The 50,488-nt window shown below is 58.6% G+C and carries 34 protein-coding genes and 1 pseudogene; 16 read left to right on the forward strand and 19 right to left on the reverse strand.

The genetic code is table 11. From position 1 onward, the window contains the following. The 3 genes from QM649_RS14110 to QM649_RS14120 form a co-directional block, all read right to left on the reverse strand. A partial coding sequence (locus QM649_RS14110) for a hypothetical protein (RefSeq protein ID WP_415199691.1) occupies positions 1–286 on the reverse strand: 286 nt, incomplete at its 3' end. A gap of 15 nt (positions 287–301) precedes the next feature. After that, positions 302–1,327 carry an alcohol dehydrogenase gene (locus QM649_RS14115; RefSeq protein ID WP_415199692.1) on the reverse strand — a complete coding sequence of 342 codons (1,026 nt, stop codon included), beginning with the start codon at positions 1,325–1,327 and terminating at the stop codon, positions 302–304. Between the two features lie 79 nt (positions 1,328–1,406). Then, positions 1,407–2,126 (reverse strand): hypothetical protein, encoded by a 720-nt coding sequence (locus tag QM649_RS14120; RefSeq protein ID WP_415199693.1) that lies wholly within the window; start codon positions 2,124–2,126, stop codon positions 1,407–1,409. Positions 2,127–2,348: 222 nt separating this feature from the next. On the opposite strand from QM649_RS14120, the gene QM649_RS14125 reads away from it, so the two are divergent. Then, positions 2,349–2,990: a response regulator gene (locus QM649_RS14125; protein ID WP_415199694.1), complete on the forward strand. Its 642-nt coding sequence runs from the start codon at positions 2,349–2,351 to the stop codon at positions 2,988–2,990. Between the two features lie 15 nt (positions 2,991–3,005). Here QM649_RS14125 and QM649_RS14130 read toward each other — a convergent pair whose 3' ends face one another. Continuing rightward, the gene (locus tag QM649_RS14130; protein WP_415199695.1) at positions 3,006–5,969 is read right to left on the reverse strand and encodes a ligand-binding sensor domain-containing protein; all 2,964 of its coding nucleotides are present in this window, start codon (positions 5,967–5,969) and stop codon (positions 3,006–3,008) included. 367 nt (positions 5,970–6,336) lie between these two features. On the opposite strand from QM649_RS14130, the gene QM649_RS14135 reads away from it, so the two are divergent. Next, a complete protein-coding gene (locus tag QM649_RS14135) occupies positions 6,337–8,013 on the forward strand; it encodes an FAD-dependent oxidoreductase (protein ID WP_415199696.1) in 1,677 nt (558 codons plus the stop codon). A 46-nt stretch (positions 8,014–8,059) separates the two neighbouring features. Here the strand turns inward: QM649_RS14135 and QM649_RS14140 are convergent, their stop codons facing one another. The 5 genes from QM649_RS14140 to QM649_RS14160 form a co-directional block, all read right to left on the reverse strand. Next, positions 8,060–9,154 (reverse strand): L-dopachrome tautomerase-related protein, encoded by a 1,095-nt coding sequence (locus QM649_RS14140; protein WP_415199697.1) that lies wholly within the window; start codon positions 9,152–9,154, stop codon positions 8,060–8,062. 1 nt (position 9,155) lies between these two features. Then, entirely contained in the window at positions 9,156–9,569 is a 414-nt protein-coding gene (locus QM649_RS14145; RefSeq protein WP_415199698.1) for a cupin domain-containing protein, read from the reverse strand. 151 nt (positions 9,570–9,720) lie between these two features. Next, positions 9,721–10,776, reverse strand: a complete 1,056-nt coding sequence (locus tag QM649_RS14150) for an alpha/beta hydrolase (RefSeq protein WP_415199699.1) — start codon at positions 10,774–10,776, stop codon at positions 9,721–9,723. Between the two features lie 164 nt (positions 10,777–10,940). After that, positions 10,941–11,957 (reverse strand): zinc-binding alcohol dehydrogenase family protein, encoded by a 1,017-nt coding sequence (locus QM649_RS14155; RefSeq protein WP_415199700.1) that lies wholly within the window; start codon positions 11,955–11,957, stop codon positions 10,941–10,943. A gap of 1,020 nt (positions 11,958–12,977) precedes the next feature. Beyond that, positions 12,978–13,172, reverse strand: coding sequence for a hypothetical protein (locus tag QM649_RS14160; RefSeq protein WP_415199701.1), 195 nt, complete (start codon positions 13,170–13,172; stop codon positions 12,978–12,980). Positions 13,173–13,313: 141 nt separating this feature from the next. Here QM649_RS14160 and QM649_RS14165 point away from each other — a divergent pair, with 141 nt between their 5' ends. Together QM649_RS14165 and QM649_RS14170 are read left to right on the forward strand one after the other, a co-directional pair. Further along, positions 13,314–14,039, forward strand: a complete 726-nt coding sequence (locus QM649_RS14165) for a TetR/AcrR family transcriptional regulator (protein ID WP_415199702.1) — start codon at positions 13,314–13,316, stop codon at positions 14,037–14,039. Continuing rightward, on the forward strand, positions 14,036–14,689 hold the full coding sequence (locus QM649_RS14170; RefSeq protein ID WP_415199703.1) for an epimerase: 654 nt from the start codon (positions 14,036–14,038) through the stop codon (positions 14,687–14,689). Before QM649_RS14165 ends, QM649_RS14170 begins: the two co-directional genes overlap by 4 nt. A gap of 24 nt (positions 14,690–14,713) precedes the next feature. Here the strand turns inward: QM649_RS14170 and QM649_RS14175 are convergent. From QM649_RS14175 to QM649_RS14185, 3 genes and pseudogenes are all read right to left on the reverse strand, one after another. Next, a pseudogene (locus QM649_RS14175) lies at positions 14,714–16,195 on the reverse strand (glycoside hydrolase family 9 protein). Continuing rightward, positions 16,126–17,583: a S41 family peptidase gene (locus QM649_RS14180; RefSeq protein WP_415199704.1), complete on the reverse strand. Its 1,458-nt coding sequence runs from the start codon at positions 17,581–17,583 to the stop codon at positions 16,126–16,128. The pseudogene QM649_RS14175 and the gene QM649_RS14180 overlap by 70 nt, the downstream one beginning before the upstream one ends. Positions 17,584–17,660: 77 nt before the next feature. Then, positions 17,661–17,843 (reverse strand): hypothetical protein, encoded by a 183-nt coding sequence (locus QM649_RS14185; protein ID WP_415199705.1) that lies wholly within the window; start codon positions 17,841–17,843, stop codon positions 17,661–17,663. A 195-nt stretch (positions 17,844–18,038) separates the two neighbouring features. Between QM649_RS14185 and QM649_RS14190 the strand changes: the two genes are divergently transcribed. The 7 genes from QM649_RS14190 (at position 18,039) to QM649_RS14220 (ending at position 26,721) form a co-directional block, all read left to right on the forward strand. Beyond that, complete coding sequence (locus tag QM649_RS14190) at positions 18,039–18,389, forward strand: PadR family transcriptional regulator (protein ID WP_415199706.1); 351 nt, start codon at positions 18,039–18,041, stop codon at positions 18,387–18,389. A 42-nt stretch (positions 18,390–18,431) separates the two neighbouring features. After that, positions 18,432–21,095 (forward strand): ADOP family duplicated permease, encoded by a 2,664-nt coding sequence (locus QM649_RS14195; RefSeq protein WP_415199707.1) that lies wholly within the window; start codon positions 18,432–18,434, stop codon positions 21,093–21,095. 257 nt (positions 21,096–21,352) lie between these two features. Then, on the forward strand, positions 21,353–22,276 hold the full coding sequence (locus QM649_RS14200) for an aldo/keto reductase (protein WP_415199708.1): 924 nt from the start codon (positions 21,353–21,355) through the stop codon (positions 22,274–22,276). Positions 22,277–22,302: 26 nt separating this feature from the next. Next, the gene (locus QM649_RS14205) at positions 22,303–22,686 is read left to right on the forward strand and encodes a nuclear transport factor 2 family protein (protein WP_415199709.1); all 384 of its coding nucleotides are present in this window, start codon (positions 22,303–22,305) and stop codon (positions 22,684–22,686) included. 177 nt (positions 22,687–22,863) lie between these two features. After that, a complete protein-coding gene (locus QM649_RS14210) occupies positions 22,864–23,637 on the forward strand; it encodes a YcbK family protein (protein ID WP_415199710.1) in 774 nt (257 codons plus the stop codon). A gap of 21 nt (positions 23,638–23,658) precedes the next feature. Continuing rightward, a complete protein-coding gene (locus tag QM649_RS14215) occupies positions 23,659–23,985 on the forward strand; it encodes a PadR family transcriptional regulator (RefSeq protein WP_415199711.1) in 327 nt (108 codons plus the stop codon). Between the two features lie 9 nt (positions 23,986–23,994). Then, on the forward strand, positions 23,995–26,721 hold the full coding sequence (locus QM649_RS14220) for an ADOP family duplicated permease (RefSeq protein WP_415199712.1): 2,727 nt from the start codon (positions 23,995–23,997) through the stop codon (positions 26,719–26,721). 97 nt (positions 26,722–26,818) lie between these two features. Here the strand turns inward: QM649_RS14220 and QM649_RS14225 are convergent, their stop codons facing one another. After that, positions 26,819–27,718, reverse strand: a complete 900-nt coding sequence (locus QM649_RS14225; protein ID WP_415199713.1) for an SDR family oxidoreductase — start codon at positions 27,716–27,718, stop codon at positions 26,819–26,821. A 202-nt stretch (positions 27,719–27,920) separates the two neighbouring features. Here QM649_RS14225 and QM649_RS14230 point away from each other — a divergent pair, with 202 nt between their 5' ends. Beyond that, positions 27,921–28,817 (forward strand): AraC family transcriptional regulator, encoded by an 897-nt coding sequence (locus QM649_RS14230; protein ID WP_415199714.1) that lies wholly within the window; start codon positions 27,921–27,923, stop codon positions 28,815–28,817. Between the two features lie 75 nt (positions 28,818–28,892). Here the strand turns inward: QM649_RS14230 and QM649_RS14235 are convergent, their stop codons facing one another. Further along, positions 28,893–29,861 (reverse strand): amidohydrolase family protein, encoded by a 969-nt coding sequence (locus QM649_RS14235; protein WP_415199715.1) that lies wholly within the window; start codon positions 29,859–29,861, stop codon positions 28,893–28,895. Between the two features lie 185 nt (positions 29,862–30,046). Here QM649_RS14235 and QM649_RS14240 point away from each other — a divergent pair, with 185 nt between their 5' ends. Then, on the forward strand, positions 30,047–33,442 hold the full coding sequence (locus QM649_RS14240) for a glycosyl hydrolase (protein WP_415199716.1): 3,396 nt from the start codon (positions 30,047–30,049) through the stop codon (positions 33,440–33,442). Between the two features lie 63 nt (positions 33,443–33,505). Here QM649_RS14240 and QM649_RS14245 read toward each other — a convergent pair whose 3' ends face one another. From QM649_RS14245 to QM649_RS14255, 3 genes are all read right to left on the reverse strand, one after another. Then, positions 33,506–34,816: a DUF3863 domain-containing protein gene (locus QM649_RS14245; protein ID WP_415199717.1), complete on the reverse strand. Its 1,311-nt coding sequence runs from the start codon at positions 34,814–34,816 to the stop codon at positions 33,506–33,508. A 122-nt stretch (positions 34,817–34,938) separates the two neighbouring features. Then, complete coding sequence (locus QM649_RS14250) at positions 34,939–36,243, reverse strand: FG-GAP repeat domain-containing protein (RefSeq protein ID WP_415199718.1); 1,305 nt, start codon at positions 36,241–36,243, stop codon at positions 34,939–34,941. Between the two features lie 135 nt (positions 36,244–36,378). After that, positions 36,379–37,719, reverse strand: a complete 1,341-nt coding sequence (locus QM649_RS14255; RefSeq protein ID WP_415199719.1) for a Gfo/Idh/MocA family oxidoreductase — start codon at positions 37,717–37,719, stop codon at positions 36,379–36,381. Between the two features lie 284 nt (positions 37,720–38,003). Here QM649_RS14255 and QM649_RS14260 point away from each other — a divergent pair, with 284 nt between their 5' ends. Next, positions 38,004–40,892 carry a glycoside hydrolase family 76 protein gene (locus tag QM649_RS14260; protein ID WP_415199720.1) on the forward strand — a complete coding sequence of 963 codons (2,889 nt, stop codon included), beginning with the start codon at positions 38,004–38,006 and terminating at the stop codon, positions 40,890–40,892. A gap of 54 nt (positions 40,893–40,946) precedes the next feature. On the opposite strand, the gene QM649_RS14265 is transcribed toward QM649_RS14260, so the two are convergent. Together QM649_RS14265 and QM649_RS14270 are read right to left on the reverse strand one after the other, a co-directional pair. Further along, positions 40,947–43,421, reverse strand: a complete 2,475-nt coding sequence (locus QM649_RS14265; protein ID WP_415199721.1) for a TIM-barrel domain-containing protein — start codon at positions 43,419–43,421, stop codon at positions 40,947–40,949. 134 nt (positions 43,422–43,555) lie between these two features. Further along, positions 43,556–45,784, reverse strand: coding sequence for a winged helix-turn-helix domain-containing protein (locus QM649_RS14270; protein ID WP_415199722.1), 2,229 nt, complete (start codon positions 45,782–45,784; stop codon positions 43,556–43,558). 300 nt (positions 45,785–46,084) lie between these two features. On the opposite strand from QM649_RS14270, the gene QM649_RS14275 reads away from it, so the two are divergent. After that, positions 46,085–49,594 (forward strand): carboxypeptidase regulatory-like domain-containing protein, encoded by a 3,510-nt coding sequence (locus QM649_RS14275; protein ID WP_415199723.1) that lies wholly within the window; start codon positions 46,085–46,087, stop codon positions 49,592–49,594. Positions 49,595–49,705: 111 nt separating this feature from the next. After that, positions 49,706–50,488 (forward strand): alpha-amylase family glycosyl hydrolase (locus QM649_RS14280; RefSeq protein WP_415199724.1); only part of this gene is annotated, 783 nt, incomplete at its 3' end.

Raw genomic sequence — 50,488 nt, forward strand, 5'->3', positions numbered from 1 at the left:
ACGCGCGCGGGTCTTCAAGTTGTTCGATCACGGTGCCGTCACTCTTTTCGAGTGCTACCCGCTCCCTCTGAAAAGACGAGCGCACATCCGGTGCGCCGAACGGAGCGTGGGAGGCCCATTGATGCTTGAGATCCACAGTTACATTGACATCGTCGAGTAGTCCTGCCTTACCCTTCAGGCTCCACAGGGCTCCGCCTTGAATAAGGTGAGCGGACAACGATGAATAGCGGTTCCAGTTGTCGAGCCCACCGTGAGCGTTGATGGCAAGCTTTACGAGTTCGTTCATAGGGTCTTCCTTTCTTTACTCCGTCTGGTTTGCGATGAGAACTGCTCTGAAGCGCACATCGCCGCGCATCATCTTTGCGTATGCGGTCGCGGCATCTTTCAGCGGAAATGTTTCGACCATGGGACGTACATCCTGCAGCACGCTAAATTTCAAAGTGTCCGCACCATCGATGATCTTTCCAGTCAGCATGCCTTCTATGGACCGGGTGCCAAATACCAGGTCATAGCCTTGGATCGGGATCGGTTCACCGGGTACGGCGACGACGATCATCTTGCCCCGAGGAGCAAGGCCGGGAACCAGCTTGCCAATGCTCTTGCCACTCGGTGCTGTAGCAAGGATCACAGTGGCCCCACCGAGACTCTGGAGCGCTTCCGCAGGACTGCCAGCGTCCGAGTTGATGTAGTGGTGTGCGCCGAGATCTTTCGCGAGCGACTCTTTATCCTGGCCCCGCCCAATCGCGACGGTCTCGAAGCCCATCTTCCGTGCGAACTGGATACCAAGATGGCCCAGGCCTCCAACCCCCAGGATCGCGACCAGGTCTCCTCCGCGCGCCCCGGAGTTGCGCAGAGCATTGAAGGTTGTCAACCCGGCACACAAGAGGGGAGCTGCGTCCGTCGCGGTCAGGTCTTCGGGAACAGAGACAATCCCATGCGACTCCGCAAGCATGAGCTCGGCGTATCCGCCGTCAGAGGTCACGCCACTGATGACAGGGTTCTCGCAGTTGACGAAGTCTCCGCGGAGACAGGAGGGACAGGAGCCGTCGTACCCGCCGATGAAACCGACGCCAACTCGCTGGCCAATTGACCACCTCGTCACATCAGTTCCAACCGCTTCAATGCGCCCGACGACTTCATGGCCTGGCACGCGCGGCAGTTCGAGACCCGGGAAGCCTGCTTCGATGGTTCCGCCATCGGAGTGGCAAACGCCGCATGCTTCCACGCGAATAAGGACTTGCTGGCTCGCCGGAGTTGGGATGGCCCTTTCCACCAACTCCAACCTTCCGGGCGATACGACGGCCATTGCGGAATAGGTGTTTTTCATAGTGATCGCTTGCTCCCAAGTCTTTCCGTTGTAATTCGAGCTACTGGAACTGTGTTCGTAGAAACGCCCCGAAATTCCCCTACTCGAAGAGGAAATCGCTCAGCTCGATTGTGACGATCAGTGGCTCGGGGGCTGGAGTGTTGTCTTCTTTTCGCGGAAAGATCCGCATCTTCGTCGGCAGCACGATTCCCTGGACTTCGACCGGATCAAGCAGGTAGCGTGCCGCCGGGTTTCGCCCCTGTATGTCTACTTCATAGTCGTGTCGCTTGAGGAGCCCTTCACTATCGAAGTAGAAGGTTTGCACGGTACTATGTGTCGCGATGGCATCAGGAAAAGTGACGCGGAGGCGGCGCCAGGTCTCGCCTTGTTCCTGCCATGGCGCAATCTCCTCATAGGTCACTCCGGGCTGCCTGAGGATGAACGGGGAGGTCAGGTAGGTCCACATCGTGTAACCGGCGAAGTAGGCAACCTGAGGATTGCTCCATGGGGTCTCCATCTCGTACCCGGCAAATGATGCGCGCGGATGATTCAGCTCTTCGACCACCACGCCCTCGGGAGTTTCGATCGTTACGTGATCCGGCGTGAACACCGAACGATTCTGTGTTGGCGCAAAGGGCCAGTGTGAAACCACCTCGTTCTTGAGGTTTACTCGAACATTCGCATGTTCAAGAACGGTCGGCTTACCCTTCAGGCCCCATAGAATCCCTCCCTGCACGAGACGAGCGGACAGATAGGAAAAGCGGCGAAAACGATCGAGACCTCCGTGAGCATCGATGGCGAGTTGACTGAGATCCTGCATTGAGTCTCCTTCTGATCTCCCTGCATGAACGGGAATCTAGGCACACCTTGAATGTCGCAGTGCCAGATTCATGCTAGGGATTGCACTCAACATCCACATGCCCCGATTCACGTAAACGTCCATACCGAGATCGGTGGAGAGCGTGCCCATCAATGCTCGAATCGCTCGAAAGCGGTATGTCGGAACAGAGATAGCGAGAATAGACTGAATAGTGGAGGCGTGATGGAAACCACAGGTCGGATTCGCATACTCTTGGCTGACGACCATCCCATGATGCGGCGCGGGTTGGTTGAAGAGATCAACGCGCAGAGTGACATGCAGGTTGTTGCGGAGGCGAGCAGCGGGGAAGAAGCTTTGTCCTTATACCGTCAAGCCTCTCCAGATGTTTCACTGATCGATCTGAGAATGCCCGAGATCGATGGCCTCGAAACGATCCGAAGAATTCGCGCATTCGATTCCAACGCAAAGACAATTATCCTGACGACATCTCTGGCTGATATTCAGGTCTTCCGTGCTTTCCAGGAGGGGGCTTACAGCTATCTCTTGAAGAACATGCTCCGTGCGGAGCTACTTGAAACGCTGCGGACGGTTGCCAAAGGGAAGAAGAAGGTCCCTGGCGAGGTGGCTGCCAAACTGGCGGAGCATGCTTTGGATCAACGCCTCTCCGCACGAGAGGTTGCGGTTCTTCAGCAGGCATCCCGTGGAAACTCGAATAAGCGAATCGCCGATGTGCTCCGGTTGTCAGAACACACGATCAAGACGCACTTCAAAAACATCCTTCAAAAGCTAGGTGCTCAGGATCGAACGCACGCGGTTGCCATCGCTCACAAGCGTGGCTTCTTCGATGTCAACGAAGAGCTTTAAGCAGTACTTCGAGGCTCAGTGCTCGCCCTTTGGAATTACGAGCTTTCGACGGATCTTCCGGAACAATCGAGTTACCAGAGAACCTCGCTCTCCTGCATAAGCTATCGAGGCTGGAATGCGCAACATGATCGAAGTGCCAGACGCCACCTTTACCTCGATTCTGCCGTTGATTTTGGAGACTCGCTCTCTCATGCCAGGTAAGCCGAAATGGCCTTCGCGTTGGCCCTTGTTCAAGATCCCGGCTGGTATTCCTATCCCGTCATCCACGATCTTTACGCGAAGCTCGGCCTTATCGAAATGAAGCTCAATCCCGATGTTGGAGCCCTCGCTATGGCGAAGTGCATTCCATAACGCCTCGCGCACAATGCTGATGATCTCTTCCCCGATCAGCACTCCTAGCGGCTGTATCGCGCCGGAGACATTCGTCGAGATTGTGATCGCTGGATTCGCATCCCTCAATTCAAGCACGAGTTCCTGAACGGCCGCAGGCAGATCGTGCGAAGCCGCAGATCCTCCTCGCAGTTCGAATACAAGTTGTCTACCTTCCAGCATGACCTGATCGGAGTAGATGAGGATCTCCTGGAAAATTCTGCGCTTGGGCTCTTCCTCGATCAAACGAGTGGATTCCGTGTGAACGCGAAGCAGCACGCTCTGAATGCCTTGAAAGAAATTGTCGTGCAACTCACGGGCGATCTTTTCGCGTTCGTCACGGCGCGATGCGAAGGACTTGCGAATCTGTTCGGTCACGTACCTTAAACGGATGGCGTATAAAGTCCAGAGCGTCAAGACACCGAGCACGCAGCACAGCGCCATAAACCAACGGCTCTGGATAAAGGTCGGTGCAACATAAAACGGTACGGATACCTCAGACCGGCTGGCGATTCCGCTGCTGTTCAGGGCTGCAATCCGCAACCGGTAATGCCCTGGTGGCAGGTGGGTGAAGACAAGTCTCCGGGTGTCGCCAGCGTCTTTCCAGTCACTATCGAAGCCCTCCAGCATGAAGCGGACGCGGGCTCGTTCGGGCATGAGGAGAGCGCCAACAGCTATATCGAAATCCAGCTCGTCCGGCTTGGGCTTGAGAGAAAAGCCGTTGCTGAAGGAGATATCCTGCCCGTCGACGTGAACACGATCAAGAGCGATACCGGGCGGTTGAGGATTCGAGGCGATCTTATCCGGATCAAGCCATGCGAGCCCCTTCAGCGCGCTGAAATAGAGCCTCTGGCCAGGCCCTTCTACAAGCGTTGGCAACGGTCGAACCGATGTCGGCGGCCCAGGAAATCCATCGAGATAGTTCAATTGCAAAACGCGGACATGATACGAAGTATCCGCAAGTGCTCGCCGAATCTCACCAGCGTCGATTCGCAAGGCTCCATTGACGGAGTTTAACCACACATCTCCGTTGGCTCTCTCTACGATCCCGCTCACGCCGTGGATCAAGTCAGAGTCCGCGGCACCAATCGTTGTGAACTTGTTTCCACGAAGTAAGGCGAGGCCCTCCGATCCACCCACCCACACATGATCCTTATGCTGGGCAAAGACCGTCACATTGCCGATGGCCAAGCCGTCGCGAGTGCCAAGACGTTGGGTCGTCGAACCTGATACTCTCAGTATCTGATTGGACACATATCCGAGCAATACGGAACCATCATCCATGGCCAACATGCTGATAGGAGTCCGGAGTGGCTCGTGAGCAAGCACGGGGGGCTGGCCCCAGGTTCCATCCTTGTAGGTCCAGGGCGTCTCGCCTCTTAAAGAGACCCATAAGACTCCCCTGTGGTCGAGCGCGATTGCCTGGACGTCTCTGAGACTTCCGCCACCTGGAATCCGAAGCTTCTGGACTGTGTTACCGGAGACATGGATTACTTCTCCGTAACCTCCTATCCACAAATCCCCGAGCGCGTCGACATAAAGACACCTGACTGTGGAGTCGGGAAGCTTGGTCGCCACAAACGAAGCTCCTTCAAGGGTGCGCATAGGGGAAGGGATCGGAAAGAGGCCGGCGTATACCTTGCCGCGATAGTGTGCCAGTGCGATGCTTAGAGTTTCCGCAGACAATGCAAACGGGTGGAAGGGAGTTCTGCGAAAGTAGTCGATGCCCTTTGCGGTGACAAACCAGACCCCGCCCTCACGATCCGAGAAGCCTGCCAGAATATCGTTACTGCTGAGCCCCTCGTTTTGATCGAAGTGATCGAACCAGGAATCCTCAACCCTTCCTGGATGCCTGGCATACTGCGCGGGCAAGTGAGATAGTCCACCGCCCTTCTGGCTGAGCCAAAGATCGCCATCGCGATCAATCAGCCCGATGTCTCTACTCTTGTGGAAGCCGCTGTCACTCTCTACCCATTCGCCAGAATCATTACGGTGAAGTACGCCCAGTTCATCGCCGCCGGTCAGCCATCCACTGTTCGGTGAGGTCATCAGGATTGCTGTAGGAGAACTGGTCACGGTAGGGACGAATCGATCCGATCCCCGTGGAAGCAGATTGAGCTTTCCTCCGAATGCCCCGCTCCAGAGATTGCCAAACGAGTCGGTCTGGGCGTAGTAGCTGCTTTGCTCATTGAGTCCCATTTCTGAGCCGACCAGATTCCATTTACCTGCTTGAAAACGGGAAAGCCCATAGGGAGTGCGCGCCCAGATGACGCCATCCCTCTCCGTGAAATTACGCAACGTTCCTCGAATCAGTCCGTGCCCATCAGGCCCGAAATTCAGGACCTTACTACCTCTTACCTGCGAAGCGCCGCCGAATCGATACCCTATCCAGAGACTTCCATCCGAAGCTCCGAAGACCGTTGAAATCTCATCTGGGAGCAATCCGAGAGAGCTCGCTGAGAATCTACGAAACGTCAGGCCGTCGAAGCGATAGAGCCCCGCAACACCACCTAGCCACAGGAAACCATCTGTAGTTTGCGTGATCGCCCAGTTTCCCTGCGGTACACCGTCTTGAACAGTCCACGATCGGTGGTACATCTGAGCGATCAAGAAGGGCTCTTCGCGACCGGCCTGTGCATAGACGGGCGAGCCGGCACCAAGAAAAGTCACAAGTGACAGAAGCATGGGATGGGGTCGAATCGGCGCTATTCCTTTCGCGCAAATCTGGCGATTTCTTCGAAGCGTGAGGCGGTTTCGCCGCAGCGGCACGCCTCAAGAGAGGTATTGCTCCATCATATCGCCCGCACGCAGGGCGAAAAGACCCAGCCACGTTGCCTGCACCTTATACCGCGCAGGTCGGTTTACTGGGTTGCGATACCTACAAAGCATGAAAAGAAAGAACGCCATTGAGGTATGACTCCGCACATGCAACTGCTCCACACTTGTGCTGCGGAATCCCCCTTTTGGAGACCTGTCTATGCGAAACATTTTCCCCGGAAGCAAAGAAGTGCCGGTCACGAACGCGCCTCGATTCCAACCGGAGCTGGCATTTCCTGAATTGACCGAAGGGATGATCGATAGGGTGCGCAGGTTTGGCTCTCTGGAGCGCAAAACGAAGGGCGAACTATTGTTTTCACAGGGGACCCGCGACACGGATCTTTACCTGGTGTTGAACGGCTCTATCGATTTGTTCGCAACGGGACAAGATGGGGAGCATCTGCACGCAAACCGGCTCCAGCAAGGGCAGTTCACTGGCGAACTAGACCTATTGAGTTCGCGTCGCGCTCTGCTCAATGCTGCCTGCGCGACCGATTGTCTTCTCATCCGGGTCAACCGCGACGGGCTGCGTGCATTGATGCGCTCAGAAGCGGATATCGCAAACCTCATCATGCAGGCCTCTATGTGGCGTCGACTGCAGTTCCTGGGAAAGACTGAGGGGGGCGTCACCGTTGTCGGACCTGTGCGTCATGCCGAGGTCCTCAAGGTCCGCCGCTTCCTGACACAAAATAGCTACCCCCATCGCGTTGTCGAACCCGAGGCCATTGAGAGTCTTCAGTATCACGGTGACGACGGAAGCCTCGTGATTCCGACGATTGTTCTGGCCGATGGGCGGGTACTCCGGGCGCCTTCGCTCCTTTACCTTGCTGAAGAGTTAGGCGTTGCGGAAGAGCCGCAGCAGGATATCGTCTATGACCTCGTAGTTGCGGGTGCCGGACCGGCTGGACTCGCCGCAGCGGTATATGGCGCTTCGGAGGGTCTTACAACTCTTGTCGTCGAAGGCATCGGTCCTGGAGGGCAGGCGGGTACAAGCTCTCGTATCGAGAACTACCTCGGCTTCCCGACTGGCGTATCCGGAGAAGAGCTCGCTTACAGGGCGCAGGTGCAGGCGCAAAAATTTGGCGCCAGACTGACGATCGCGCGCAACGCGGTTGGCATTCGATACCGGAACCGCGACCTCTGCATCACCTTGACTGGTGGATTCGATGTTTGTGCTCATAGCATTGTGATCGCCACGGGAGCCAGCTATCGCAAGCTTGAGGCCGAGAATTACGCTGCTTTCGAAAACCACGGTATCCACTACGCAGCGACGGCTATGGAGGGCAATCTCTGCCGGGGAGCCGAGGTCGCGGTGATCGGTGGTGGAAATTCGGCAGGTCAGGCCGCGGTGTTTCTGTCGGGCCTCGCAAAACATGTTCACCTCATCATCCGCCGCAACTCATTGCGGGAAACGATGTCGGAGTATCTGATCTCACGCATCCTAGCCTCGGGCTCAGTCACGCTCCACACTCACACCGAAGTGATGCGGCTTGATGGCGCAGGCGATCTTGAAGACATCACGGTGAGAAATAACGTCACAAATGAGACGAAGATAATTGTGACGCGCAATCTCTTCGTGATGATCGGAGCTGATCCCAATACGGAATGGCTCCGCGGCCAGATAGCTTTAGACGCCAAGGGATTCGTTCTTACCGGAGGGCAGTACGGGTTCGAGGAGAGCCGTTACTCAACCAGCATGAGAGGCGTCTATGTTGTGGGTGATGTTCGTGCCGACTCAGTGAAACGTGTGGCGTCAGCAGTGGGTGAAGGCTCTGTCGTTATCTCTGACATCCACCGTTTCCTGGCCTCGCGAAATGCTAAGGAGGAAGAGTCATGACTCCTCCTCCGATGTTCCAAAGAGCCAACCACGTTGACGATTTCTTCTACCTAAGCGACGACAGGTAAAGTTTATAGATGTGAAGAGGCCACTCGATTGCGGACGCTCCTCCGCGGAACTGCGGCGCTCGGTCAATCTGCGCTACCGGAAGATAGAGCCAGCCATCCTGGAGCCAGGGTGCATCGGACCAATGGAGACGATGATCCTCGATGATCGTGGAAGCCTTTCTATCGGGGGTGAGTTTGACGATGGAATCGTTGCCGAGAACTTCGAGATAAAGGTTTCCATCAGAGTCGATCGCTGTTCCACCAAGTGCGCCGGTTTCGTACCAGAACTGCACATGTTGAGAAAGAATTGCGGGCGCGATGGACGGGTCATCCAACAAGCTTGTTTCAATGCGATAGAGAGGGCCAGATAGTGGCTGAAAATAAAACCACTTTCCATCCGGGCTCACTTCCATCTGGTCTGCGTTGAGTATGACCGGCCTGCCATCGGCGCTATGCAACGTGAAGCCATCGACGACAATCGGCTTGGCCCCGGTCGTGCTCTTATCATGATCCAGCACTCTGCGGGCTTTGCCTGTCGTCAGGTCGAGAACGATAATTCCGGGAACGCCAGCATCCGTAAGATATGCAAGGCGCCCGTGAAAGCGAATGTCATCGACATAGCTTTTGCGCCCGACTACGCCATCCCCAAGCGGATAGATCTTCCGTACCTGATGATGTTGAAGGTCGATGCGAACAACCTTGGCTGCGTTGGGCAGAGTTTCTGCGCCAAAATCCGGAGAACCCGTGTCCACGACCCAAAGGTCTCCGTCCGGTCCTATGCGGATTGCGTTTGTACCTACGAAAGCCTTATCCACCGGCTTCCCCGGAGTCCAGTCATTCCATTTGGCCGAGGGAAACGGATGAAACCTGCCATCCCTGCCAAATTCGGCCACGGATGGATGGGGGCGCGATGTGACCCCTGGGTAATTTACAAAGATATGTCCGTCTTTGCTGACGGTAACGCCGTTCCAAACAGCATGATTCTCCTGAGCAATGCTTATAAGGGGATCGGGGCTCTGCGCGCATGCACTGAATCCAAGCATGAATGCCCATGAGAAAAACATTGCTGACAGGCCGTGGGCGATGGTTTTCATGTTAAAGGCCTCGGATGAATGTTCGCGGCGAACCATCCTCAGGGTCGACGAAAATGATGTCGTCCGGCTGGCGCCGCGGTGTATCGACTGATAGAAAAATTACCGGCTCCTCAATGATGTGCGGAAGAGCGTGCACGACAGTCTTCTTGAAAAACAAAAGATCGCCCGGCTCAAACTCTGCTTGCTCTTTCGGATCTTCCATCCAGAAAGTTCCCCGACCGCTCAGCACGTAGAGATATTCGTCGCTATACGCATGAAAATGCGCTGGCGTTCCCTTATAAACACGGAACACTCTAGCGCTCGCTTCTTCTTCATTGGTTAGATACTCATCGATCAGCAAAGTATCTGCGTGGTCCGGAAATGTCTTTGCAATCTCACCGGGCTTGAATCGGTGGGATTTGTACTTCTCGGTCATCTCGGTTCCTTTCCCGTTGACTAAAGAGACTTATGGAAAAGGATGCTTCATGCCTGAGACAAGTCGCGGGAAAATAAATAGCTGATGCCAAAACTTGGCTGATCGATATCAACGTCCGCAGGTGCAACTCTGCGGACGTTGACGTTCGAATCTACTTAGCCAGGGCTGCTGCCAGCTTGTCAGACGCAAGCTCGATGGCAGCCCTGGCTGCCGGCGTCTCGCTCAGAGCATTAAGCATCACGAAATCGTGGGTAGTAGCGAGAAACCGGACTGTCGTTGTGTCGACTCCCGCTGCAGAGAGCTTACGGCCATAGGCTTCGCCCTCGTCGCGAAGAACATCGTTTTCGTCTGTAATGACCAGGGCCGCAGGCAAGTCTTTCAATTCTGCGCTGGTCGCTCTAAGAGGGGAGACCGTAATTTTCTCGCGATCCTCAGCCTTGGGAGCATATGCGTCCCAGAACCATTCCATGGCAGGTTTCGTAAGCCACGGCCCGGAGGCGAACTGCTGATAGGACCCAGTATCCATTGAGGCGTCGGTTACGGGATAGAAGAGCACCTGGTAGCGAATTGCCGGCCCTTTCCGCTCCTTTGCGAGAAGCGTCACGGCAGCGGTCATGTTGCCCCCGACACTATCGCCCGCAACTGCGAGACGGTTGGGATCTACGTTGAACTCGCCAGCATGTTCGGCAACGTACTTTGTGACCGCATACGCCTGTTCGATCGGCACAGGATATTGAGCCTCGGGCGAAGGCGTGTAGTTGACAAAAATGAACCCCGTAGCAGTTCCGGCCTTCTGTGTCTCATGGACCAAATCCCGAAGCAGACGATCGTGCGTGTTGCTACTCCCCAAAACCCAACCTCCTCCGTGGAAATAGATCACGACGGGGAGCTTGTCCGTGACACCCTCCGGACGGTAGACACGTACAGAAATCTTGCCCGTTGGACCTGCCGCAATTTCACGGTCTTCGACGGAAGCAGGTCGCTTCGCTACGGTCCCGGACTGCGCATCCTCCAGGATCTTTCGCGCGTCGGCATAGGGCAGGGTATAAATGGGCTTTCCACCTTGAGCGGCAAGCCCATCGATGAAAGCCTGAGTCTTCGGCTCCAGAAAAGGTGTACTGTTCGGCTGTTGCGCGATCGCAACTGTGCCGGCCAAAGGGAGCGTAGAAGCAACTGCGACCTGGCGAAGAATGTTCGAGGATTTCATACCTATATCTCCTTGCGCGCAAGAAGCACGCATAGATTGCACTGTTGTAAGTGGAGTAGTCGTGCGCGGGAAACATCTCCGAATCTCCCGCCAAGAGCTCTACCAGCGAAGTCAATTCCGGCGATAGAAGAAATGCGGCCAAGTTGACCGGCCGCATTTGCCAATCAGAAACCGGCTAGGACGATCTTGCCATGCGACTTTCCGGTCTCCAGAAGCGCATGTGCTTTACGAAGATTGGCCGCGTTGACTGTTCCAAAACTCTTTGCGACAGTGGTGTGGATGATCCCCGCATCGACTAGGCTTGCGACCTCATTGAGGATGAGGTGTTGTATCGCAATATCCCGCGTTGTGTAGAGCGAACGAGTGAACATGAATTCCCAATGCAAAGATGCTGCCTTGCGCTTGAGTGGCAGAGCATCCAGCACCTTGGGATCATCGATGACTCCAAAGTGCCCCTGCGGAACTAGCACCTCAACGAGAGTGGGATAGTGCACTTCAGTGCCAGTCAATCCGGCGATGTACTCCACGCCTGTGAGTCCCAATGCCTGCAACTGCGGACCAAAGGACACCGTGTGGTCAATCACGTGGTGTGCTCCGAGATCCAGGCACCATTTTTTGGTTTCTTCCCTGGATGCTGTTGCGATCACTGTCAGACCAGTGAGTCGCCGGGCGAGCTGAATCAAAACGGATCCGACACCTCCCGCGGCTCCAATAATCAGCAGACTTCCGGCATCCGCAGGCTTTCCAGGTTTCACTCCGAAACGATCGAACAAGAGTTCCCAGGCGGTGATACTCGTGAGGGGAAGCGCGGCGGCCTGTTCGAAGCCGATCGACTTCGGCTTGTGACCGACGATGCGTTCATCCACAAGGTGCAGTTCAGCATTGGCGCCGCTGCGTGCGATCGATCCCGCATAGAACACGTCGTCACCAACCTTGAAGAAGGAGGCATCCGGCCCAACCGCCTTCACGGTGCCCGCAACATCCCAACCCAGAACGCGGTGCGAATCGCCAGGAAAAGGAGGAGCCGAACTGCGAACTTTGTAATCTACCGGATTCACAGAGATCGCCTTGACCTCGACGAGGATATCTCGCCCTGTGGCAACAGGTTCAGGCAAAGTGATGTCCACCAAAGAATCAGTGGCATCGATGGATAGTGGCTTGGCGTAGCCGACAGCTTTCACGTGGTGGTCCTCCATTGGACGAAGCTAGAGTTGCGACAGAGCGGTAGTTTCAAGGAGCACAGATCAACCACCGCTCATACAGCAAACGGAAGAACCTCTGGCCGAGTAGAAACCTTCTGAAGCCGGCTTTACTTCGATTTTCTAGGGCTACTCACTAATGAAGGAAGCCTCAACAGGCTGAGTGAAGCATCGCTCCTTCGAGGGATACACGTCGACAGCACCTACTCATGACGGGACTTCATGCAGATGGAAACACCGCACCTTCCGCTAGCGTCTGGACATAGTGTGCTTCCGAGGTAGGTTCGTCAATGAGTGACAAATCGACAAAGCACGTATCGAGGGCGAGTCCTTGAGCGCTAAGGCCTGAAGGCGTCAGTTGAGAAGGTTTCGATGGGATGTTTCCGCTATGTCGCCTTATGAGGAGGAATCGATGCTCGCTCTTTCGCCGCGAGAGGAAGGCCGCTGACCAGTTTCTAGAATCTGGCCCTCTGTAAAGTGAATGTTTTACGGCTCAAACGTTCAGCTTCCACCCATACACGTTTCGCTGTTTCTTGGTCTGTCGCTTGTGCCGGTAGCTTTACCTGTGTGGGTGCACCCTTAACTCGAAGAGTCCTCCGGGGCCATAGTATCCGCCAGCAATGGCATTGGGGGACGTTGCGGCATACAGGGTTGGTAGTGCGCCGCCGTGAGCGTCACGAGATAGAGGCTGTGCCAGCCAGACAACCAACCAAAGAAAAGAGCCGTCCTCGCCGGGGCCGGAGCGATGGAAGTTGGCAGCGGCAGCGCCTGGATGCGCTTGTGTCGCCACAACAGGAGAGCCGGATTCCTCTAGACGGCGCTGCAACTCGTAGGCGAAGAGCGAATCCGCAAGCTTCGACTGGGCGTATGCACCTGTAGGACTGTATTTTCGCTCGCCTTGTAAGTTCTCGAAGTCAATATGCGCGAGATTCATCGTACCGCTCGACACGATCACGATGCGCGGACCTGCTTTCTGCTTCAGGCGAGGGTATAGCAAGCTCGTCAAAGCGAACGGTCCGAAGAAGTTGTTGCGAACTGTCGTTCCAATCCGTCTTCGGTCAACTCGCGTTTCGGAACTGCCATCACGCCTGCATTGTTAATGAGCAAGTCGATGCTCGCATTTGGGTAGTTCTCCGCATACCAGCCCGCGAAGCGAGACACACTCGCCTGCGAGGAAAGGTCGAGAACCGTAGGCATGATCACAGCACCAGGTACTTGTTTCGTGATGCGTGAAGCTGCATCCTGTGCCTTTTCCTAGCTGCGCGCGGGAAGAGCCAACTCTGCGCCCTTGCGAGCCAGCTCTAATGCGGTTTCAAAGCCTATACCGGAGTTGCCCCGATGATGACCGTCCGTTTCCCGCCTGTGAGGGAATGTCCGCTGCTGACCACTTCATCTCTGTGTTCGTATGTGCCATCTTTTAGCCTTTCTCCTACTGCTGGGCCTGCAGAAGCCAATTGGCGATATCGTGACAAATATTTTAATTTTTGTCAAAATGTCTATATGCCGCTTAAAGCCACTAAAGTGAAAATAGAGGCTCGCCGCCGAACCATCTTGCAGGCAGCGCAGTGGTGTTTCCTCAACTTCGGCTTTGGGAAAACAACTTTCGACGATATCGCCAAACGGGCGAACCTATCGCGAACGCTGCTCTACAAACAATTCACAGATAAGGAAGCTATCTTCACAGCCGTCTTTGAAAACTGGCTCGTTGCAAAGCAGCCAGCGGCCCGGCAAGCTGCTACCGGGAAAGAAAGCCGGTACAGACGTTTGCTTGCGGTCTGCCGCATTATGGTTCTTGAACCATGGAAGGATATGTTCGGTGCTCCGATGGCCGGAGAGTTTCAGGACGTATGTGAACGCCTTGATCCAGAAATAGCCCAGGCACACCGTACTGTGACGCTAGACTGCATCACCAGTATTCTGACCGACGCATCTGTAGCGGAGGTCTTCCTGCTCGCACTGGACGGGCTTTTGGCCGATGAACCGAGCGTCACGGCCTTGGATGCTCGCATGCAGCTTCTCGTCGAACGGTTCGCTTCGGACTCGTCACGAAAGGTGGCTAAATGAAGATTGTGTTCCTTGGCGCAACGGGTATGGTTGGCTCTGGCACCTTACGCGAAGCACTCAACGATATTGATGTAGAAACCGTGCTCAGTGTGGGGCGCCGATCTTGCGGCTTAGTGCACCCAAAGCTCCAAGAGCTGATTTTGCCGGATTTGTTCGAGATTGGCAGAATCGAGGATCAACTCAGCGGCTACGATGCTTGCATTTGGGCTTTAGGCATCAGTTCGGCGGGGATGAAGGAGCCGGAATACAAGCGCATCACGGAGGACCTCACGCTCCTTTGGGCGAGAACACTCCTCAGATTGAATCCAACCTTTTCGTTTTGTTATTGTTCAGCCGCTGGTGCAGGGGGCAGGTGGATGTGGGCGCGAGTACGTCAGCGGGTTGAGAACGCGGTCCAGAAGATGCAATTCTTGCACGCCGGAGCGGTGCGCCCGGGCTTCATCCAGCCAGGTCCTGGGATCAGCAGTCGAGTTCGGCTGTACCAGGTTGCTATCGAAATTTTGCGCCCAGTCTTTCCACTGGGTGTGCGGCTCTGGCCATCACTCTTCACCACGTCTGAAAGGCTTGGACGAACCATGCTGCGAGTTGTGAAGGGTGAAACGAATCGTTTCATACTGGAATCTAGCGACATCAACCGACTGGCGCAGTAACAGCCAATCACAAAGGCATTATCTCTAGACGAGAGCAAAATGGGATCGATCCCATAAGCGCCTTATGAGGAAGTCGTGCCGGTCTGCCGCCCGGAGAGCCTGTCTGTCTGGTCTAGGCACTGCAAAGGAGCCAACGTATGAGGACGAATGCGAGGCTGGTCTTCCATTGACCAGGGAAGGCAGACTAAGGACTCCTGTAACGAATACGAGTCCAGCCCCTTCACTTATCTGCCCTTCGTTAGAGGCCCATGATCCTGCTCGGTCGCAGAGATCGAGGTAGCAGTGATCTGCGGGAGTTCCGCGCTTCTGGAGAGCCTTGAGAGCAGAGTCAGCACCTTCGGGCTTGCCATTAGGACCGCCAACTGCCCAACCGGGTAACACAACTCCATAGTCCCTGTAGGTCCAATGCCATAGGTGGTGGACTGGATGCATGCCATAGCCCGCGACGAGTGAATGATCGACAGCATTTCTCCCCAGTATCCAGGCGATCTATTCGAAGGCGGCCCGGCGAAGGCTGGGTGAGGGTTCGAGCGCGTTTGCCATCAGCAATAGGGCACTGCGATGCAGGACGCGCTCGGCGCTGCCCCATGTGTATTCGTCTTCCTGAAGAGTGACGTGAAATGGATGAGCAGAGGCAGCGTTTGCAATCGAGGTGGCCTGCCGCATTATGGCCTCGCGGGCGACCACGTGTAACTTTGGGGGCGAAAGCGGGAAGGACGCCAGGCTGTACAGGCCTAGAAGTGACGGGTCGCTCCAACTAACCTCAGACTGCTGACGGATGGTGATGCTCCGAGCGACATCGACAGAATCGTCCGCGTAGGTCAAAGCGTGCTCCGCATGTGCCCATAGAAGCTCGCCAGTACAATCATGATCTGCGTAGAACGGGTCCTTGGCGGCCACGTTCGGATTTCTCTTGAGCCACTCCCAGGAGCGATCAGCTGCTGCGCAAAACCGACGGGACTGATTGCGATCCGTGGGCGCGAACAGCCGTGCGGCCTGAAACCTCACGGCGGTAAAGTCTGCTGCACTTCCTGTCGAAGCTGCTGCTGCGATTTGAGGATTTGGGTCGGCTTCGGGTGGTATTCCCCATGCAGCCGACAGAGAAGCTTGCGTTGCGCCGTCGACCTTGTGCCGAACGCCTCCGTCGGGGTCTTGCATTTTCAGCATCCAGGTCAGTCCCCATTGTGCCTCTGCGAGCAGCTCGGGGTCAGGAGGGGAAACGAGAAGAGTCGACCGGGCCGTTCGATCCTGTAGCTGATACAGGTGAAGCATGTAGCTGACCGCTATGGAAGTCATGCTTACCCATCTTCCGTAGTCGCCTGCGTTATACCACCCTCCCGTTAGGTCGCAGCGTTCTGAAGTTCCGGCGAGTATAGTCGGCTGCGTATGGGACGCGGCATGCTGGATGCCAGTGGCAGCGAATCGCACCACTTGCGCTAGTTCTTTCTTCCCAGAACAGCTGCGATCTTGGATGCTCTTGTATAGGGCGTGTCCCGAGTCGCCCACGGAACAAAGATGTCGGGTGTTATGCCGTCATTGGCATTCGAGCCGTCTTTAAGATAGCCGACACAGTTTGGGATCTTGACCTGAGCATGGGAGTGCGTCAGCGTCGTAGGAATACCGCCATCGACGAACCCACAGCCAGCTCCGCCCGTCAGTTCCCCGACAACCCGGGCGGCATGATTATCCTGCAAAAGACCGGCGAACCGTTCCGCAGAAGACCAACTGTGAGAGTCGACAGCTACGAAAAGCGGCAAGCGATTGGCGCCCTCATGATAGGAAAGCTTCAACGGATTAAAGAGAATTGGCTTCGAATCCCACTCCGAGAACGATCCAGGCTTGGCGTAAGGAAGTATGCCGCCCCAGTACAGCTTCTCCTCTCCCACCAGCGAGCAGGTCAAGCGTCCATCGTCAAAGACATGGCTTCGATCACATGGCTCTTCACTTTCGGCTATCGCCATCTTCAACCGTTCGGCCGCTGCGGTTAAGACCTTTTGCGGCTGCTTCCCTGCACTGATGTCCGATTCAACACTGTGCAAATAATCCTGGAGCCGGGCTGTCCAAAAAGGCACTTTCAGAAATCCCTGATGCTCTTCGATCAAGCGTACTGGCGTGAGGGAACGTGCCACTGCCTCGTTCCAGTCATCGCCACCATCGTTGTGCGTGATATCGATCAACAGCGCTGTTGCTCCCAGCGTGTGGAGCTGATTGGCTCGTTTCACAACTTCAGCTGTCAGATAATTTGAAGCTCTGAGCGCGACACGGATTTGGCAACTATGATCACACGCACTCTTATCGTCCAGATGTAGTTCACCGAGAGCATTCTCACAAGCATCCGGGAATCCATGCTCGTTGAAGTTCGCGATTCTGATCACGCCCACTTTCGAGCGATGAAGATCGAGAAGGCCTCCGGGAAAGAGATTCGACCCTTCGCCGGAAATCGTCACGAAATTGGGCAGAAGAGAAAACTCTATGCCCTTTCGTCCTGGAGTCTTGAACCCCAGCCGACTACACAGCGATGCCGATTGAGAAGAGGGATCCGCGGCTTTGGCCGATGGCCATTTCAACGACAGATGACCATCCCCAAATGCGTTCAGAAACTGCTCGAATATATGCTCGGCTGCCTGATCGCTGGTTGCAGATCGAAGTCCCTGCTCGGCATCCGCTCGCAGCTTTGGCAGGTCAAGATGGCGATCTTCAATCGCCCAATCCAGATCAGCGTAGTGGGAAGCCATCGCGGCGAGCAGCTCGTGAAAATCATCCAGCCAGAGCTGCGAGTCGTAAGCGCCATCTGGCTTTGGAGGCACTTCATCCGACTGGGCCACGATCCTGAGCGGCTGCACAACGAACGAAGCCAACAAAATCAGCGGGAGCGAGGACCTCAGCAGCTTCATACGCGTATGTTACACAGCGTAGCGGAAAGGGGAAATTATTTCGTTTGGATTCGAACTCCCGATAGCCTCGCCTGACATTAAACGTCCCGCCCGATAAAGCCTTTCCGCCGCATCCAGTTCCAGAAATCGCGCGCGGTAGGAGATGGCAACAGGGAAATGATGAGAAACGCTACTGTCGCCAGCAAAAACAGCGCAAATATCACCGCTGTAATCACGATGACAAACGTCTTGAGTGAAAACGCCGCGATCGATAGAAGCATGGAAGTCTCTGTCTTATAGGATGTTTTAACACTACCTGTCGGTCTCATACCGTCCTGCTTTTTTCGCAGCCATCTTCTGAGCCGCAGGGATTCCCCTGCTTTACCCCGCGCTGCCGGCAATAAATTTCTCTCTTCCCATAGTCATTCGAGTGGAGTAGCATCCTTTCCCATAGCCATTCGAGGGGAGAGCACGGCATGACGGTAAAGAAAGCCTACGAAACAGGCGACATCCTGCAGGGAACACTGGACATGCTGATCCTGCGCACGCTGGTGGTGGGCCCTGCGCATGGACACACCATCGCGCGCATGATCGAGAACAGCTCCGAGAACGCGCTCGACGTGGAGCAGGGATCGCTCTACCCGGCGCTTCACCGCCTAGAAGATCGCGGCCTGCTCTCTGCCGAATGGGGCGTAAGCGAAAACAACCGCAAGGCCAAGTTCTACCGGCTGACAACCAAGGGCCGGAAGGAGCTCAGCGCCGCGGCAGGCCGCTGGCGCAGGATGACGCGCGCCATCGGCCTCATCCTTGGGGAGTCCTTCGAGTAAAAGAACGTCTTTCGATACGAGGCAGCGCGGGAGGCAAAGCAGATGAGCATACGGCGTTTTACGGATCGATCGCGGAAAGACCAGGAGCTTGCCGACGAGATTGCATCTCATCTCGCCCATCTTCAGGACGAGAACGCCGCGCGAGGTCTTTCGCCAGAGGAAGCTCAACGCCAGGCACGGCTATGTCTCGGCAACCCTCGTACGATTCGCGAAGAGGTGTGGCGTAACCGTTCGATTCCCTGGCTCGAAGATCTCTGGCGGGATCTCCGCTTCGCGCTGCGGAGTCTCGGCAAGACGCCGGGCTTCACCCTCATCGCCATCCTTGTCATCGCTGTGGGCATTGGCGTAAATACCGCGGTCTTCTCGGTGATCAACGCTGTTCTCCTCAAGCCGCTCACCTACCCTGATCCCCAGTCACTGGTCGAGCTGCGCAACACCGGCCCCCAGGGCGCTTTCGCCGCCGCCAATATTCCCAAGTTCAACATCTGGCGGCAGCAGACCAGTGTCTTCGAGCGCGTTGCCGCGTATGACTTCGGCGGCGCCGGCATGAACATCACCGGCGGTGATCATCCGCAGCAGGTGCAGGGCATCCATGTCTCGACGGATTACTTCGCCCTGTTCGGCGCACCTCTGGTCGCAGGACGCACCTTCACCGCGGCCGAAGATAGCCCGCACGGCGGCCAGGTGACTGTCATCAGCTACGAGCTGTGGAAGACCCGCTTCGGAGCCAGCCCGAAGGCCGTGGGATCGACCATCCAGCTCGATGGCCAGCCTTACCTGATCGTCGGCGTCATCGGCCGCAGCTTTGTCACCGACACGCCCGCCGACCTCTGGGTGCCGTTTCAGTTCGACCTCAACTCGCAGGACATGGCCCACTACTTCACCGCGGCCGCGCGCCTGCGGCCCGGCATCACGCTTGCACAGGCCAATGCCCAGCTCCGGATCGCCGCCGACCAGTACCGGGCTGCCTATGGCGTCCAGTCGCTTCCGCCCCACGGCAGCTTCGACGTCCAGTTATTCCAGGAGGCATCCATCGGAGATACGCGCTTCCCGCTCCTGGTGCTGCTGGGAGCCGTCGGCCTCGTTCTCCTCATCGCCTGTGCGAATGTCGCAAATCTGCTGCTGGCAAAGGCCTCCTCAAGGAGACGGGAGTTTGCCACACGCGCAGCCCTCGGCGCAGGACGCGGGCAAATCCTTCGCCAGCTGCTGACCGAGAGCCTTACTCTCTCGCTCGCCGGCGGCGTACTCGGCCTCATCCTCGGATACGCCGGCGTTCGCCTGTTACTCAGCATCAATCCCGGCAATATTCCTCGTATTGGTGAAGACGGCGGCCACATCACCCTCGATCCAGCGATCCTGCTCTTCACTCTTGGCCTCTCCCTGCTCACCGGTGTGCTTTTCGGGTTGTTCCCGGCCGTCAGCGCATCCCGGCCGAACCTTTTGTCCGCGCTCAATGAGAATGGCAGCCGCTCCGGCATCGGCACGCGCAGCAGCAAACTCGGCTCGAGCCTGGTGGTTCTCGAAATGGGGCTTACGCTGGTCCTCGTGATTGGCGCCGCGCTGCTCATCCGCACCTTCCTCAAGCTGCAGGCAGTTGATCCCGGCTTCGCCATGCACAACGTCATCAGCATGGCCATGTCCGTCAGCGGCAGCCGCTTCCAGACCACCGCACCGGTCGCGCAGGTCATCCGCGACGGTACGGATCGCGTGCTCACCGTTCCAGGGGTGATCGACGTAGGTGTGAGCAACGGCCTGCCCATGGTGGGCAGCTTCGGGATGGTCTTTGATGTTGTCGGGCGTCCGAAGGGAGATGGGCCTTTCACCGGCGATGCAACCTTCGACTCCATCTCCTGGAGTTACTTCAACGCCCTCAAAATCCCACTGCTGCGCGGCCGCGCCTTCACCGAGCAGGACGGCGCGGGGACGCCGCTGGTAGCTGTCATCAATGAAGCCATGGCAAAGCAATACTGGCCGAAGGGCGATCCTCTGAACGACCGCATCCAGATTGCACCGGGCGTGGGACCGGCCTTTGCCGAAGGACCGCGGCAGGTGATCGGCATCGTGGGCAACACGCACGAGATGGGCCCCGGCATTGAGCCACGTCCCGCCATGTATATCCCGATGGCGCAGATGCCCGATCTCGAGACCGCGCTCAATTCCCGCGTCACGCCGCTCTGGTGGATGATCCGCACGCAGGTCGATCCGCGAACGCTCGTTCCCGCGATCACCGCAGCGTTGCGCGAGACCAGCGGTGGACTGCCTGTGGCCCACATCCGCACCATGGAGGAGATCGAGGCGCGCAACACCGCACGCCAGCGCTTCAACATGCTGCTGCTCAGTGTCTTCGGAGCCGCGGCGCTGATCATGGCCGCAATCGGCGTCTACGGAGTCATGTCCTATTCGGTGCAGCAGAGGACGCAGGAACTCGGCATCCGCATGGCGCTGGGGGCGCAGGCCTCCGACCTGCGCCTCACGGTCATCCGGCAGGGCATGATGCTGGCGCTGATCGGCGTGGCAATCGGCATCGGCGGAGCCTTCGGCCTGACGCGCTTCCTGTCGAGCTTTCTCTTTGGGGTGAAGACGCTCGATCCGGTGGCCTTCATCGCCATGCCGCTCGGGCTGTGTGCGATCGCACTGCTGTCCACATGGGTTCCCGCGCGGCGGGCTACCCGCGTCGATCCAATGACGGCTCTAAGGCTGGAATAGCAGGAGAGAACGTTCCCATCGCGGAGGCTACAGCCGACAGCTTCGCGATAGACGCAGCGAGGTTTTCTCTGCTCTAATTCTGCCCAAACGTACTGCAGCTGTTCCGCGTTTGCTGACCCCTGCCCGGAGCCGGAAAAGAGCAGCCACGGGAAGTCATCCGGAGGGTCGCGCCCGCGGCGCAGCAGTGCGCACAACGTGGCGGAGGTGTCTCCTTGATCGAATCTACGGAACCTCAAACGGACCTTCGGGGAACAGACTTGCAGTGGAAGAGAATCCCGCTCACCCACGGAAGCGGCCATATACCTGCGCTCGGCTTCGGTACGCTGATCCCCGACCCTGCCGTGACAATCACGGCTACCCGGGATGCGCTGGCAGCAGGCTTCCGGCATTTCGACTGTGCCGAGCGATACCTGAACGAGCGACAGGTTGGGGAAGCATTCCAGGCAGGCCTGGCCGCCGAAGGACTCACACGCGACGAGATATTTGTGACCACAAAATTGTGGAACACGAACCATCGTCCGGAACGCGTGAAGCCAGCCTTTGAGGCCAGTCTGCAAAGACTTGGCCTTGATTACCTGGACCTCTATCTCATTCACACACCTTTCGCATTCCAGCCGGGAGAGGAATACGACCCGAGAGACCAGGACGGCCGCGTGATCTACGATGACGGCGTGACCCTGCTTGAAACCTGGGGAGCCCTGGAAGAGCTTGTGGATAGCGGCAGGTGCCGGGCCATCGGGCTGTCAGACATCACCCTTGACGGACTCTCGCCCATCTACCAGGCTGCGAGGATCAAGCCCGCGGTGGTCCAGGTGGAATCACACCCCTATCTCCCCGAGACCGAGCTCCTCGATTTCTGTAACCGGAACGGTGTCGTATTGCTGGCATTTGCGCCGCTGGGGCACGGCGTGAGCGATCTGCTGAAAGATCCGGTCATCACCGGGATTGCAGCGCGTGTCGGAAAGACACCTGCACAGGTGGTGCTGGCATGGGCCGTCCAGCGCGGGACTGCCTTGCTCACCACGCCCAAATCTGCGGCTCGCGCACGGGAGAACTTCGACATCTCCGCCCTTCCCGAAGACGCGTTCCACGAGATCAATCGCATCGAGACCAGGCAGCGGCTCAACGATGTGGTGAACACCGGCTCGCCGGGCTTCATTCCACGGGTAGAGAAAGCGTAGGAGCCCTCGAACATCCGGAGCCAACCATGCAGGACGAACAGATCCGCGCAGCCTTGAACGCTCACTGGCAGGCCTCCGCCGCTGGCGATGCGGAGGCAGAGCACGATATCTACGAAGACGATGCGATCTGCGACTATCCCCAATCGGGGGAGCGAATCCTGGGCCGTCGCAATCTGCAGGCCCTGCGGAGCCATCACCCCGGCAAACCCGCGGGCTTTCAGGTGCGGCGAATCCTCGGAAACGGAAATCTCTGGGTTACGGAATACATCATCTCCTACCAGGGGCGGCCCGCATATACGGTAAGCATCATGGAATTCCGCGGCAGCAAGGTCGTGCACGAGACCCAGTACTTCGCAGACCCCTTCGATGCACCGGCATGGCGCAACCAATGGGTGCAGCGCACCCCTTAACTCCTCAGAGATTCGCCAAACCGGGCATGAAAAGATGAGCTCCCGGCGATCCTTCCCGGGCGTGCTTCTTCATCCGGTTACAGTCACGTTTCTACGATGAAAAAATGAGGAATTTCCTTGCGACACCTAGAGGGCTTTGTATATGGTCTCTTATACATAGACTTCTTGGGGTAATGGATGCCTGACAACCATCGGCAGAAAGCCATCGGACTGCGCACTTTGATCGGGCTTTCGCAGAAAGCCCGGCGCACTCGCAGCGCTCGCGCAATATTCGTCCTGTTCGCCGCGGCGGCATTCCTGCTGACGGCGACGGAGGCGCATGCCCGTCCCCTGAAGCTGCATAAGCACTCCCGCCTGGGCGCAATGGCTCGCAGCCTTTTCAACGTAGCGCTTCCCTCACCCGGACTCCAGATGTCCGACGAAGAGGATGTCCCCGATACAGGCGAACGGTATGAACTGAAGCTCGCACGCTCCGGCGATGGCCAGACGGTGGATGTCGTCTATCGCATTGGCGATGTCTACATCCCCGAAGCGCTCGATCAGCTGAACCAGTTCCTCTGCGACAGCCACAACGGCGATGTTCCGAACTTCGATCCCCGAACGTTCGACCTGCTGCACACGGTTCTCGCCAAGATCGGCAGGACCGAAGATTCCGTGGATATCCTCTCGGCGTACCGCTCGCAGGAGACGAACGATATGCTGCGTCTCGAGGGCGGAACCAACGCTGCACTGCACTCCCAGCACATCGTGGCCAAGGCGCTCGATATCCGTGTTCCAGGCGTATCGGCTTCCCTGCTCCGGGTTGCGGCTCTCTCTCTGCATGCCGGAGGCGTGGGCTACTATCCGACGAGCCAGTTCGTGCATATCGACGTTGGCCCCGTGCGCGAGTGGAACTACTCTCCGCGGCTCGCGCACAAGCGCCGTTCGAACCGCAGACACGTTCACGCATAGCGAGAAGAGCGATCGGAAGCTATGCCTAAGAACGATATGCAGGGAGCCATCGACCTGCTCATCCTGAAGACACTTTCGCAGACTGGCGAGATGCATGGCTACGGCATCGTCGTGCACATCGAAAAAGCCTCCGGAGAGTTACTGCACGTGGAAGAGGGCTCTCTCTACCCTGCGCTTCATCGCATGGAGCAGAGCGGCTGGATCACATCCGAGTGGGCTCTTACCGAGACAAAGCGTAAGGCCAAGTTTTACCGCCTTACGCCCGTGGGCAAAGAGCATCTTGCATCCGCCGAAGAGAGCTTCGAGCACTTTGTCAAAGGCGTCCGCTCCATACTTCGTTACGCGTAGAAGGTCCTCTTGCCGATCTTTCGCCGCATCGCCAATCTCTTCACCCGCGCAGCTCTCGAACGCGAAATCCAGGCGGAGCTGCAGTCGCACATCGAGATGCGAACAGAAGACAATCTCGCGCGCGGACTCTCGCAGGAGCAGGCCCGGCGTGATGCGCTGCTCCGCTTCGGCAACCCTGTCACAACGCGCGAGCGAGTCGTCGCCTCCGACGCAGCCCTGATACTTGCAAACCTCTGGGCAGATCTGCGCTATGCGTTGCGTCAGCTCTGCAAGTCGCCGGCCTTCGCGGTCACCACTGTTCTTACGCTTGCGATTGCAATCGGCGCGAACCTGGCCATCTTCCAGCTTCTCTACGGCGTGCTATTTGCTCCACTTCCCGTCGCGCAACCGCAACAGCTCTATTCCATCCGTGCAGTCCCATCGCCCTTCGACGGCAAATGGTTTCTCTCCTACCCCGCATACCGCAGGCTTCGTACGGCCACGCCGGATGTTCCGGTATTCGCGCGTTCAGGCGACGGCATGGGCGTGCTCCAGGAGTCTTCCGGAACGACCAGCCGCATCAGCTTTCAGATTGTCTCCGATAATTTCTTCCGCGTGCTGAGCCTCAAACCCGCCGCCGGCCGCTTCTTTCTCGACGGCGACGATGACCGCCCGCAGAGCGAGTGGCCTGTCATCCTGCGATACGGCTATGCGCGTGCACACTACGGGAAGACTGCCGCCGCAGTCGGAGCGCATGCCATCTACAACAGCCTGCCGATTGTCGTGATCGGCGTTGCGCCTTCGAATTTCGAGGGCATCGTGCCAGGTCAGGCTCCCGATCTGTGGTTCCCGCTGGCAGCGCAATCCACCGGCGCACTTTCCGTGGCATTCGATTCTCTCGGTCCGGGTTACGATGTGCACCTGGAAAAGCCGTATCGCAGCCAGCCTACGATCTTCTGGCTCAACACGCTCGCACGTGCCGATAAAAGAGACAAAGCAGCAGCCACAGCCAAATGGAGCGCAGCCCTTGCGCCTGACCTCTCCATACGGGCCAGCGAAGAACATAGCCCAGAGGCCGCGAGCCGCATTCTGCATGCGCAGGTCTCACTGGTTTCCGCCGCGCGCGGCGAAGGTTCGCTGGGAGAGTATTACGGCACGCCTCTGGCTGTTCTCATGGCCATGGCCGTTGTCGTTCTGCTGATTGGGTGCCTCAACCTCGCGAACCTGCAGATGGCCCGCCTTCAGCGGCGCCAGCAGGAATTTGCAACACGCATCGCTCTCGGCGCGCGCCGAGGACGCATCCTCGCGCAGGTCACGACGGAAGCAGCTCTGCTGGCATTCGCGGGTGGCGTGCTCGCATATTTCACGGCACGTGCATGCACATCGCTCCTGCTGCACTGGGTCTCGGGACGCTACGAACCTCTCCCGATCGATACCTCAATGGGACCGCTCGCCGCATGTGTCTATGTCTGCTGCCTGCTCGGAGCGATGGCCGCCTTCGGCGTGCTTCCCGCATGGCGTATGACCCACCGGAGTTTTGCTGCCAGCCTGCACACGCGCTCCGGCGCATCCAGCCTGCGCAGCCGGCGCGGATCGAGCGTGCTTCTGGCCGCGCAGGTAAGCTTTTCCCTGCTGCTGCTTTCGGCGGCTGCCCTCTTCGCGCAGAGCCTGCGCAGTCTGGCACGCATCGATACCGGCTTCGATCGCGATCATGTGCTCTCCGTGCGGGTAGATATGGAAAACACAGGTTTCGCGGATCGACAGACGGACTTGCCCGCCTTCTATGACCGCCTCGTCTCCGGAATCAGCGTATTGCCCGGAGTACGCAGCGTAGCCGTGCACATGTGCGGCATTCCCCTGTGCGGATGGAACACGCAGATCCACGCCTACGGCCGCGAGAGCTCGGAAGCCGCGCTGCATGGCGAAGAAGATCGTGTGAGCCCCGGCTACTTTTCCGCACTCGGCATTCCCCTGCTCGATGGACGCGCGTTTACCGAGCAGGACCAGAAGCACACGCAGCCAGTAGCGATCCTCAGCCGTTCCTATGCGCGCCAGCTCTTCGGCAATGAAAGCCCGGTCGGCCACTGGATCGGCTACACCGCAGCCCCCGGCGATCACGAGTATCTCGTTGTCGGCGAAGTTGCGGACGCAAGCTTCGACGGGCCAGGCGAACCGCCGCCACCTTCCCTCTTCGCGCCTATCGCGCAGAGGCCGGCCTCGATTCACTGGATCGAGGTTCGCTCGGAAGGCTCAACAGCGACGCTGTCTTCCGAGTTGCGCAACGCGCTGCACAACATGGCGCCGGATCTGCCCATCCTCGAGATCACACCGCTGAATATCGAGCTCGGCGACACACTGATCCGCGAGAATCTTCTGGCCAGGCTCACCGGCGCGTTCGGCGCCATGACACTCGCGCTTGCGGCCATCGGCTTTTATGGATTGCTGAGCTTCCGCGTAGCCAGCCGTACATCCGAGATTGGCGTGCGCATGGCGCTCGGAGCCACGCGATACCAGGTCCGCAGCCTTTTTCTCCGTCAGACGCTTGGCATTCTGCTCACCGGCATGGTGCCCGGAGCGGCGCTGGCGTGCGTCGCAGCATGGACCGCGCGCCGTCTCCTGCATGATTCCGCAGCTACGAGCTTCCTGGCTCTTGGACTCTCTTCCATCACCTTGATCGGCATCGGGCTTCTCGCGACACTCCTGCCCGCGCATCGCGCGGCTTCGGTCGATCCGGTACGAGCCCTGCGCAACGAATAAAACGTCGAGCATCAGCGTTCCCGATCGATCCGCTTGATCCCTATAAGGCAGAAGCGCATCGGAAATCATTGCCGATGCGCTTCTCTCCAACGATGACTTAGCCCAGCGGGTTCAGCGAGTAGTCCATGCCGTCGAGATCTTCGATCAGGCTAGGACCGGCAGGCGTCCAGTTCAGTTTCTTCCGCGTGATCGCGCTCGAAGCCGGCATGTCATGCGCAGCGAAGCGAGCGAGCCATCCGAAGTGCGCTTCGGCCTCTTCAGGCTTGATGCTCACGACAGGAACCTTGAGTCCGCGTCCCAGCGCTTCGGCAATCGCCTTCATCGAGACGCCCTCTTCATCGACTGCGTGATAGATCGAACCAGCCTCTGCCTTTTCGAACGCCAGACGATAGAGCTGCCCAACAGATGCGACCGGAGCCGCCGGCCAGCGGTTGCTGCCGTCGCCAATGTACGCCGACACACCTTTCTCGCGTGCTACCGCGTGCACATAGGGCGTCAACCCCTGCTTGCGCGTGTCATGCACCTGCGGCAGACGCACGATCGTGGTGTTTACGCCGCGCTCCTTCAGTTCGTTCATCACGGCTTCAGAGGCTGCGCGTGGATTCCACGATTCAGTAGGGCTATCTTCGGTGGAAGGCTTGCCATCAATGTTGGCGGCGATCGCCGTCCCCGACGTCATAATGAACGGACGATTCGAACCAAGCAACACTTCGCCAATCGCCTGGATCGCCTTGCGGTCGTCCTCGCAATTCTTCATGAACTGCGAGAAGTCATGGTTGAAAGCCAGATGAATCACACCGTCGGAATTGGCGGCCCCTTTTCTCAGGCTGTCGAGGTCCTCGATATTGCCGTGGAGCACTTCGACTCCTGCTGCCCGCAGCTTCTCCGCACCTGCCTCCGAACGCGTAAGCCCCAACACCTGGTGCCCCGCCTGCTTCAGCTCAGGAATGAGCGCTGATGCGATGAATCCTGCTGCTCCGGTCACAAAGATACGCATGCTGATGTCTCCTCAAATCTCATGAATGACAAACCTTTCTTAGGCCGTCGATGAGTAGATGGGTCAGAATCACGGACGATCTATACTAAAAGTCCGAATGATTAGCCCAATCGTCCTGCCAATCCGGGAAAGCGAGAGAGAAAGCCCGTCCGCTGCGCCGCTGGAACCGCCTCCGGGCGCAGCCATCGGATCGGGAGAACGCATGGACCCGCTCTCCGAGATGCTCACGCTCATGAAGCCGCGAACCTATGTCTCTGGTGGCTTCTCCGTGCCCGACGAAGTGGCGATCTACTTTCCGCAGCACCAGGGCATCAAGTGCTATGCCATGCTCGCCGGAGAATGCTGGCTGGTGGTGGAAGGCGAGGCCGAGCCGATTCTGTTGCGAGCCGGCGATTGCTTTGTGCTGCCGCGCGGGCTTCCGTTCCAGCTCAAGACCGAGCTCTCGCTTGAGCCTGTCCACTACGCGGTCCTCCGCACCCAGCTCGGCATGTGCAGCGATGTGGTCGACGGTGCGCGCTATATCGCCGGCGGCTTCTTCGGCTTTGCCGGAAGCCATGCCGACATGCTCTTACAGTCTCTGCCACCCGTCGTCCACATTCGTCGCGAATCGGACAAGGCTGCGATGCGCTGGGCGCTCGAGCGCATGCGGGAAGAGCTTCGCGATCCGCAGCCGGGCAGTTCCCTTATCACGCAGCAACTGGCCTACACCATGCTGATCCAGGCTCTGCGCCTGCATGTGTCGGACGCCTCCAATGCAGGCCGCGGCTGGCTCGCAGCGTTGTCGGATAAACGTATGAGGGTTGCAATCTCCAGCATGCACGACACGCCGGGCCATCCATGGACGCTGCAACTGCTCGCCGAACGGGTCGGCATGTCGCGCTCTGTCTTCGCACTCCGCTTCCGCGAGATTGTGGGCGTTGCGCCGATGGAATACCTCACGCGCTGGCGCATGCTGCTGGCCGCCGATCGCCTGAAGGACTCGTCGGAAAGCCTCTCCACCATTGCACAATCGCTCGGCTATGTCTCCGACAGCGCCTTTGGCAAGGCCTTCCGCCGCGTGATGGGCTGCTCTCCGCGGCAGTACACTCGGCCAGCTTAGTCCCAACACGAACAAATCCGTTTGTCGCCGCAGCGCCTGCAATACGACGGACTTATGCCTGCGCGAAGGCTATCTTCACACGGGCTCCTGCTCCCCGTTGCGCGGCTTCCAGCGATAGGCGCGGATGGAATTACTCCAGAAGAACTTGTGGCGCTGCACTTTCGTCTTCGCATCCATGTACGAACGCACAAGCTTCAGTGTGTCTCCATAGATGGCGAGATGATCGCTGTTCGGCCAGTCGCTGCCAAAGAGGACACGGTCTTCGCCGAAGACATTCCATATCTCATCGAGATGATCCCGATAGTACGGCAGATCGAGCCGTGTACTCCCGTCGATACGCACCGGAATCTCTGAGAGCTTCACGAAAACATTCTGATTCGCGGCCAGCCGGTGCAGGTTGTCGAGATAGCTTCTGCGAGCACTGGAGTCCACAGGCATCTGCAGAGAGGGAAGATGATCGACGACAATGCGCAGATCAGGAATGCGGGCTGAGATGCCGAGAAGCGCTGCGATCAGCTCCGGATCGGGATTCGCAGACTCCAGCACGAGACCTGCATCGGCCAAACGCCTGAGCCCATCCACAAAGCCGGGATTGCGGCTATCCGACGACAGGCTGCGACTCCACAGGTTGCCATAGCGGAAGCCCAGGAAGAGCGGATTTGCGCGAAGCCGGTCCAGTTGCTGGTCATAGCGAACTGCACCGGGAATCAGATCTCCGATAAAGCCAACGATGATGGGATTCGCCGCTGCAACCTGCAGCACCCAGTCATTGTCTTCCATACGCGGGCTGGCCTCGACAACGATCGCGCCACGCACTCCGAACGGCGTTGCGATCGCAGCATAGCGATCTGGCAACGCGGGAGCATAGATCGCATCGCCCGGCAGAGGCCACGGAATTCCGCCCGGCCGGCGCGGATCGAAGAGGTGGATGTGGCAGTCGAGAATCGGCTCATCGCCGCTCAACGCTTGCGCAAGCGGCGCTGAGAGGCACGCCGCACCACTCGCAGCGATCAGGCGTAAGACATCTCTCCTGCTGGTCTGCATCGATTCCCCTGTTATGCGATGGTTGGAAAAGCGGCCCGAAAGCTCGCACGATACGATACGGCAGCAAGCTCTCTAATGGTTCTGTTGCCCTAATGGTACCAAATGTGTTATCAGGTGGCCGTCAGGCACATCGCTCTCTACGATGTGCTCTGAGTCCCACTGCTTTTCTGAATGAGGAGTATTCGATGGCTGCCCGTCGCACAACAATCCTTGCTCTCGCCATGCTCGGCAACCTTGCCGTTTCGATGCCGTCCTACGCGCAGGAGCCAGATTCTCTGCTGCAAGGCTTTCTGAATCCGCCGCCCGGCGCTCATCCACGCGTGTGGTGGCATTGGATGAACGGCAACATCAGCAAGCAGGGCATCGATCTGGATCTTCACTGGATGCACAGCGTGGGCATCGACGGCTTCCAGATGTTCGACGCCGCAATCTCAACCCCGCAGGTCGTGCCCCAACGGCTCGTCTACATGACACCCGAATGGCAGGACGCCTTCCGCTTCGCAACTGCAACCGCGGATAAGCTCGGAATGGAAGAAGCGATTGCCGGTTCACCGGGCTGGAGTGAAACCGGAGGTCCGTGGGTTCCTGCTTCGCAGGGCATGAAGAAGTATGTTTGGAGCGCTACGCCGGTAGAAGGCGGCAAGCCATTCCATGGAACGCTGGCGCATCCCCCCGGCAACACCGGCCCCTTCCAGAATCTTGGCCCGCGCGAGATGATCACTGCGCCCGACGGCACAAAGAGTATCCCGCAGTTCTATGCCGACTCTCTCGTAATTGCCTACAAACTCCCGGCCGATGCGAATGCAATGGCGGATTCGCGCCCTCGCATTACATTCAGTGCCGGGAGCGCGGATGCCGCACTCCTCGCCGATGGCGATCTCACAAAGACCGTCGAAATTCCGATCTCGGATCACGGCGATGCCTGGGTACAGTACGAATTTCCTTCTCCGCAGACGATTCGTGGATTGACACTGGCCATGGACACGCCCTCCGGCCTGGAAGCACATCTCGCCGGCACAGCCCGCCCTGAGAAGTCTCTGGAAGCCAGCGACGATGGAACGACCTTCCGAAAGATCATCGACATCCCCAACGGCAATTCCCCCGAATACACCCTCGCCTTCCCCGCGGTGAAGGCGAAGTACTACCGCGTTGTCTTCAAGGCAACGCCGCCCTCGGAACTGCCCGAGTGGATAAGAAACATGGATCCCAAAACACTCAGCGATGCGAGGAGCAAAGCGAAGAAGGCATTTGATATCGAAGAGCTTCAAATCTTCAGCGATGCACATGTGCATCGCTTTGAAGAGAAGGCCGCGTTCCTCCCAGTGCCAAGCCTCTACTCATTTGCGACGCCGGATTCCCCCGCAGACTCGGTCGTTGCAAAGCAGGACGTGATCGATCTGACGGGCAAGATGAAGGCCGATGGCACGCTCGACTGGACACCTCCTTCCGGACATTGGATCGTACTGCGCTTCGGCTATTCTCTGCTGGGCATCACCAATCATCCTGCAACAGCTGAAGCCACCGGCCTCGAGGTCGACAAGCTGAATCGGAAGTATGTCGCCAATTACATGGATCAGTATCTCGATAGCTACAAGCGCACGGTCGGCGCGGAGGAGATGGGCGCGCGTGGCATCCGCTACGTCATCACTGACAGCTGGGAGGCCGGCGCACAGAACTGGACCGATGACATGGTGGCTGAATTCAAACGCCTGCGTGGCTACGACCCGACCCCATGGATGCCGGTCCTCGCCGGACAGGTCGTACAAAGCGCGGCGGGGAGCGACCGATTCCTTTGGGACTTCCGCAAGACCATCGCCGACCTGACCGCAGACGAACACTACGGCCAGGTAGAAGCGTCACTCAAGGCGCGCGGCATGGGCCATTACGGCGAGTCGCACGAATCCGGCCGCGCCTTTATCGCCGACGGCATGGAAGTGAAGAAGCTCGATGATATTCCTATGTCCGCCATGTGGACGCAGACACCGGGCGTGAATAAGACGTTGTATCGTTTCAACGCAGACGATCGCGAATCGGCCTCTGTCGCTCACATTTATGGTCAGAACATCGCTGCGGCCGAGTCTATGACCGCCGGAGAAGCGCCATGGGCATGGTCTCCGGCCACGCTGAAGCCAACAGCGGACCAGGAATTCCTGAACGGCATCAATCGCTTCGTCATTCACGAGTCCGCACATCAGCCGCTTGTCGGTAAGGCACCCGGACTCACGCTTGGGCCCTACGGCCAATGGTTCAACCGCAATGAAACGTGGGCCACAGAGGCCGGTCCCTGGATCAGCTATCTTGCACGTACAAGTTACATGCTGCAACAGGGACACTACGCTGCAGATATCGTCTACTTCTACGGCGAAGATTCGAATCTCACTTCGATCTTCGAAAGCTCTGCTCCGGCAATACCTGCCGGACATGGATTCGACTACATCAACGCGGATGCCCTGATCCATGAGCTGCACGTTGCCAGCGACGGCTCGCTCACAACGGCCAGCGGCATGCATTACCGGCTTCTCGCACTCGACCCCTTCTCACAGCACATGTCTCTACCAGTTCTGCGTGCGATTCACGAGCTGGTACAGGCAGGAGCCACGGTCACGGGGCCAAAACCTGCCGACGATCCGAGCCTCGCAGACGATCAGCCGGAATTCCATCGGCTGAACGAAGAACTGTTCGGTAACGGATCAGGAGTACATCATGTCGGCAAGGGCACGGTCTACACGGGACAGCCTCTCTCTGAGGTCTTTCAGGCAATCAGCCTTACGCCGGACTTTGACTATCAAGGCGCAGGCACCGAACCGAGCGTGCTCTTCAGCCATCGAACGACGAAAGATGCTGACATCTATTTTGTAGATAATCGCAGCGACCAGGGAACATCGATCGATGCAAGTTTCCGGGTGACCGGCAGGAGCGCGGAGATATGGAAAGCAGAGACAGGCTCATCCGAGCCGGCTTCTTATTCCATCGCTGACGGCCGCACTACTGTTCCTCTTCATCTGGAAGCCTGGGGCACTGCCTTTGTCGTCTTTCGCCACAAAGCGACAGCTCCCTTCCGGCAGATACCGCAACCGTCGGAGAATGAGCTGACCACGCTGCAAGGCCCATGGCATGTAAGCTTCGAGGCGGGCCGAGGCGCTCCTCCATCCGCAACGCTGCAGACCCTCGTCTCCTGGAGCGAGAACAGCGATCCCGGAATCAAGTATTTCTCCGGTGCGGGAACATACACTCAGACCGTCGAAGCGCCTGCAGCATGGTTCCACAAGGGCGCGAAGATCTACCTCGACCTCGGCGATGTGAAGAATCTCGCCCATGTCACTGTCAACGGAAAGGATCTCGGCGTTACCTGGCACGCTCCCTACCGCGTCGATATCTCCGGAGCCTTACACCCCGGAAAGAATGAGATTTCCGTTAAGGTGATCAACCCCTGGGTAAATCGCCTGATCGGCGACCAGCAGCCCAACGCGACGGTAAAGTACACCTTCACCGATATCACGCCCTATCATGCGGACTCGCCTCTTGTTCCCTCGGGCTTACTTGGACCAGTACGCATCACAAGCCTTTCCGTGAAGGAATAGCCTGACCAGCACCACTCCTCACAGCTCACTGGGATCCCACCTCAAGCGGATCTCAGTGAGCTCTCAGGCCCATGCGCGAAGTGTAGGATAGCGGGCGTAGATGCGGCGCTGATCTTCAGGAGAAAGTTCGCTCAAGCGACGGGGCTTGTCCTGTGGACGTGTGCCCTTCTGATTCAGCACATTCATCAGGCTCCACTCACGCTGCGGCGCGGACGGTTCGCTCGCCGGAAGATCATAACGAGTAAAGTCGATTACCTCGTGCGGCTTGTCTCCGCCGATCGGATGCAGCAGTGCGAGACGGAACTCTTGGTTCATGTACCAGCAGATCTCGAGGTTTTTCTCAGAGCCCGGCGCACCAGTTCCCTGCTCTTCAAAACGATAGTTCACATGCGCATTATCGTGGAAATGTTCCCGCCACTTCATGCCGAATTCGCCTTCCGTCACCACCTGGGTATCCGGCCAGCGTTCCATGATGGATTGCAGCCACCATGCGAGATCTTCATCATGGCCCAGTGATGTCTCCCATATTCCCGTTACCCAGCCAAAGCCGTTCAGCGCATAGCCGCGATCGAAGTGGACAGCCGTAGTGTCCATCATTTCTCTGCGGCCCAACTCGCGCCCAAGGTCCTGAACCGTCTCGATCGGTCCCACTCCCATGCGGCTGTTGAAACCACCGTTAAAGCCTTCGCGGCGCGCCGCAAGAAAATCGCAGGTCCAGCCATCGAGGCAGACGCAGTCTACAAAGTCCGCCTTGCTCTGCGCGGGCTTCAGATAGTGCTCCCTGCTTGGGTAATACGGATAGCAGATGCCGCCATCTCCATCGCCATGGTCGATGCCGTGCTGGCTCCAGATCTGTCCCTGGCATACGTGGATGCCTTCGTCCTGTGCGAGCCAGTATTGATTCTGCGCATCGAGAAAACCGGCGATCAGGGATTGCGGACGATAGCCGCCTCCAACCATCTGCGTAATCTGTCCGAGCGCCTCGTGAATCGTCCGCCGATTCTCCTCACGCGTGTTGTACATCGGCGCGAAATAACCACCGGGGATAAAAGTGATCTCGTCGTCATAGCGATCGTGATAGGAGGCCAGCAACTTGCGCGCCTCTTTGTATTCCGCACGCGTGTCCTGCAGCGCCAGCCAGCTGATCGCCCAGGTCATGCGCGCCTGCGGACAACCGCGAGCGAGAGCCTCGCGGCGGGAACGAATGCGAGCCGGGCTATTGTCTGCCGACTCGTCTTCACCGATATTGCGCGTCCTCGTTACCTCTACCTGGTTCACGCGGACGACGGAAACATGTGTGAGAAATCTTCCACGCAGCAACGGCAGCTCAAGCGTGTCGACAAGCGTACGCGACCAGGGGGCCGCGGTCGCCATAGCAGACAGTCCAGCGCACTTCAGGAAATCTCTTCTGCTCCGAAGATCGCGCACTTCAAACCCGCTCAATCGTCCCCTATTCTTTCGCACGACAAACACATCCCCATGGACAACGCAGCCACCTACTGCGGAACAGCTGGACCATCTTCCTGAGGCACCTCCTGGCCCTCACCCGGGAATGGCCAGTTGCGATTGATAGGCTGCGCTTCTTCGCGCACATCCGGCTTTACGTTATCCACCTTCAGATTCTCGAAGACATGCACTCCCAGCTTGCCCGCAGTCGCAAAATCCAAATCGCCATCATGATCGAAATCGCCTGCGACGATCTGCGTGCCGATGGTAGCCGTCCCGTTCACAGACAGCGCGATGCGCTCGAACAATGGGTCTGCGCCCGCATCGGAGATACTCATCGTTCCCTCCGAAGATGCCGGCTGCGCATGAGACTTCGCAGCAGCGAGAGCAGTCTCGTCCGGCAGCCGATAGGCATAGACCACTGTCGGATCATAAGAACCTGGGTCGCCTCCGTTATGCCCGCGATAACGCTTGCCAGTCACGAGTTCCGGCGCACCCTCTCCGTCAAAGTCGATGAGCGCGAGTGCGTGCGATTGTGAGAATGACTCGTCGATGGTGTGGCGAATCCAATGCGGGTGCCCAGGCGTCCCCGCTTGCTCCAGCCAGTAAAGTCCATATCCATGGCCCTGGCCGTAGATCAGGTCCATCTTGCCGTCGTGATTCACATCGTAAGCAAGAATCGGAAACCCGGCATCACCGAGCGTCCAGTCCGGATGCCATTGCCACTTATCCGCATTGGCATCGATCTGCTGGAACCATCCGTGCGTGGTGAGGATGTCTGCCTTGCCGTCTCCGTCGATATCCGCGATGCCGATGCCATGCCCGTCCTGCTCACGTCCGCCGAGGTGATGAACAACAGGCTTTCCCTTCGCGAAGTCAATCCAGATCACGCCGGCGCGGTTATAGTGCGCGAGTGCAAGGTCGGGCTTGCCGTCTCCATTGATATCGGCGAAGGCCCCGCCCTCGGTATCGAAACTGTCCGCGATCCGTTCGCCCTTCCACTGCTCGCCGGCCGCAGTCGCTTTGGGCCCGGGATTGCGGAACCACCAGACGCCATTCGAGATCCATCCTGCGGTTACAAGATCGGGCAGCCCGTCATGATCGACATCCACGACCCATTCGCCGCAGTCAGAGACGAATTCGCCGTGGATCCCTACCGTGCGGAACTGATGCCGCTTCCATTCGCCGCCCTGTGCACCAGGATTCTCGTACCAGTACGCGCCGCTGAGCAGATCCGCATAGCCATCGCCGTTCATGTCGATCACCGAAATGCCCTCGGCGTGATCGTTGCCGAGTCGATGCGTAAGAAACGCGATGCGCGGCTTGCCGTCCGGTGCATTTCCAGGGTGCTGCATGCGCTTCTCCGTCGCATGCGCGGGGTCCTGCGCACGGGCTACCGCAGAGAAACACAGAACAGTCGCAAACAGCGTAAGCGCGCTTCTTGACGCAATCGACATACTCCACTCCTGACTCAGTCTCGGCAGACAGATTTAGACAAGCTTCATGGTTTCGGGATTCCAATGCACGACGCTGTCACGCTCGATGCTCACATTGCTTAACAGTGCCGCGCCCGCTGCGCGAAAACCAAACGTCGCATCTTCCACCACCGGCTGGCGGCTGCGTACCGATGCGAAGAAGTTATGAAAATGGTCGTAGCTATCCGAATAGCCGGCAGGGGCGGTAAAGGTCTGGACAGTCTGCGGGGGAGGCCCATCCGGATGCTGTGCAGGATACTTCTGGTGATACTGCTCGACATAGGCCTTCTGCATCGCATCCGCAAAGGTGGATACCGTATAGCCCGGCTCCTTTTCAGGAGGAGTTCGTGTCACCGTCACCGAGTTCGTTCTGCCATCGATTTCCATCAGGCCCTCGGAACCGGTAAATAGGAACCCTTCGCTCTCTTCACCACCATCGACAAAGTTCACATGCAGGCTCAGGTTGAAGCCTTCTGGATAGTCGAACAACGCGAGCATCACATCGTCGGCATCTCGCCCATCTTTCCAATAGCGCAGGCCGCCGGTCGCCATCGCGCGCGTCGGTCCATGCGACCCGGTGATGAAATGTGTGCCGCTGAAAAGATGGACGAAAAGATCACCCGCAACACCGGATCCATAGTCCTTCCACTTGCGCCACTGGAAGAAGCGTTCTGCGTTGAATGGAATCTTCGGCGCCGATCCGAGAAAGCGTGGCCAGTCACACGTCTCCGGCGAAGCATCGAGAGGAATCGAATAGTTCCACGCCCCGGTCGACGAGTTGCGATCCCAGCGCGCAGTTACCATGTTCAGCTTTCCGATAGCGCCGGATGCCAGCAACTCCTTCGCCTTTGCATACACGATGGAGCTCACGCGCTGGCTGCCGACCTGGAGGATACGATGCGTCGATTTCGCCGTCTCGATAATCTCCGGACCGTCCGAGTAAAGGTGAATCATCGGCTTTTCGAGGTAAACATCCTTGCCCGCCTTCAGGCTGTCGACCGCCGCCTGCTTGTGCCAATGATCCGGTGTGGCAATCAGGACCGCATCCACATCCTTGCGGTTCAGAATCTCCCGATAATCGCGGGTCGTGAACAGGTCCTGTCCCCACAGCTCTTTCACATGCGTGAGGCGGCCATCGTAACAATCCGCCACGGCTACCAGTTTGACGCCCGGCACCTGCACGGCAAAATGTGTATCCGCCTGCCCCTGTATCCCTGCGCCGATCAGTGCGAGCTGGATGTTGTCATTCGGTGAGCGAGAGGGCTGCTGTGCGAAGAGATTCGAAAGCCGGCCCGATGCGCCTGTCAGCAAAGTCGCACTTGCCGCTGCCTGGATGAACTTCCTTCGATCCATCATCTGTGTAGAACCTCGAGGTATGAAGCTTGGAGACTCGATGTACTTCTGCTACCTGTCCGCATGGAACCTTACGGGCAGAGTCACCCGCATGTCCAACACTTTTCCCGCGCTTGATCCGACTCCGGCTCTCGTCTCCGCTGCAAGAGACAAGCTGTGAATAAAGCTTGACGTTCCGGCAATGGAGCGGGCATTATGCTTGCCGGCCATGGAAACGATTCCACAGCCTGATTGGAACGATACACGAGTAAGCGATCTTTCACCACAGCTCGCGAAGGAGTCCCCCCGTGAAACTCCCACGCATGTTCTCAACGAGCCGTAAGCTCTCTCTTGCATCCAGAGTCGCACTTTCGCTGCTGCTGCTTGTCCTGGTCAGGCCGGCGCTGGTGCAGTGGACCTCGACCGATGCGCAGACCGCTTTCAGCGATTACAACAACGCCTTCTACTTCAACCCCAGTGGCGATAACTACGACTACCGCTCCATGCAGGGATCGACAACGACATCGGGCTTCTGGGTCGGCGCGGAAGAGATCGAGCTCGCGATCGATGCGTACAACCAGAACCCCACTGCGGCAAACCAGACCATCATCAATCAGCTCTGCAATGGCTTTGTCACGCAGTTCAGCGCCGACTGGTCCGGCGATACTTACGATGATGACCTGATGTGGGCGACCATCGCCTTTACTCGCGCATACTCCGCCACCGGCAACAGCACCTGGCTTACGGACGCCGAGAATAACTTCGCCACCGTATGGTCTCGTGGATATGACACGACTTATGGCGGCGGCATCTGGTGGAATGTTGCTGCGGCCAATACTTCGTCAGGCTATAAGGCCTCTGCTTCGAACTGGACCTTTGTCATCGCAGGCAACCTGCTCTATCAGATCACGAAGAACAGCACCTATCTGCAGGAAGCCGATACCGTCTATAGCTGGGCTTACACCAATCTCTACAATGCGAGCACCGGTGAGGTGTACGACGGGGTTGGCAGCACCGGGGTCAGCACGGGGCAGTACTCCTACAACTATGGCGTTTCCATCGGAGCCGATTACTTCGAAAACAAACTTGCCGATGCCAACAATGCCGCGCTCTACCTGATCAACAACCTGTCATCCGGCGCCGTTGGCGGATACAACATCATGCCGAACTACGGACAGGGCGGAACGGACGGCGGCGGATTCAACGGCATCACGCTTCGCTGGATCGGCTACGTGTACAACCATGGCGGATTCACGAGCAGCAGCATTTTGCCATGGGCACAAACAAACGTCGGGCTCGCATGGGCACAGCGCAACTCCGCAGGACTTTCCTGGAACGACTGGCTGGCGGCGACCGCCGATACCGGGCTCTACAGCTGGGATTGCAGCGACACGCTCGTAGGCATGCTGGATATTCCGCCTCCGGCAGCCGGTTCTGAGTTCACACTCTCTGTTGCATCCTCTGAGCTCGATATGGCCGCTGGCAGTAGCGGCTCCACGACCATCAACGTCAGCCCTGCGAGCGGCTTTACTGGCGCAGTCTCATTGGCTGCGACCGTTGTGGGCGCGCCCGCAGGTGTCTCTGCAACGTTGGGAGAGAACGCCATCATCGGCCCTGGATCGACGACGCTCACAGTAGCGACCACCAGCACCACGGCTGCGGGCACCTACGTCGTGGCGGTCACGGGCACAAGCGGCACGGTCTCGCAGACGGTATATGTGAGAATCGGACTGCCCTATTTCTCGCTGGCCATAACGCCTGCCTCGGCGACTGTGAATCAAGGCGAGTCTGTAACCGCAAAGGTGACAGTTACGCCGCATAACGGCTTCAACGGCGCGGTCACGCTCGCTTCTCCCACAGGCATACCGCAGGATTTGCTCTCCGCCATCTGGCCCCCGACAACTCGCAACGCGAGCGCGGTACGCCTCATCGCTACCTCGAACACCGCAACAACCGCCTCCGCAAGCCTGCAGATCAGCGGAACCTCCGGCACACTGACCGCTACAACTCCAGTATTTCCTCTCACCGTCAATGCAGCGCTGGATGACTGTGGCACGGGCGTGCAGGTTGATCTCGGCTCCGCATATAACGCAACAGGACTCTATCCCAGCGGCAGTGTTTACTCCACGTCTGCCGGACTGGATGGTATCGGCTACTCGTATGCTTCTGACCAGTTAGGCCAGGCTCGCGTGCTCGATGGCACCCTCTTTCGCTTCGGTCCAGCGAAGGCACCCGATGTTGTCTACGGCAACGGACAGACTATCCCGCTGCCGTCCGGGCAGTACACGGCGCTGCAATTGCTGGCCACAGGCGTAAACGGGGAGCAGTCTGCTCAGATCATCGTGGTTACATACACCGATGGCTCGACATCGAAGTTCACCCAGAGCTTCAGCGACTGGTACACCTCTTCGAACAATGCCAGCGAAGCGGAAGCTGTCACCATGCCTTACCGCAACTACGGGGACGGCTCGGAGAACACAGCGCCGATCAAGCTCTATAACTACACATTTCCGCTGGATACCGGGAAGCGGGTCGCAAGCATTACCTTGCCGACCAACCGCAATCTTGTCGTACTCGCCGCAACACTCACACGGCAGACCTTTGGCGATCCCGTGAGTCTCGCCTCGCAATACAACGTGGCCGGCATTTACACCGATGGATCTACCTTCTCGACGACCGGCGGTCTCGATGGCGGTGGAACGGCCTATTCCGCAAACCTGCTGGGGGATAATGCGGGGGCGTCCAGCATCATCGTGCACGGGATCAGTTATGACCTCGGCGCGCCGAATGTGGCAAATGCCATCTACGGTACAGGGCAGACCATCTCACTTCCCACGGGCCACTACACTACGCTCGAAGTGCTGGGCACAGGAGTCGATGGATCGCAGACGGCGCAGCCCGTGTCGATCACCTACACGGACGGCACAACGCAACACTTCAGCCAGAGCTTCAGCGACTGGGATGTGCCGAAGGGCTTTGCACGCGAGTACATCGCGCAGAGCATGTCTTATCGCGACCTGGCTGCCGGCACCACAGGCAGTGCGCTCTTCAACCTTTACCACTACGCATTTCCGCTCGATATCCGCAAAGCAGTAAAGAGCATCACGCTTCCCTCGAACCGCGATGTCCTTGTCCTCGGCATGACACTGACGCGCGAAACGGAAGGCGAGTTGCAGTCGCGCTGCCGTGCGCGATAACCACTCACAAACAAAACAACGCGGAGCTTCCACAAGGACGCTCCGCGCTGCTGTTTAGCGAAGCGTGACCGTGAGGCCATTGCCCGTATCCGGGACCTCGACTGCAACCCCGCCGTCTTTCTCCTCAAGACGCGCATGACCGGATGCCGTTTCGGCTGTCTTCTGATGCGACTGCCAGCCATATACTTCCACGCGAAAGGATTTCCACCAGGGCTCGTAGCTGCCTTCATGCGCGGTCTCATGGAGCGTGAGCGAACCATCAGGATTAACCGTGCACTCGAAGCGCTCGCGAAGATAGACGCCACGCCGATACGCGAAAGTGTGGCCATCATCCGCGTAGACCTCGCCCTCGCACGCTCTCCCGCTTACAAAATCCGGATACACGCGCAGCGTCAGTGGCCCCTGCGGAGTAACATCCGTGCTCTCGCTCAGTGGAGCCATCGGCACGATGCTTCCACCGCGCACGTAGGCATGCAGCGTGTCGAGCTGCGGCTTTACTGTCAGCGGCTTCTGCGCGAGAACATCGTCGCGCTTCTCAAGATCCTGCCCCGATGCCTGGCTTCGGCGATCGATGCGCTCACCCGTCCAGAAGTCGTACCATGTGCCCGCAGGCAGATGAACTTCGTACGGCGCAACCTCCTCCGGGGAAGGATTCGGCACAATGAGCAGATCGGCGCCGAGCAGGAACTCCCCCGATGCATCGAGGTCGAAGGGGTGGCCGTCATTCGTGGCATGCGGGAATTCGAGAAAGAGCGGACGGTCGATCGGCAGACCGGTGCGCGATGTCTCTTCAGCCACCGAATAGAGATACGGCATGAGTCGATAACGTGTCTCGATAAAGTGACGACGGATAGCTTCCTGCTCGGCGCCATCTACCCACGGCTCATGGTCGCGCGTGCCCTTCGCCGCATGATCGCGATCGATCGGTTGAAATGCAGCCAGTTCCAGCCACTTCGTTAGAAGCTCAGGTGACGGCGAGCCTGCGAAGCCACCCACGTCCGCGCCAGAGAAAGCAAAGCCGCTCAGGCCAAGATTCAGCAACTGCGGAACCGTTTCGCGAAGATGATTCCACGTCGAGGAGTTGTCGCCTGTCCAGGTGGCTGCATAGCGCTGGCCGCCGGCATAACTCGCGCGTGTGAGCACAAAGGGACGCTCGTCAGGACGAAGCGCAAGCAAGCCATCGTAGGTGGCGCGCGAGTTCTCCATGCCATACACGTTATGAATCTCGAGATGTGGCGCAGCGCGGAGCGCGAAGCCCGGCTCATCGATGCGGTGCTGCACATCGTCGGGCATGGTTTTCGTCGGATAGCGGAAGACTGCGGGTTCATTCATGTCATTCCAGAAGCCGGCTACGCCATCGGCCGCAAACTGCTTGTAGAGTGTGCCCCACCACTGGCGGCTCTGCTGGCGCGTGAAGTCAGGAAAGACCGAAGGCCCCGGCCACACAGGCCCGACGTAGGTTGAACCATCAGGATTCTTCACGAAGTGGTCGCCCGCCGTGCCGCTGTCATACGGAGCATAGTTCTGGTTCGGCAGGTCGGCGATATGCAGATCGGTAATGACGACGAGATGAAAATGATCCTCGGCGAGCTTCTTCACCATCCCTGAAAAATCTGGGAAGGTCCCGGGGTTCACCGTGAAGGGGCGATTCTTCACCTGATAATCAATATCGAGGTAGAGAGCGTCCGCGGGAATATGATCCTGCCGGAGACGATTCGCGACCTGCATCAGGCGATCTTCAGTCTCGTAGCTGTAGCGCGATTGCTGAAAGCCGAGCGCCCAGAGCGGCGGCAGCGGGGTCGGCCCGGTGAGCCACGCATAATCTTCGACCACCTGCTTCGGCTCAGGACCGTACATCAGGTAGTAGTCGATAGGGCCGTTCGGCGCGCCAAAAGAGTATGTGTCGGGCAGCTCGTGGCCAAAATCGAAGAAAGTGCGCCACGTGTTATCGAACAGCACGCCGAGCGCGCGGCCGGACCGGAACTCCAGGAAGAATGGGATGCTCTTGTAGAGGGGGTCGGATGATTCCTGCCAGCCGAAGTTGTCCGTGTTCCACATGACGTAGCTCTGACCTGCGCGGTCAAGCGGACCCGGCTTGTCGCCAAGGCCGAAGAAATGATCGTCGGCCGCTTTCTCCTTCGAGATGCGGAAGCGGGTGCCCTCCCAGTGCGCGGGCTCGATGTCCCTCTGCAGAACATGGCCTTCGAGGTCGCTGACGGTGATGCGCAGATCCGGGCTGACGGAGACCTTCAGACTGCGGGTAGAAAATCCATCCGGAGACGCCGTCACGGAAACCTGCGCAGTGCGCGACTGCGGGAGCACCGCCCACGACGCATCTTCCGGCAGCGGCGCATTGTGCGACTCGCGGACGCGAAGGATGTCGTCACGCAGCGCAACGATGCGCAGCATGGTGCCATCGGCAGTAAACTCGATGCCGTTCGGGAGAGCATGCGATTGCGGAGCAGCCTGGGCGCAGGCCAGTGACGCAGTGAAAAGCAGGCAGGAAAGCAGGGTTCGAGGGCGCAGCATGGAAAGCAGAAGAATGCCCTGGCGAGCTTAGCCGCAATGCACCGTCGCTCCTGACTCGGTCAAAAGATTATCACGCGCTATATCGCCTGAAATGAGCCAGATAGAAGGTGCCTTGGCAACCCGGCCGAGCGAATTCAGTGGGCTTCGAGGTCGAGAGAGTAGAGATCGCCGGCCGAGAAGCGCACGCGCACAAGAGGTGTTTCGTCGGGAGTGAGGCCGCAGAAGTAGTAGTCCGCAGGATGAGCTGCCTGCAAACCGACGAGGTTGGCGACCTTCTCCATGTGGCCATCAGGAACGCTGACGCGAAAGACCGGCTGTCCAGCCGCCATGAAGGCGTGAATATAAATGGAGCGGCTATCGGCAGACCATGCCGGATCGGCCACCGAGGAGTTCGCCAGCGTCGTCCACGTGTGAGTGACCGTGTCGTAGAGCATCAACTTCTGCTGATCGACGGTGATCGCGCAGATGTAGCGCCCGTCGGGCGACCAGCGTGGGCTGAAGAGATCGCTGGAGTGCGGGATCGTCGTCACGCTGTTCGTGGCCAGATCGACAATCTGCAGATTGCGCGGAGCGTTTTCCCGGCCCATCAGGTCATCGACGCGTCCAAAGACGAGCGATTTGCCATCGGCGGACCACGAGGGGTCGGCTGCATTGCGGTTCTCGTGCAGTAGCGACACCAGGCTACCGCCATCCGAGCTGAGCATGTAGATATTCCAGGGACGGCCCGGCTCGGCTGCCATCACTGCCAGATGCTGGCCGTCCGGAGACCATGCAGCGAGGAAGACCTGGAAGGAATTCGGCGTGAGCTGAATCTGCTCCGAGCCATCGACACGCGCACGCCACAGCCGCCCGCGCGAATCCGTCCACGCGACCCACTGGCGATCCCGCGAATAGGAAAGACGCACGGCTCCTGACAGAAACTCCGGCGTAGGCAGCAGCGAACCTCGATGGGCATCAAAGGCAAAAAGCTGGGATCGCGAGTCCGAGCCGAGGAAGTAAATACGGCCACCCGAACGGTCGGCAACCGGACCGCCGAAAGCCAAGGGGCCACTGGTAATACGCACTGGGCGATCGAGCGATGCGCCATCGAGACGCCAGAGATCCGAACCTGCTTCCGATGTCGCCTGAAAGACAAAATACTTGCCATCCGCAGTCCAGGTCCCACAGCACGGATTCGCACCCGGCTTCCATGTACTGAGAAGCCTGCGAGGCTCGTGGCTTCCAGCGGCAATTTGCCAGAGCGAGGTCGAATGCACGATCGGGTCGACCACGGTAAAGCGCAAAAGGCTGCCGTCCGGCGACCAGCGCATCCAGAATGCGCGGCCGATGGGGAGCGTGGTAAACGGCGAAACCGCGCCGTCCTGCAGGCGAACCGTCATCAGCTGGTTGCCCGTGGCGTAGAGAATGCTCTTTCCGTCTGGCATCCAGGTCGCGTCATGGGCGAGCACATTGGACACGCGGAATGCCGAGCCGCCGCTGACAGGAACGATCCAGAGAGGCTCTTCCGACTCCGTCGAGAGATGCCCTTTCACCAGGAGTTCGGTACGATCCGGCGAAATGTCTCCCAGAAATGCGGTGCGTACTTCCTGCGGAGCACGAAGGGGCTGCGCATCGCCGCCACCGACAGGAATGCGCGCAAGCACGCCCTCGCCATTGCTGACGACGGATGTATAGATCTGCACGCCATCTGTGACCGAGGCGGTCGGAAGCTCAATGGTGGAGCCGGTCGGCACGATGGTCCCGGACTCCGTAAGCTGGATGATGCGAGGCAGAGGCGCAGGCGCACGCCGCGCTCCCCACAGCAGTCCTAACGCGACACCGATGGCGACCGCAGCGCCAAGCGCCAGACCTATATATAAGGTGCGGGGCGCAAAAGACCGGGCAGGCACCGCTGCCAGCGGCTCGACAACAGCTGGAATGGCCGGCGGAGGCGCCAACACTTCCTGCACCGGCACCGGCAACTCCGAAACAGCCTGAGTCTCCGCCGGGATCAGCAGATCCGCATGGGGCGCAGGGGCTGGCGCAACATCGAGCCAGCTGACCGGTGCGATGAAGCGGTACCCACGGCGAGCGAGTGTCTCAATAAACCGGGGATTGGAGGCGGAATCTCCGAGGGCATCGCGAATGCGGTTCACGGCTGTCGCGAGCGAGTGCTCGAACTCGACATTCGTATCCTGTCCCCAGATTCGTTCCTGCAGCTCTTCCTTGGAGATCACCTCGCCAGGACGCTCCAGGAGCATGGCGAGAACTTTGAATGGCTGGCTCTGGAGCTTGATGCGCCGTCCGGCCTTCCAAATCTCGCCAGTCTTGAGATCGGCCTCAAAGAGACCAAAGCTGACACGGGATGTCCGGACTACGAGCATGCGAGCATCCAGATTTTAACGTACCGGGCGCACCTCTGGCCCTGCAGCGTGATGTCCAGCATGTTGCGACCCTTCCTTTGGGGTGGAGGGTCGAGGGAGCGAGAGCATGGAAAAGCTCAAGTTGAATCGTTGATGACGATTCACATCTATAAGAAAATAAGCATCTTAGTCCGTGATAAGCCGGAGACAAACAAAAGATTGACCGTGCATTGCGGGGAGTATCGCGGCGGGAGTGTATTGAGCGACGTTTGGCGAAAAGACTCGTCTCGACGCCAGCATTTTGGAGGCAAGCGAAACATTATGTTTCATCCACTCACGACAGGGCGGCGCGGCTATCGCCGGACGACTGCCCTCTTCTTCGGACTGATACTGTCGACGCTGCTGTGCGGACGGCTCGAAGCGCAGACGGATACGGCACGCATTCAGGGCTCGGTACTCGACAACACGGGTGCCGCAATTCCAGGCGCCACCATCACGCTCACTGACGTCGACACCGGTATCACCACCAAGGTCGCCTCGGACGGCGCCGGCAATTTCACCTTCAATGCTCTGGTTCGCGGCCACTACCAGGCCCAGGTCCAGATGCAGGGTTTCGACTCCCAGGTGCAGAGCTTTGAGCTGCAGGTCTCGCAGGTAGAGGCGCTCAACTTCAAGCTGAACCCAGGAGCCGTCACCACCACCGTTACGGTGACCGACGCAGCCTCGCTGGTCGACACCACCACCTCTTCGACCGGCGCCGTGATTCAGGGACGGCAGATCACCGAACTGCCCCTGAACGGCCGCAACTTCACCCAGCTGGCAGTGCTCGTCCCCGGTGTGACCCGCGGCGCCTACGGCTCCGATGCAGCCGGCGCGAACGGCAACGCCGAAACCTGGCGCAACAGCGATACCGGATCGGCTGCACTCTCGGTCAACGGCACCCGCACCCAGGCCAACAACTTCGAACTCGACGGCCTGGACAACAACGACGCTCTCGTCAACACCATCATCTTCTTCCCGCCGGTCGAGGCGACGCAGGAGTTCCGCGTGAATACCTCGATGGCCCCGGCCGAGTTCGGCCGCGCGGGTGGCGCTATCGTGCAGAGCTCCATCAAGTCGGGCTCAAATGAGTATCATGGCTCGGCCTTCCTCTTCGACCGCGACCAGATCTTCGACGCCAGCCCCAACTACTTCAGCCCCACCACTGCCGCTCCCTCGTTCCACCGCGCGCAGTACGGCGGAACCTTCGGATTCCCCATCTGGAAGGACAAGCTCTTCGGCTTCGTGGACTACCAGGGATCGCGCTCGAAGGCTCCCGAGGGCGAGACCTTCGAGACCGTCCCGACAGCACTGATGCGTACCGGCGACTTCTCGGAGCTGCTCTCGAGCGGCAGCACCATCACCACGACGGTTCCCTACTCGACCGTGACCGGCTGCAACACGACTGCCGGCCCCAAGGGCACCATCTACGATCCGGTCACCTGCGCCGCCTTTGCGAACAACGCCATCCCGACGACCCGCATGACGCAGGCCGGCTACAACTACCTGAACGCCTTCCCGCTGCCCAACAATGGCGCGGCGCAGGGCAACAATACGCTGCAGAATAACTACGTTGCCTTCCCGACGGAAGTGCAGAAATATGACGACTTCGACGCCCGCCTGGACTATCACGCGAGCTCGCATGACAGCTTCTTCGGCCGCTACAGCTACGGTCAGGACACGCAGATCAAGTCCAGCGCGCTGCCCAACCTGCCGGCCGGCTACGGCTCAGGCACCAACCCCGTGCATCCCCGCGGCGAGGCCTTCGGCTGGACGCATGTCTTCACCGCAAACCTCGTGAACGAATTCCGTTACGGCTACATTCACGATGTCTATGGCTACGTTCCGCCGCTCTTCAACGAAGATGTGTCGGCCAACCTTGGCATCCAGAACGCGAATCGCAACGCCAACCTCGGCGGCGGCGCGGCCATCAACGGCGGCTACCTCACCTACACCGGTGACGGCGGCCTCTACACCATCCCGCAGTGGAGCAACCAGTTCGTGGACGAAGTCTCCTGGACCCACGGCCCTCACACCGTCAAGTTCGGCGCCAGCGTCGAAAAGCGCGCCGTACAGGCCTGCTGCGCTACGGATTCGAAGGGCTACTTCGACTACAGCGGCGCCCACTTCACCGGCTTCTCGATGACCGACATGCTCGCCGGCTTCGTCGACGACTACAGCATCGGCGTCGCCTCCAATTACTTCACCACGAAAAACTGGGAGACCGGCTACTTCGTGCAGGATGACTGGAAGGCCACGCGCCGGCTCACGCTGAACCTCGGCTTCCGCTACGACCTCTACACCTTCCCGTACGAGAGCAACAACTACTACTCCAACTTCAATCTGGACACGCTGACCCTGCAACAGGCCGGCACCGACGGCCTCTCGCGCAGCATCGTCCATACCGACAAGACCGACTTCGCTCCTCGCTTCGGCTTTGCCTATGACGTCTTCGGCAACGGCCGGACGGCATTGCGCGGCGGCTACGGCATCTTCTACTTCCTCGACCGCGGCGGCTATTCGAATCAGCTCTTCGACAATCCCGACTTCATGGGCGCGGCGAGCTATTCCGATCTGCCTTCACAGGGCAACTACCGCAACAACTTCGCCGGACAGGCTCCGACCGGCTCGAATAACAATCAGGCTGTGAACACGACCCTCCCGCTGCCGGTCTTCGGCCAGACGGTCAACCGCCTCGACCCCGTAAACGCTGCGCTGATTTCGGTCGACACGCACCTGCCCACTTCCATGATCCAGGAGTACAACCTCCAGCTTCAGCAGCAGATCACCCACAACACTTCGCTGACCATCGCGTACGTGGGCACGAATGCACAGCACCTGCGCTCCTGGTTCAACCTCAACAGCCAGGTTCTCGACGAGCCTTCGGGCAGCTATCTCTATCCGGCGTTCAGCTCCATCGAGCGCGGGATCGCGAATGGCCGCTCCAACTACAACGGCCTCCAGGTCTTCCTGAACAGCGCAATGTCGCACGGCATCCAGTACACGGCGGCCTATACCTGGTCGCATACGCTGGATGACTCCAACGGCGCCTTCAGCACTGGCACCGCCGGATCGGGCACTCGTATCTTCATCGAGCCAACCGGTCCGAACTTCAAGGCCAACTACGGCAACTCCGATCAGGATCAGCGCCAGGTCTTCACCTTCAGCACCCTGGCCGAGATTCCCTTCGGTCGCGGCCGCAAGTTCGGCGCAAACATCAACCCGGTAGTCGACAAGATTGTGGGCGGCTGGCAGATCAACGCCATCGCTTCGCTGCTGACGGGCTCGCCCTTCGATGTTTCCACCAGCAATTACTTCTATCAGGCGGCCGACGGTACGACATCGCTCCCCAGCGCCAGCCTGAGCAACCGCGCCAACCTGGTCAAGCCGATCCACTACACCAAGAGCCTGCACGAGTGGTTCGACACCACTTCGTTCGAGCATCCTGCAGTCATCGACCCCAACGGCCAGGAAAGCACCTTCATCGCTCCCGGTTCGCTGGGCCGCAACCAGATGTTTGGCCCCTCCTATCGTGACCTCGACATGTCGCTCTTCAAGAACTTCCCGATCGTGAAGAGCGTGATGGGCGAGTTCCGCGCCGAGGCCTATAACCTGACCAACACCCCTGCGTTCACCAATCCGAACGGAAGCCTCGACAGCTGCACCGGCTCGGCTGCTGAAGTCTGCCAGCCCGCGGTGACAGGCTCCGACTCCGGCTCCTTCGGCCAGATCAACGGCACGCGCTCGCACTCGGAGCGTCAGCTGCAGCTGGCCTTCCGTCTGCAGTTCTAACCTGACCTACCTTCCGGCGCCGCTCGAGACTCTTCCCGGGCGGCGCCGCGTTGTCTTAACCTCATGCTCCACACACGGAAGGACTCAGGGAGACTGGTGAAATACGGAAACATGGCTGTTCTTTCGGCGCTGCTTGGATGCGCTACGGCATTTGCCCAAAGCAGCGCGCCCCAAACCAATGCGCCAACGATAAGCAAGGTCGATCCGCCGAACTGGTGGGCCAATCTTCCTGCCCCGATGCTGCTGGTAAAAGGCGAGAACCTGGAGGGAGCGCATTTTTCTCTCTCCTCGAAGACGCTCGCGATTGCAAAGACCAAAATTTCAGAGAACGGGCACTGGGCAGAGCTGTGGCTCGCCTCTGATCCGCAAGAACCCGAACAGGTGACGATCACCGCTGAGACAGCGAAGGGCAAGACGACACGGCCCTTCGTCTTCGAGAAGCGGCGCGCAGCGAACGATGGCTTCGCAGGCTTCTCCTCGCGCGACGTAATGTACCTCATCATGACGGACCGTTTTGCGGATGGGGACCACAACAACGATGGCCCACAGGCAAAATCTGCCGAGGAGAGCGCGGAGGCCGAAGCGGAACGCACCAGGCCGCGCGGATGGCACGGCGGCGATCTGCGCGGCATCATCGATCACCTCGATTACCTGCAGGCGCTCGGCATCACCACGGTGTGGATTACGCCCGTCTACCAGAATCACGAGCCCGATAGTTATCACGGCTACGGTGCAACCGACATGTACGCCGTTGACGAGCACTACGGCACGCTCGAAGACTACCGCGCACTCGCGGCCGCGCTGCACAAGCGTCGGATGAAATTTGTACTCGACACGGTGCCAAATCACGTAGGGCCCGCGATCGACTGGGTTAGCGATCCGCCAGAGCCGGAC

It is taken from the genome of Silvibacterium sp. (assembly GCF_047605705.1).
Lineage (GTDB): Bacteria > Acidobacteriota > Terriglobia > Terriglobales > Acidobacteriaceae > Silvibacterium.

Coding starts and splice junctions, on each gene's coding strand:
- QM649_RS14115 (WP_415199692.1), bottom strand. CDS start 1,327: ATGAAAAACACCTATTCCGCAATGGCCGTCGTATCGCCCGGAAGGTTG.
- QM649_RS14120 (WP_415199693.1), bottom strand. CDS start 2,126: ATGCAGGATCTCAGTCAACTCGCCATCGATGCTCACGGAGGTCTCGAT.
- QM649_RS14125 (WP_415199694.1), top strand. CDS start 2,349: ATGGAAACCACAGGTCGGATTCGCATACTCTTGGCTGACGACCATCCC.
- QM649_RS14135 (WP_415199696.1), top strand. CDS start 6,337: ATGCGAAACATTTTCCCCGGAAGCAAAGAAGTGCCGGTCACGAACGCG.
- QM649_RS14140 (WP_415199697.1), bottom strand. CDS start 9,154: ATGAAAACCATCGCCCACGGCCTGTCAGCAATGTTTTTCTCATGGGCA.
- QM649_RS14145 (WP_415199698.1), bottom strand. CDS start 9,569: ATGACCGAGAAGTACAAATCCCACCGATTCAAGCCCGGTGAGATTGCA.
- QM649_RS14150 (WP_415199699.1), bottom strand. CDS start 10,776: ATGAAATCCTCGAACATTCTTCGCCAGGTCGCAGTTGCTTCTACGCTC.
- QM649_RS14160 (WP_415199701.1), bottom strand. CDS start 13,172: ATGCCTACGGTTCTCGACCTTTCCTCGCAGGCGAGTGTGTCTCGCTTC.
- QM649_RS14165 (WP_415199702.1), top strand. CDS start 13,314: ATGATGACCGTCCGTTTCCCGCCTGTGAGGGAATGTCCGCTGCTGACC.
- QM649_RS14170 (WP_415199703.1), top strand. CDS start 14,036: ATGAAGATTGTGTTCCTTGGCGCAACGGGTATGGTTGGCTCTGGCACC.
- QM649_RS14180 (WP_415199704.1), bottom strand. CDS start 17,583: ATGAAGCTGCTGAGGTCCTCGCTCCCGCTGATTTTGTTGGCTTCGTTC.
- QM649_RS14185 (WP_415199705.1), bottom strand. CDS start 17,843: ATGCTTCTATCGATCGCGGCGTTTTCACTCAAGACGTTTGTCATCGTG.
- QM649_RS14190 (WP_415199706.1), top strand. CDS start 18,039: ATGACGGTAAAGAAAGCCTACGAAACAGGCGACATCCTGCAGGGAACA.
- QM649_RS14195 (WP_415199707.1), top strand. CDS start 18,432: ATGAGCATACGGCGTTTTACGGATCGATCGCGGAAAGACCAGGAGCTT.
- QM649_RS14205 (WP_415199709.1), top strand. CDS start 22,303: ATGCAGGACGAACAGATCCGCGCAGCCTTGAACGCTCACTGGCAGGCC.
- QM649_RS14210 (WP_415199710.1), top strand. CDS start 22,864: ATGCCTGACAACCATCGGCAGAAAGCCATCGGACTGCGCACTTTGATC.
- QM649_RS14215 (WP_415199711.1), top strand. CDS start 23,659: ATGCCTAAGAACGATATGCAGGGAGCCATCGACCTGCTCATCCTGAAG.
- QM649_RS14225 (WP_415199713.1), bottom strand. CDS start 27,718: ATGCGTATCTTTGTGACCGGAGCAGCAGGATTCATCGCATCAGCGCTC.
- QM649_RS14230 (WP_415199714.1), top strand. CDS start 27,921: ATGGACCCGCTCTCCGAGATGCTCACGCTCATGAAGCCGCGAACCTAT.
- QM649_RS14235 (WP_415199715.1), bottom strand. CDS start 29,861: ATGCAGACCAGCAGGAGAGATGTCTTACGCCTGATCGCTGCGAGTGGT.
- QM649_RS14240 (WP_415199716.1), top strand. CDS start 30,047: ATGGCTGCCCGTCGCACAACAATCCTTGCTCTCGCCATGCTCGGCAAC.
- QM649_RS14245 (WP_415199717.1), bottom strand. CDS start 34,816: ATGGCGACCGCGGCCCCCTGGTCGCGTACGCTTGTCGACACGCTTGAG.
- QM649_RS14250 (WP_415199718.1), bottom strand. CDS start 36,243: ATGCAGCACCCTGGAAATGCACCGGACGGCAAGCCGCGCATCGCGTTT.
- QM649_RS14255 (WP_415199719.1), bottom strand. CDS start 37,719: ATGATGGATCGAAGGAAGTTCATCCAGGCAGCGGCAAGTGCGACTTTG.
- QM649_RS14265 (WP_415199721.1), bottom strand. CDS start 43,421: ATGCTGCGCCCTCGAACCCTGCTTTCCTGCCTGCTTTTCACTGCGTCA.
- QM649_RS14270 (WP_415199722.1), bottom strand. CDS start 45,784: ATGCTCGTAGTCCGGACATCCCGTGTCAGCTTTGGTCTCTTTGAGGCC.
- QM649_RS14275 (WP_415199723.1), top strand. CDS start 46,085: ATGTTTCATCCACTCACGACAGGGCGGCGCGGCTATCGCCGGACGACT.